Source organism: Streptomyces sp. NBRC 110035 (assembly GCF_000829695.1).
GTDB lineage: Bacteria > Actinomycetota > Actinomycetes > Streptomycetales > Streptomycetaceae > Streptomyces.
In genome coordinates, this window is record NZ_BBNN01000015.1 from 1 (window position 1) to 56,963 (window position 56,963).

49 protein-coding genes and 5 pseudogenes (1 of these 54 running past the window's edge) are annotated in these 56,963 nt (G+C 71.2%); 34 read left to right on the top strand and 20 right to left on the bottom strand.

The genetic code is table 11. The annotated features are described in order from the left end of the window. Window positions 1-431: pseudogene (locus TU30_RS00105) on the top strand (IS701 family transposase); the annotation flags it as partial. Between the two features lie 537 nt (window positions 432-968). On the opposite strand, the gene TU30_RS00110 reads toward TU30_RS00105, so the two are convergent. Both TU30_RS00110 and TU30_RS00115 read right to left on the bottom strand, forming a co-directional pair. Beyond that, window positions 969-1,169 carry a hypothetical protein gene (locus TU30_RS00110; protein WP_042163006.1) on the bottom strand — a complete coding sequence of 67 codons (201 nt, stop codon included), beginning with the start codon at window positions 1,167-1,169 and terminating at the stop codon, window positions 969-971. Next, window positions 1,166-3,586 carry an N-6 DNA methylase gene (locus TU30_RS00115; protein ID WP_042163008.1) on the bottom strand — a complete coding sequence of 807 codons (2,421 nt, stop codon included), beginning with the start codon at window positions 3,584-3,586 and terminating at the stop codon, window positions 1,166-1,168. Before TU30_RS00115 ends, TU30_RS00110 begins: the two co-directional genes overlap by 4 nt. Window positions 3,587-3,941: 355 nt before the next feature. Here TU30_RS00115 and TU30_RS00120 point away from each other — a divergent pair, with 355 nt between their 5' ends. The 4 genes from TU30_RS00120 (at window position 3,942) to TU30_RS00135 (ending at window position 6,057) form a co-directional block, all read left to right on the top strand. Further along, entirely contained in the window at window positions 3,942-4,157 is a 216-nt protein-coding gene (locus TU30_RS00120; RefSeq protein ID WP_042163010.1) for a type II toxin-antitoxin system VapB family antitoxin, read from the top strand. Further along, complete coding sequence (locus tag TU30_RS00125; protein WP_042163011.1) at window positions 4,154-4,576, top strand: PIN domain nuclease; 423 nt, start codon at window positions 4,154-4,156, stop codon at window positions 4,574-4,576. Before TU30_RS00120 ends, TU30_RS00125 begins: the two co-directional genes overlap by 4 nt. 407 nt (window positions 4,577-4,983) lie before the next feature. Further along, window positions 4,984-5,373, top strand: a complete 390-nt coding sequence (locus TU30_RS00130) for a DUF6153 family protein (protein ID WP_176726251.1) — start codon at window positions 4,984-4,986, stop codon at window positions 5,371-5,373. A gap of 102 nt (window positions 5,374-5,475) precedes the next feature. After that, on the top strand, window positions 5,476-6,057 hold the full coding sequence (locus tag TU30_RS00135; RefSeq protein ID WP_042163012.1) for a DUF305 domain-containing protein: 582 nt from the start codon (window positions 5,476-5,478) through the stop codon (window positions 6,055-6,057). 252 nt (window positions 6,058-6,309) lie between these two features. Here the strand turns inward: TU30_RS00135 and TU30_RS00140 are convergent, their stop codons facing one another. Further along, on the bottom strand, window positions 6,310-6,585 hold the full coding sequence (locus tag TU30_RS00140) for an SHOCT domain-containing protein (protein ID WP_199816811.1): 276 nt from the start codon (window positions 6,583-6,585) through the stop codon (window positions 6,310-6,312). Between the two features lie 405 nt (window positions 6,586-6,990). Between TU30_RS00140 and TU30_RS00145 the strand changes: the two are divergent. Then, a pseudogene (locus TU30_RS00145) lies at window positions 6,991-8,234 on the top strand (PP2C family protein-serine/threonine phosphatase). A 485-nt stretch (window positions 8,235-8,719) separates the two neighbouring features. Here TU30_RS00145 and TU30_RS00150 read toward each other — a convergent pair. Further along, window positions 8,720-9,082 carry a helix-turn-helix transcriptional regulator gene (locus TU30_RS00150; protein WP_042163014.1) on the bottom strand — a complete coding sequence of 121 codons (363 nt, stop codon included), beginning with the start codon at window positions 9,080-9,082 and terminating at the stop codon, window positions 8,720-8,722. Between the two features lie 330 nt (window positions 9,083-9,412). Between TU30_RS00150 and TU30_RS00155 the strand changes: the two genes are divergently transcribed. From TU30_RS00155 to TU30_RS00165, 3 genes are all read left to right on the top strand, one after another. Next, complete coding sequence (locus TU30_RS00155) at window positions 9,413-11,752, top strand: heavy metal translocating P-type ATPase (RefSeq protein WP_107068332.1); 2,340 nt, start codon at window positions 9,413-9,415, stop codon at window positions 11,750-11,752. Window positions 11,753-12,034: 282 nt separating this feature from the next. Continuing rightward, a complete protein-coding gene (locus TU30_RS00160) occupies window positions 12,035-12,238 on the top strand; it encodes a cold-shock protein (protein ID WP_042163016.1) in 204 nt (67 codons plus the stop codon). A 327-nt stretch (window positions 12,239-12,565) separates the two neighbouring features. Beyond that, window positions 12,566-14,134 carry a DEAD/DEAH box helicase gene (locus TU30_RS00165; RefSeq protein WP_042163018.1) on the top strand — a complete coding sequence of 523 codons (1,569 nt, stop codon included), beginning with the start codon at window positions 12,566-12,568 and terminating at the stop codon, window positions 14,132-14,134. A 4-nt stretch (window positions 14,135-14,138) separates the two neighbouring features. On the opposite strand, the gene TU30_RS00170 is transcribed toward TU30_RS00165, so the two are convergent. After that, window positions 14,139-15,152, bottom strand: a complete 1,014-nt coding sequence (locus TU30_RS00170; RefSeq protein WP_042163020.1) for an MBL fold metallo-hydrolase — start codon at window positions 15,150-15,152, stop codon at window positions 14,139-14,141. Window positions 15,153-15,250: 98 nt separating this feature from the next. Continuing rightward, window positions 15,251-16,207: a serine hydrolase gene (locus tag TU30_RS00175; RefSeq protein ID WP_234307720.1), complete on the bottom strand. Its 957-nt coding sequence runs from the start codon at window positions 16,205-16,207 to the stop codon at window positions 15,251-15,253. A gap of 114 nt (window positions 16,208-16,321) precedes the next feature. Between TU30_RS00175 and TU30_RS00180 the strand changes: the two genes are divergently transcribed. The 3 genes from TU30_RS00180 (at window position 16,322) to TU30_RS00190 (ending at window position 19,816) form a co-directional block, all read left to right on the top strand. Further along, window positions 16,322-17,296 (top strand): LysR family transcriptional regulator, encoded by a 975-nt coding sequence (locus TU30_RS00180; protein WP_234307721.1) that lies wholly within the window; start codon window positions 16,322-16,324, stop codon window positions 17,294-17,296. A gap of 642 nt (window positions 17,297-17,938) precedes the next feature. Next, window positions 17,939-19,276 carry a lipase family protein gene (locus TU30_RS00185; RefSeq protein WP_042163022.1) on the top strand — a complete coding sequence of 446 codons (1,338 nt, stop codon included), beginning with the start codon at window positions 17,939-17,941 and terminating at the stop codon, window positions 19,274-19,276. A gap of 171 nt (window positions 19,277-19,447) precedes the next feature. Then, window positions 19,448-19,816, top strand: a complete 369-nt coding sequence (locus TU30_RS00190) for a hypothetical protein (protein WP_042163024.1) — start codon at window positions 19,448-19,450, stop codon at window positions 19,814-19,816. 27 nt (window positions 19,817-19,843) lie between these two features. Here the strand turns inward: TU30_RS00190 and TU30_RS00195 are convergent, their stop codons facing one another. After that, on the bottom strand, window positions 19,844-20,941 hold the full coding sequence (locus TU30_RS00195) for a sugar ABC transporter substrate-binding protein (protein ID WP_042163811.1): 1,098 nt from the start codon (window positions 20,939-20,941) through the stop codon (window positions 19,844-19,846). A gap of 1,713 nt (window positions 20,942-22,654) precedes the next feature. Here TU30_RS00195 and TU30_RS00205 point away from each other — a divergent pair. After that, complete coding sequence (locus TU30_RS00205; protein WP_042163026.1) at window positions 22,655-22,984, top strand: antibiotic biosynthesis monooxygenase; 330 nt, start codon at window positions 22,655-22,657, stop codon at window positions 22,982-22,984. 86 nt (window positions 22,985-23,070) lie between these two features. Here TU30_RS00205 and TU30_RS00210 read toward each other — a convergent pair whose 3' ends face one another. Next, entirely contained in the window at window positions 23,071-23,274 is a 204-nt protein-coding gene (locus TU30_RS00210) for a cold-shock protein (RefSeq protein WP_004985680.1), read from the bottom strand. Window positions 23,275-24,005: 731 nt separating this feature from the next. On the opposite strand from TU30_RS00210, the gene TU30_RS00215 reads away from it, so the two are divergent. Then, window positions 24,006-24,377 (top strand): DUF6479 family protein, encoded by a 372-nt coding sequence (locus tag TU30_RS00215; protein ID WP_042163028.1) that lies wholly within the window; start codon window positions 24,006-24,008, stop codon window positions 24,375-24,377. Between the two features lie 107 nt (window positions 24,378-24,484). Here the strand turns inward: TU30_RS00215 and TU30_RS00220 are convergent, their stop codons facing one another. Next, on the bottom strand, window positions 24,485-25,477 hold the full coding sequence (locus TU30_RS00220) for a nucleoside hydrolase (RefSeq protein WP_042163030.1): 993 nt from the start codon (window positions 25,475-25,477) through the stop codon (window positions 24,485-24,487). A 269-nt stretch (window positions 25,478-25,746) separates the two neighbouring features. Here TU30_RS00220 and TU30_RS00225 point away from each other — a divergent pair, with 269 nt between their 5' ends. Further along, window positions 25,747-26,568: a hypothetical protein gene (locus tag TU30_RS00225; RefSeq protein ID WP_042163032.1), complete on the top strand. Its 822-nt coding sequence runs from the start codon at window positions 25,747-25,749 to the stop codon at window positions 26,566-26,568. A gap of 33 nt (window positions 26,569-26,601) precedes the next feature. Here the strand turns inward: TU30_RS00225 and TU30_RS00230 are convergent, their stop codons facing one another. Beyond that, a complete protein-coding gene (locus tag TU30_RS00230) occupies window positions 26,602-26,877 on the bottom strand; it encodes a hypothetical protein (protein WP_042163034.1) in 276 nt (91 codons plus the stop codon). Between the two features lie 158 nt (window positions 26,878-27,035). Here TU30_RS00230 and TU30_RS36345 point away from each other — a divergent pair, with 158 nt between their 5' ends. From TU30_RS36345 to TU30_RS33300, 3 genes are all read left to right on the top strand, one after another. Then, on the top strand, window positions 27,036-27,203 hold the full coding sequence (locus TU30_RS36345) for a hypothetical protein (protein ID WP_176726249.1): 168 nt from the start codon (window positions 27,036-27,038) through the stop codon (window positions 27,201-27,203). Window positions 27,204-27,711: 508 nt separating this feature from the next. Beyond that, window positions 27,712-29,283 (top strand): IS4 family transposase, encoded by a 1,572-nt coding sequence (locus tag TU30_RS00235; protein WP_267889317.1) that lies wholly within the window; start codon window positions 27,712-27,714, stop codon window positions 29,281-29,283. After that, complete coding sequence (locus TU30_RS33300; RefSeq protein WP_370626536.1) at window positions 29,264-29,512, top strand: zinc ribbon domain-containing protein; 249 nt, start codon at window positions 29,264-29,266, stop codon at window positions 29,510-29,512. The genes TU30_RS00235 and TU30_RS33300 overlap by 20 nt, the downstream gene beginning before the upstream one ends. Before the next feature lie 74 nt (window positions 29,513-29,586). On the opposite strand, the gene TU30_RS00240 is transcribed toward TU30_RS33300, so the two are convergent. Further along, window positions 29,587-30,729: a hypothetical protein gene (locus TU30_RS00240; protein WP_042163815.1), complete on the bottom strand. Its 1,143-nt coding sequence runs from the start codon at window positions 30,727-30,729 to the stop codon at window positions 29,587-29,589. Between the two features lie 837 nt (window positions 30,730-31,566). On the opposite strand from TU30_RS00240, the gene TU30_RS00245 reads away from it, so the two are divergent. The 3 genes from TU30_RS00245 (at window position 31,567) to TU30_RS00255 (ending at window position 34,266) form a co-directional block, all read left to right on the top strand. Continuing rightward, window positions 31,567-32,007, top strand: a complete 441-nt coding sequence (locus TU30_RS00245; protein ID WP_042163036.1) for a hypothetical protein — start codon at window positions 31,567-31,569, stop codon at window positions 32,005-32,007. 113 nt (window positions 32,008-32,120) lie between these two features. Next, entirely contained in the window at window positions 32,121-33,206 is a 1,086-nt protein-coding gene (locus TU30_RS00250) for a hypothetical protein (RefSeq protein WP_063837609.1), read from the top strand. A 46-nt stretch (window positions 33,207-33,252) separates the two neighbouring features. Then, window positions 33,253-34,266, top strand: coding sequence for an endonuclease/exonuclease/phosphatase family protein (locus tag TU30_RS00255; protein WP_042163038.1), 1,014 nt, complete (start codon window positions 33,253-33,255; stop codon window positions 34,264-34,266). A 198-nt stretch (window positions 34,267-34,464) separates the two neighbouring features. Here the strand turns inward: TU30_RS00255 and TU30_RS00260 are convergent, their stop codons facing one another. Further along, window positions 34,465-36,555 (bottom strand): PhoX family phosphatase, encoded by a 2,091-nt coding sequence (locus TU30_RS00260; RefSeq protein WP_042163039.1) that lies wholly within the window; start codon window positions 36,553-36,555, stop codon window positions 34,465-34,467. 254 nt (window positions 36,556-36,809) lie between these two features. Here TU30_RS00260 and TU30_RS00265 point away from each other — a divergent pair, with 254 nt between their 5' ends. From TU30_RS00265 to TU30_RS00275, 3 genes are all read left to right on the top strand, one after another. After that, on the top strand, window positions 36,810-38,579 hold the full coding sequence (locus TU30_RS00265) for a VWA domain-containing protein (RefSeq protein WP_042163041.1): 1,770 nt from the start codon (window positions 36,810-36,812) through the stop codon (window positions 38,577-38,579). A gap of 193 nt (window positions 38,580-38,772) precedes the next feature. Beyond that, window positions 38,773-40,500, top strand: a complete 1,728-nt coding sequence (gene metG, locus TU30_RS00270) for a methionine--tRNA ligase (protein WP_042163043.1) — start codon at window positions 38,773-38,775, stop codon at window positions 40,498-40,500. Window positions 40,501-40,602: 102 nt separating this feature from the next. After that, window positions 40,603-40,968, top strand: a complete 366-nt coding sequence (locus TU30_RS00275; protein ID WP_042163045.1) for a PH domain-containing protein — start codon at window positions 40,603-40,605, stop codon at window positions 40,966-40,968. A 255-nt stretch (window positions 40,969-41,223) separates the two neighbouring features. On the opposite strand, the gene TU30_RS00280 is transcribed toward TU30_RS00275, so the two are convergent. Both TU30_RS00280 and TU30_RS00285 read right to left on the bottom strand, forming a co-directional pair. Beyond that, window positions 41,224-41,433 carry a DUF397 domain-containing protein gene (locus TU30_RS00280; protein WP_042163047.1) on the bottom strand — a complete coding sequence of 70 codons (210 nt, stop codon included), beginning with the start codon at window positions 41,431-41,433 and terminating at the stop codon, window positions 41,224-41,226. Further along, window positions 41,430-42,311 (bottom strand): annotated as a pseudogene (locus TU30_RS00285) (helix-turn-helix domain-containing protein). The gene TU30_RS00280 and the pseudogene TU30_RS00285 overlap by 4 nt, the downstream one beginning before the upstream one ends. A 153-nt stretch (window positions 42,312-42,464) precedes the next feature. Between TU30_RS00285 and TU30_RS00290 the strand changes: the two are divergent. The 4 genes from TU30_RS00290 to TU30_RS00305 all read left to right on the top strand — a co-directional run bounded on the left by TU30_RS00290 (window position 42,465) and on the right by TU30_RS00305 (window position 44,832). Further along, window positions 42,465-42,896 (top strand): ATP-binding protein, encoded by a 432-nt coding sequence (locus TU30_RS00290; protein ID WP_042163049.1) that lies wholly within the window; start codon window positions 42,465-42,467, stop codon window positions 42,894-42,896. Between the two features lie 297 nt (window positions 42,897-43,193). Next, window positions 43,194-44,141: a DNA-binding protein gene (locus TU30_RS00295; RefSeq protein ID WP_042163051.1), complete on the top strand. Its 948-nt coding sequence runs from the start codon at window positions 43,194-43,196 to the stop codon at window positions 44,139-44,141. An 89-nt stretch (window positions 44,142-44,230) separates the two neighbouring features. Then, complete coding sequence (locus TU30_RS00300) at window positions 44,231-44,578, top strand: hypothetical protein (protein WP_042163818.1); 348 nt, start codon at window positions 44,231-44,233, stop codon at window positions 44,576-44,578. Continuing rightward, on the top strand, window positions 44,575-44,832 hold the full coding sequence (locus TU30_RS00305) for a hypothetical protein (RefSeq protein ID WP_042163053.1): 258 nt from the start codon (window positions 44,575-44,577) through the stop codon (window positions 44,830-44,832). The genes TU30_RS00300 and TU30_RS00305 overlap by 4 nt, the downstream gene beginning before the upstream one ends. 309 nt (window positions 44,833-45,141) lie before the next feature. Here the strand turns inward: TU30_RS00305 and aspS are convergent, their stop codons facing one another. Further along, window positions 45,142-46,905 (bottom strand): aspartate--tRNA ligase, encoded by a 1,764-nt coding sequence (aspS, locus tag TU30_RS00310; RefSeq protein ID WP_042163055.1) that lies wholly within the window; start codon window positions 46,903-46,905, stop codon window positions 45,142-45,144. 170 nt (window positions 46,906-47,075) lie between these two features. Here aspS and TU30_RS00315 point away from each other — a divergent pair, with 170 nt between their 5' ends. After that, complete coding sequence (locus TU30_RS00315; protein ID WP_078878007.1) at window positions 47,076-49,313, top strand: SpoIIE family protein phosphatase; 2,238 nt, start codon at window positions 47,076-47,078, stop codon at window positions 49,311-49,313. 155 nt (window positions 49,314-49,468) lie between these two features. On the opposite strand, the gene TU30_RS00320 is transcribed toward TU30_RS00315, so the two are convergent. Further along, on the bottom strand, window positions 49,469-50,449 hold the full coding sequence (locus tag TU30_RS00320) for a pirin family protein (RefSeq protein WP_042163057.1): 981 nt from the start codon (window positions 50,447-50,449) through the stop codon (window positions 49,469-49,471). A gap of 93 nt (window positions 50,450-50,542) precedes the next feature. After that, window positions 50,543-50,752: pseudogene (locus tag TU30_RS00325) on the bottom strand (pirin family protein); the annotation flags it as partial. A 205-nt stretch (window positions 50,753-50,957) separates the two neighbouring features. Between TU30_RS00325 and TU30_RS00330 the strand changes: the two are divergent. Next, a complete protein-coding gene (locus TU30_RS00330; protein WP_042163061.1) occupies window positions 50,958-51,167 on the top strand; it encodes a hypothetical protein in 210 nt (69 codons plus the stop codon). Between the two features lie 21 nt (window positions 51,168-51,188). Here TU30_RS00330 and TU30_RS00335 read toward each other — a convergent pair whose 3' ends face one another. After that, complete coding sequence (locus TU30_RS00335; RefSeq protein WP_052479708.1) at window positions 51,189-52,700, bottom strand: alpha/beta hydrolase; 1,512 nt, start codon at window positions 52,698-52,700, stop codon at window positions 51,189-51,191. A 111-nt stretch (window positions 52,701-52,811) separates the two neighbouring features. On the opposite strand from TU30_RS00335, the gene TU30_RS36695 reads away from it, so the two are divergent. Together TU30_RS36695 and TU30_RS36700 are read left to right on the top strand one after the other, a co-directional pair. Beyond that, a complete protein-coding gene (locus TU30_RS36695; RefSeq protein WP_234307722.1) occupies window positions 52,812-53,279 on the top strand; it encodes a MerR family transcriptional regulator in 468 nt (155 codons plus the stop codon). Between the two features lie 46 nt (window positions 53,280-53,325). Continuing rightward, window positions 53,326-53,559 carry a hypothetical protein gene (locus TU30_RS36700; protein WP_234307723.1) on the top strand — a complete coding sequence of 78 codons (234 nt, stop codon included), beginning with the start codon at window positions 53,326-53,328 and terminating at the stop codon, window positions 53,557-53,559. 319 nt (window positions 53,560-53,878) lie between these two features. Here TU30_RS36700 and TU30_RS38150 read toward each other — a convergent pair. Together TU30_RS38150 and TU30_RS00345 are read right to left on the bottom strand one after the other, a co-directional pair. Continuing rightward, window positions 53,879-54,094, bottom strand: a pseudogene (locus TU30_RS38150) (transposase); the annotation flags it as partial. Window positions 54,095-54,131: 37 nt separating this feature from the next. After that, the gene (locus TU30_RS00345) at window positions 54,132-54,611 is read right to left on the bottom strand and encodes an SseB family protein (protein ID WP_042163063.1); all 480 of its coding nucleotides are present in this window, start codon (window positions 54,609-54,611) and stop codon (window positions 54,132-54,134) included. A gap of 224 nt (window positions 54,612-54,835) precedes the next feature. Between TU30_RS00345 and TU30_RS00350 the strand changes: the two genes are divergently transcribed. Beyond that, the gene (locus TU30_RS00350; protein ID WP_042163065.1) at window positions 54,836-56,662 is read left to right on the top strand and encodes an acyl-CoA dehydrogenase; all 1,827 of its coding nucleotides are present in this window, start codon (window positions 54,836-54,838) and stop codon (window positions 56,660-56,662) included. 159 nt (window positions 56,663-56,821) lie between these two features. Beyond that, window positions 56,822-56,963 carry the start of a M18 family aminopeptidase gene (locus TU30_RS00355; protein ID WP_078878008.1) on the top strand. It continues 1,205 nt past the right edge of the window, so 142 of the gene's 1,347 nt are visible here — the first part of the coding sequence; its start codon is at window positions 56,822-56,824; its stop codon lies beyond the right edge, outside the window.

A 56,963-nucleotide genomic window follows, 5' to 3' on the forward strand; every position in this document is an offset into this window, starting at 1 on the left:
GCCGCAACCGCCGCACCGGCGAACTCGCCCACTACCTCTGCTACTCGACCCACCCGACCACCCTGCAGACCCTGGTGAGGACCGCGGGGCGCCGCTGGACGGTGGAGGAGACATTCCAATCGTCGAAGGGACTGGCCGGACTCGACGAACACCAGGTCAGACGCTGGACCTCCTGGCACCGTTGGGTCACCCTCGCCATGCTCGCCCACGCCTTCCTTGCTGTGGTGACCGCACTCGAACGTGACCAGCACCAGACAACCAGCGCACTGAGTCCGCTGACCCGCAACGAGATCCAGCACCTGTTCACCACGCTCGTCACCCATGCCGCCCACGACATGGCGCACCGGCTGGGCTGGTCGCAGTGGCGACGACACCACCAAGCCCGGGCCAAGACCGCCCACTACCGGCGCCAAGACGCCCAGCCAGCATGAAGATCACGATCTACGGCTGGAGTACTAGACGCGGTCCCCGCGAACCTGGGCGAGGAGGCGCGACAACTCGCCGAGCGCAAGTGGCGCAACCAGCAACTCGACGTACTGGTCCTGCACACCCACATCATGGCGAAGGCAGACGTCTTCGTAACAAACGACAAGAACTTCCTGAAGCAGAGCAAGCGGCCACGCTTGGCGGAACTGGGAGCCAGGGTGATACTCACCCCTGCCGACGCCGCAGCCTACGACGTAGCCGAGTCGAGCTGATTTCCCTCCGCGCCCTGGGACGAGGGCGCGGAGGGTTGCAGTTCGGGTTGCATTCGTGGTCGTTCAGGAGGGTCCATCCGAGCGATCCAATGCCACTGCGCCGCAGGTCAGAACGCCTGCGAACTCGCGCGAACCCCCTCACGAACAGTTGGAAAGCGTGTTGGGGGCAACCCCTCACGAGTTCGAATCTCGTATCCTCCGCCATTGCTCTCACCGGGCAATACGGCGAAGGCCCCCGCAGCAAGCTGCGGGGGCCTTCGCCGTTGGTGGTCACACGCCGATGGCCGCAGCGATCAGGCCGAGAATCAGGAACACGCTGCCTGCGAACGCCGAGCCTGCCACGAGGGCAGCGTCGGCTGCTCGTGTTCCGGTGCGCGTCTTCAGGATGAAGGCAGCTAACGCGACGACGACAGAGAACAGCAGAACGACCAGGAGCCACGCGAACCTCGCGGCGGGGGGCAGGCCACTCATCGGGAGGTCCTTTCGGGGAAGGTGTCAGCTGAGGCAGGCGCAGTCGGGCCTTGGAGGGCAACAAGTCCGACCAGCTGCTCGGCAAGCTCCTTGTGCACCTGGGTAGCCGCCCACGCGACCTCCAAGTGCCTGGCGATCTGTTCGTCGAGCGCCCCGAGTGCCCCAGCGATGCGCTTCTGCTCGGACCATGTGGGCAGATACACCGGCAGCGCCTGGAGATCGGCTTTGCTGATCGAAGGGACTGTGGTCTTCTCGGAGCGGCTCTTGATCCACTCGGTGGTCCGTGAGAGCGAGAGGTAGGCCAGCAGGTAAGCGGGGCACACCTCGGGCGCGAACCGGTGAAGACGGATCAGATTACTGCCGAACAACCAGCCCACCTGGCCCGCCCGCACGTGCGCCACAGGCCCCACCGTGCCCGTTCGAGCGCACAGGATGTCTCCCTCCTGCAGGGCGAAGCGCCGCAACCTCTGCGCTTTGTCGTACGGAACGGCCGTACCGCGCGCGTCGGCGACCCGGCGGTCGCGCAGATGCTTTGGCTGGACAACCGGCACCACGCCGCCGAGCACGTAGGCATCCTTCGGCAACAGTGACGGAGAGGGGCCGGCTTGGAGCTCGCACAACTCGCCGAGATTCCGCCATTCCCAGTCATCTGGTGCGGTATCGATCGGCAGACCGAGCCCGCCGCCGAGTTGCCGGAACCCGGCAACTCGGGAGTCGGCCAGGACATCGGCCCGCCCAGCCTCCTCCCGGGACCTCAACAGAGCGCCGTAGGGATCCGTCAGCGCTTCTGCATCTACGTTCGGCCGCCTTGCGGGCCGCGCGTAGTCGGCAGGGCGCAACGAGGAGCCGGCTGCGTTGACGACGTCCCTCCGGACTGCCGCGCAAGGGAGCCGGGAATCCGGAAGGAACGCGCCGTTTCCGCCCGTCCCACGCCACGAGTGGTAAGCAGCCGCGATAAGCGCACAGTCGTCAGCCTCCAGAACGGACAGCTTCCTGGATACCTCGGTCGCCAGGCCGGAGGCGTCAATGAACAGAACCTCTCCCGAACTCCGTTCCTGCGCTTCCGGCTTGAGGATCCAGACGTTGACGGAGATCGTGGTTGCGCTGAACATCTTGGCCGGCAGCGCGATGACGCATTCCACGGCGCCGCGATCCACCAAGGCGTGCCGAATGCGCTGCTCCTTGAGATTGGAGGAGGTGGCAGCGCTGTTGGGCATGAGGACGGCTGCCCGGCCGCCTTCGTTGAGTGACATGACCGCGTACTGAGGCCACGCCAGGTTGGCGTTGGACGCCGGCGGTTCTCCGTAGGTCCACCAGTCGGCATCAACCGGCACCGCAGGGACGTTGAACGGCGGATTAGTGAGAACGAGATCCGCCCGGCGACGCCGGTGCCCCTCCGTCCAGGGGCGGGTCGTGCCTGTAAGGTTCAGCAACTCCGGACGAGCACCATGCACCATGAGGTTCATGGCCGCGAGGTCGCGCGTCCCCGGATGGGCACTCCCGATCGTGACAGCCGGGATCCCTCCACCGGCCTCATTCCCCTGCTCCGGTCTGGCGGCCAATACGGCTGACAGGAGTTCGCCGCCCCGGCCGTTCGGGTCGTACAGGCTTTGAGCCGCGGAGCTCCCGAGCAGCGCTGCCAGGAGACGTGCGACACCTGGCGGGGTGAAGGCATCACGGCTTCCCAGCCCGGCCTCAAGCGCGTGATGGCCCAACAGCTCCGTAAAACTTCCGCGCCCCGAACTTTCGATCTTGTCCAGAAGGCGGACGATGGCTTGGGGGCTACGGGGGGCGAGGTCCTCGAGCCTCACTGCCATGGCACTGGTCACACCTTGCGCCGCGAGAGTCTGTTCGACGTGCTGCGCGACTGCGGGCAGGAACCTGTGGATGTGCGTTCCCGCCTGACCCTGTGCGGCGGCCCGCCGCACCACTGCCCACCTCCTCGGCTGGGCCCACCTCAGGTAGACAAGGGAAAACAGCAGATACAGGAAGCCGACTCGCGACCCCGAGCCCCATTGCCCCTCGTCCTGCTCGCGGAAGAGGATGTCGGCAGGACTGAGGTGCTCGCCGTCGGTCTCATCACCTGCGGTACCTGGGGCAGCCGGAAAGCCCTCCGCTTCGAGGTCTTCCACGGCTTCGGCCTCTGACGCCGCGACAAGAGCCGTCCGAGCCCGGTCGGCGTACGTGGCATCTGCCCCCTCGTCATCCCGCCGCGCCCTCGGCGGAACCGAGCGTCCCTTCAGCCAGGTGAGCACGTCGGACAAGTAGTAGTAGTCGGTGCCACCGGCCCTCGTAGGGCTCGGGAAGTCCGTGTACCTGCGCTCCCAATTGGTGATCGCCGAGCGCTGCACGCCGGCCATTTCTGCGATGGCTGCCCGCGACACCAACTGCTGCTGCTGGTATTTCCTGATTCTCATGCTGCCCCGTTCGACCGCGCGTACCGCCGCTGAAGCGGATTCGATGGCTGTGATGCTAGGGAGGGCAGTCATGTGACAGCAACTGCGCATTGTAGTGCTCACAGAGGTGCGGCGCCTCCTCGAACACAGTTCAGCACAGAAAGCACCGGAGGATTGTCCTGATAAGTCACTTTATGAATCCCTAAAGCAGCCACGAATCGGGCCTCCCCCACCTCACACCCATGACTCATCTTGTGAAGCCCATCAACATGGATCGACCATCACCCAGCCCGGGGCACCCTCGACCTGACACCGCACAGCGATACCTCGCTTGCGATATACTCGATGCCATAGTTGATATCTCAGGAGGTCATCAATGAGTCGCACTGTGATCGATCTCGACGACGAGCTGCTGGCCGACGTGGCTCAGGCGCTGGGGACCGGAACCAAGAAGGAGACGGTCAACACTGCTCTGCGCGAGGTGCTCGACAACCGCCGACGGGCTCTCGCTCTCACTAGGCTGCGAGCCGCAGCGGGCGAGGGCGCGTTCGATCTGAATGTCTTCGAGGAGAAAAGGGACTACCGGCGGTGAGCGCGGCACAGTTCCTGATCGACACCAGTGCGCTCGCCCGATTCTTCCGCGACGACGCCGAACAGTACGGATGGGATCAGGCCGCCACAGCAGGGCTCATCGCGACCTGCCCTGTTACCGAGCTGGAGTTCTTCTACAGCGCCCGCTCCGCCGCGGACCGTGCGCGCGGCATCGAGGACATGCGGCTGCTGTTCGGCTGGGTGCCCGTCGATGACCGCGCGTACGACCGCGCCTGGCGGGTTCAGGAGCTGCTGACCCAACGCGGTCAGCACCGCAGTGCGGGAGCTGTTGACCTCGTCGTCGCCGCCACAGCGGAACTCCAGGGGCTGACCCTCCTGCACCGCGACCACGACTTCGGATGTATCGCCGCAATCACCGGTCAAGCCATGCAGTGGTACGGCCCGGTGTCCGGTAAATGAACGAGCACCTGGTCTCGGTTCCGGTCTCATTCGCAGGTGTTCACCACAGTTCACCGAGCCGGTAGCCGCCGGCTCCCCCACAGGTCCGGACACCCGCGACTGGTGACGAACGGCCGAGCGAAAACTTGGAAAGCGTGTTGGGGCAACCCCTCACGCGTTCGAATCTCGTATCCTCCGCCAGTGCCTCACCGGGCACGATGTCGAAGGGCCCCCTGGAAACAGGGGGCCCTTCGGCGTGGTGTGGTCGCGGTTTCGGTCGCCCTGGACGTTCTCGGACGCCGGCGGACCGGCTCGGGCGCGTCGCCCGTTCCGGGCAGGAGCGCCCGCCTGCCCGCGAAGGCCGGTGAGTTTCCGTAGCATGAGAGCCGTGACAGCCCGTGCACAGTTCCGCCGCGCCGTCGCCACCGATGTGGTGGCCGACGCTGCTGGTGCTCGGGCTGCTGGCCGGGTTGTTCGGCATGCACGGCCTCGCTCCGGGCGGCGCGACCGCCGTCACCGGCCCTCACGTCTCCTCCGGCCCTCACGCCTCCTCCGCCGCTGCGCATGAGGACATGACGGGTTCGGTGAGCGCCGAGTCCGTCTGCCACGGCGGCCGTGACGGCAGCGGGCACGCACAGCATGCCGACGCGACGTGTTCCTCCGGTGCCGTCGGCGCGGGCCCGGCTCTTCCCGCGCCGCTGCCCGACCCCACCGCTCGGGCGGCGTCGTCGGCCGGTGGCCACCGGTCGGCGGCAACCGACCCGGAGGGCGGTCGTGCGCCGCCTTCGCTTGCCGAACTGCAACTCCTGCGGATCTAGGACAAGGCCCAGCCGTCCCCGCCCCCGGGCGTACGCACCCAGCCATGCCCGTGTCACGCCCCCGTGCGCGCGGCGACTCACCTACTTCGCAGGAGTTCACGCATGACCAGCATCCGTTCCCTCGCCCGCCGCACCGGCCTCGTCGCCACGGCCGCGACCGCCGCCCTCGTCCTCGCCGCCTGTGGCGGCAACGACGGCTCCGACACCGGTTCCGGCGCGCAGACGTCGGCCTCGGCGGGCGCCGAGGACACCGCCGGCGCCCACAACGACCAGGACGTCTCCTTCACGCAGGAGATGATCCCCCACCACCAGCAGGCCCTCCAGATGGCGGAGATGGCGGCCGCCCGGGCTTCTTCCGCCGAGGTCGAGGACCTGGCCTCCCGCATCGAGAAGGCCCAGGACCCGGAGATCGAGACGATGTCCGGGTGGCTGGAGTCCTGGGGCGAGGACGTGCCCGGGATGATGGACACCGAGGACATGGACGAACTGATGAAGGCGTCCGGCAAGGGCTTCGACACGATGTTCCTGACCATGATGGTCGAGCACCACGAGGGCGCCGTGGAGATGGCCACCACCGAGAAGGACGAGGGCCGGTACGGGCCGGCCAAGAAGCTGGCCGGCGACATCATCACCGCGCAGAACGCCGAGATCGAGGAGATGAACAAGCTCCTCGGCAGGAGCTGACGACACCCGCGCCGGGGGTTCGGGGCCGCGTCGCGGTACGGCCCCGGACCCCGTAGCCCCGAACCCCCGGCACGGGCCCGGACCCCTCGTGGGCCCGCACCCCGCGTGGGTCCGTCCTGCGCCAAGCAGCCCCGTGCCCCGGCTACGACGACGGTCGCAGCGGCGAGGGCGTGCGTGCCGTAGGGGCGCTTGTCGTTGTCACGGGCCTCCTTCGGCGGCGGGCCGCGGGCCGCGACCGGGGCGGCCGGAGGTTCAGGTTTTCTTGAGAGGGTCGGCGCGCAGCGTGCTCAGACGGCGCCGGTACTCCTCCTCATCGATCTCGCCGCGGGCCAACCGCTCGCGGAGGATGTCCTCGGGCGTGGGCGTGGGCGCGGTGGGGGGAGGGGCGTGGGTGTGCTCGTGGGGGGTGTAGAGGGCGCGGATGAGCAGCACGACGGCTGTGATGATCAGCGCCCAGAACAGGACCATGCCGGCCGACATCGCGAACCAGCCCCATCCACTGACGTCGTGGTCGTACCAGAACATCATCGCCACTCGCCCGCTTCGGTTTGTCGGCGATCGGGGGCCGGACGGGCTCCCAGGGGCTTCCTGCTCCTCGACCTCCATTGTCCCTCCGCCCGGTGCGGCGGTCCGGGGCCGGACGGTCCAGGGCCGGTGGGCCGTTCAGCCCCTGTCCGGCAGGGGTACTCGTGCGCAGGCTGGAGAGTGCCCCCGTCAGGGGAGGCGAGAAGCCCGTGCCCGGCGGCGACACAGCGCGGCGTCCCGCCCGGGGCTTGGTCTCCGAAGACTCCCGGACCACCCCCTGAGGCGGCTCCGATCCAGCCGGCCGTATGCCTGCTCATCGCCTCCGGCGGGCCGACGGGCCGCCGCGCGCGGCTGAACGCATAGTCGGGAATCGGGGACAGGACAGCGGGACCGGACAGGAGGGCGCTTGTGGCCAGACCGCAGATCGACTACCGGGCGTTGTTCGCCGTGACGCCCAGCCCTTATCTGGTGCTGGACCCCGACCTGGTGATCGTCGAGGTCAACGAGGCCTATCTGCGGGCCACGGGCCGGGCCCGGGAAGAGCTGATCGGCCGGCACCTCTTCGATGTCCACCCCGACAACCCGGCAGACCCGGACGCCGACGGGGTGCAGAACCTCCAGGCCTCCCTGCAGCGGGTCGTCCTCTCGAAGAGACCGGACACGATGGCGGTGCAGAAGTACGACATCCCGGTCTCCGGCCGTCCGGAGGTGTTCCAGGAGAAGTGGTGGTCGCCCATCAACACGCCCGTCCTCGGAGCCGACGGAGAGGTGCGGTGGATCATCCACCGGGTGGAGGTCATGACCGAGTTCGTGCTGACCCGCCCCTCCATCTCCTGCCGGACGACCTGAGCGGGGAGCACAGGGCGATGGAGGCCGAACTGTTCACGCGGGCGCAGGAACTCCAGGGCCTCAACGAGGAACTCCGCGAGGCCCACGACCGGGAACGCCGTACCGCCCTCGCCCTCCAGGAGGCCATGCTGCGCTCCCCGGACCTGGCCGGCCACCGCGAGATCGCCGTGCGTTACCTGCCCGCCACCCGGTCCCTCAACGTCTGCGGCGACTGGTACGACGTGGTGGACCTGTCCGACGACCGGTTCACCGTCGCGGTCGGCGACGTGGTCGGCCACGGCCTGGAGGCCGCCGCCATCATGGGCATGCTCCGCAGCGCCCTGTCCGCCGCCATCCGCGCCAGCGACGAACCGGGCAAGGCGATGGACGTCCTGAGCGGGTACGCCCGCACCTTCGAGGGCGCGCTGGCCACGACCGCGGCCAAAGCCGTCATCGACACCCGCCGGCGGCACATCACCTACACCAGCGCCGGCCACCTCCCACCCTTCCTGGCCCGGCCGGACGGCACCGTCGTCCTGCTCGACCAGGCCACCGACCCTCCCCTGGGCATCGTCCTCACCGACCACGCCCCGCGCCCCCAGGCCACGGTGTCCTACACCCCGGGCGACACCCTCGTGCTCTACACCGACGGACTCGTCGAACGCCGCGGCGAGGACATCGACGCCGGCCTGCACCGCCTGGCCGACACCCTCAGCCGTCACACCTCCCTCAGCCCCGACCATCTGGCCGACACCCTGCTCACCCGTCTCGGCGTGGCCGACGGCGGACGGGACGACGTCGCCCTGATCGTCGTCCGCCTGTGAACACCGTCGTCCGCCGGTGAGCCGGCCGCTGTCCCTCGCGCCGGCGCCATGCTCGCAGCGAAGGCACCCGCCAGGACCCGGTCGAGGTACTTCTTGCCGGGGAAGACGCGGCGGGTGTCCCCGTGCCCCGTGGTGGTGGCGGTCCCGGCGGCCTGCACGGCCTCGTCGGTCGGCGGCTCGGGGAACGCGGTCGCAAGGTCCACGCCGGCCCCGGTCGGCACCTGGGGGACGACTGGTTCGACCACGGCCGCCGGGCGGGTGCCCGCCGAGGGCACGGGCGGGTGCGGCAAGGCGCTCGGAGGAGCCGGCCACCAGCCGCCGGGTCCCGTGCGAACAGCACCCAGGATCCGGCTGCACGTGTTCCCGGACGGGGAGCGGTGGTGGTGTCGGCTCCCGTGGCGTTCCCCACGCGCCCCCCACTCGCCCCGCTCGCCGGTCGAGCGGCGGTCGAGGGCGAGCGGAGTCATGACCAGCAGGTCAGCAGGTCAGCAGGTCAGCAGCTTGCCCATCGCCGCCAGGACGGACGGCTCGACGCGGTAGTAGACCCAGGTGCCGCGCCGTTCGGAGGTGAGCAGGCCGGCCTCCTTGAGCTTCTTCAGGTGGTGGGAGACGGTCGGCTGGGAGACGCCGACGTCGGAGATGTCGCACACGCACGCCTCGCCGCCCTCGTGCGAGGCCACTGCCGAGAACAGCCGCAGCCGGACCGGATCACCCAGGGCCTTGAACATCCGGGCGGCCGTCTCGGCCTCCTCCGCGGTGAACGGACGCTCGGTGAGCGGCGGGCAGCACGGTGCCGCCACCTGGCCGTCGGCGGGTTCCAGCAGCGGCAGCGCCTTCGTGTTCGACATGCGTCTATGTTGACATGCGCCGAAGCAGGGGTCGAGGGTGGAACGACCCTGATTCGATGAATATCTATGTTGACGCTTGTCGAACCCGTTGCCCTGCCGGTCGCGCAAGTCCTCGACGCATGCCGAAGAGAAGGAGAACCTCGTGGCTGCGTCCGTCAACAGCGTGCCCACCACCGGCCCGAGCCGCATGCGGCCCGAGCACCGTACGGCCCGAACGGCACGCGGCCCGAGCGGAGGGGACTTTCGTCCCCTGGCGGGAGGCCGGTCGGCGCGGTGTGCTGGACGGGGACGGAAACGAAGGTCGCCGCATCGGACGGACCGGGGTGTGTCATGGACAACGGCACCGGAATCACTCTCGCGGCGCGGCTGCGCCGCCTGGTCGGCGCGGTCTTCCCCGCACGGCTGGAACCCGCGCTCCTGACCGTCACGGCGGCGGCTCTGGTGGCCGGCGGCATCGCCCGGCTCGCCGGCGCCGACGGCCTGGCGGACCTGTTCTGGGGCCTGGGCACGATGTCCGCCGTCGTACCCGCGGTGGGGTGGGTGCTGGACGCGCTGCGGCACGGGCGCGCGGGTGTGGACCTGATCGCCGTGCTGGCCCTGGGCGGCACCCTGGCCGTGGGCGAGTACCTGGCCGGGGCCCTCATCGCGCTGATGCTCGCCACCGGCCGCACCCTCGAGGCCGCCGCCCGGCGGCGCGCCTCCCACGACCTGCGCGCCCTGCTGGAACACGCACCGCGCGCGGCGCGCCGCCGCACGGACACCGGGGTGGACACGGTGCCGCTGGCCGAGGTCGAGGTCGGCGACCTGCTCGTCGTGGGCCCCGGCGAAGTGGTCCCCGTGGACGGCCGGGTGGAGAGCACCGCCGCCGTCCTGGACGAATCGGTGCTCACCGGTGAGCCCCTCCAGGTCGAACGGCCGCGGGGGGAAACGGTCCGCAGCGGTGTGGTCAACGCGGGCGGTGCCTTCGAACTGCGCGCGACCGCGACCGAGCAGGACAGCACCTATGCGGGCATCGTGCGCCTGGCCCGGCAGGCCGGTGCGGAGTCCGCGCCCGTCGTGCGGCTCGCCGACCGCTACGCGGCCTGGTTCCTTCCCCTGTCCCTCGTGGTGGCGGGACTCGCCTGGCTGATCAGCGGCTCCGCGGTACGGGCGGTCGCGGTCCTGGTGGTCGCCACGCCGTGTCCGCTGCTGCTGGCCGCGCCGGTCGCGATCGTCTCCGGTCTCTCCCGGGCCTCCCGCCTCGGCGTGGTCATCCGCGACGGTGGAGCACTGGAGAACCTCGGCCGGGCCCGCACCCTGCTGCTGGACAAGACCGGGACCCTCACCGGCGGCCGTCCCCGCGTCATGGACGTGACCGCCGCGCCCGGTCGCACGCCCGCGGAGGTGCTCCGCCTGGCGGCTTCCCTCGACCAGTACTCGCCGCACGTCCTCGCCCGGGCCATCGTCGACGCGACCCGGGAACGCGCGTTCGAGCTGTCGGTTCCCTCGGACGTCACCGAGGAACCCGGCCGGGGCGCCTCGGGCACCGTGGACGGCCACCGGCTTTCCCTCGGTCGCGTCGACACCTGGGACGTCCGACCGTCCTGGGCCAGGGCCGTCGACAACCGCGCGCTCATCGACGGCGCGGCCGTCGCCTGGCTGACCGTCGGCGGACAGCCGGCCGGCGCCGTCCTTCTCCGTGACCCCGTACGCCCCGACGCGGCCCGCACCCTGCGCCATCTGCGGGCAGCGGGCATCGAACGGCTGATGATGCTCACCGGCGACCGTGCCGAGCCCGCCCAGGAGGTCGCCGCCGTCCTCGGCCTCGACGGCGTGCGCGCCGAGCTCGGTCCGGCCGGCAAGGTCGCCGCCGTGCGTGCCGAACGCGCACGCGCGGTCACCGTGATGGTCGGCGACGGCGTCAACGACGCCCCAGCCCTCGCCGCCGCCGACATCGGCGTCGCCATGGGGGCACGCGGCTCCACCGCCTCCTCCGAGGCCGCCGACATCGTCCTGGCCACCGACCGCGTCGACCGCCTGGCCGACGCCGTCTCCATCGCCGTACGGGCCCGGCGCATCGCCGTGCAGAGCGCGTTCGGCGGCATGCTGCTGTCGCTCGTCGCCATGGCCGCGGCCGCCTTCGGCCTGCTTCCGCCCGCCGCCGGCGCACTGCTCCAGGAGGGCATCGACGTCGCGGTCATCCTGAACGCCCTGCGCGCCCTGCGCGTCGGCCGGGCCGCGCGGCCGGCCCTCACCCCCACCGCCGAAGCACTCATCCACCGCTTCGCGGCGGAGCACGACGACCTCCAGGACGTCCTCGAAGCCGTACGCGACGCCGCGGACCAGCTTTCCGACAGCCCCGACTCCACAGCCCTCGCGGCCGTCGAAGAGACCCACCGGCTGCTCACCGAGAGGCTGCTGCCCCACGAACACGCCGAAGAACACCAGCTCTACCCCGCCCTGGCACCCAGCCTCGGAGGCCCCGAGGCCACCGCCACCATGAGCCGCTCCCATGTCGAGATCGAACGACTCTCCCGGCGCATCGCCACGCACCTGCGACTGGCCCACGCCGACGGCGGCCTCACCCCGGGCCAACTCGACGACCTGCGCTCCTGCCTCTACGGACTGAACACCGTCCTGCGTCTGCACTTCACCCAGGAGGAGGAGAACTACTTCTCGCTGGCCCCGTGACCGCGGGTGCCCGTCTCCAGCGGTCAGAGGTCAGCGGACGGCGGACGGCGGACGGCGGACGAGTGCACCGGCTTTCCACCTGTGTTAGCGTGAAGAGTTGCAGTTTTGGTTACAGAGGCTTGTGAGTGCTCTTCCGACCTTCCGTCGACGAGCACTCTTTTTCGTTCCTGGAAGGCTTCGCGGCTTTCCGCAGGATTCGGGATGACAGCCGGGTGAACCGTTGTTGCGACGACGGGTCCCACAAGGTGTGGGCCTCGGGCACTGCCCTCAAGGAGATTCAGCATGGCATCTGGCACCGTGAAGTGGTTCAACTCGGAAAAGGGCTTCGGCTTCATCGAGCAGGACGGCGGCGGCCCCGACGTTTTCGCCCACTACTCGAACATCGCCAGCTCCGGTTTCCGTGAGCTTCAGGAAGGCCAGAAGGTTACCTTCGACGTCACGCAGGGCCAGAAGGGCCCGCAGGCCGAGAACATCGTTCCCGCCTGACCCGTTCGCTGACACCGGCGCCGGCGTCCGACGCCGACACCGACGCGCAGTGCGTGGCCGGGACCCCGCACCCCTGTGGCGCGGGGTCCCGGCCCACTGCGTTCCCCGGCCCGGCAACGAAGCCGGCGCCGTACGCGTGCTCGCGGCCCGCAACGCGCGGTCGCCTGCCGCTGTTCCACCGCGTCCACCGACCGGCGTCCCCCGGTCCACCGATGCCGTGATGCACTGATCCACCGTTTTCGGCTCATTCTTGCGAATTCTCATGCGGCTGGTACCTCGCCGTCGGGAGGAATTCCTCGATACGTGCCGCATCGAGGAGGGTTCCCCATGAACCGCAACCACACAGCTCGTTCGAACAACAGCACCGGCAACTCCGGTTCGTCCCGCTCCCGTACGGACAAGGCGGCGGGCTCCGCGGGTTCCGGCCGGGGCGGCCGCTTCCGTTCCCAGGAGGCGGGTGGCCGCCAGGGCGCTCCGTCCCGCGGCGGAGCCAAGGGCGGACGCGGAGGTGGCCGCGGAGGTGGCCGCGGAGGTCGTCCCGCCGCGGCCGGCGGGGAGTTCGCGCCGCCGGTCACCCTGACCCCCGCGCTGCCGCCGGTCGAGGCGTTCACCGAACTCGACATGCCCGAGAGGCTGTTGACCGCCCTGAGCGCCGAGGGCGTGACCAGCCCGTTCCCGATCCAGGCCGCGACGCTGCCGAACTCGCTGGCCGGCCGGGACGTACTGGGCCGCGGGCGTACCGGCTCGGGCAAGACGCTGGCCTTCGGTCTGGCGATGCTGGCGCGTACCGCCGGGCAGCGGGCCGAGCCCCGGTACCCGCTGGCGCTCGTCCTCGTTCCCACCCGGGAGCTGGCCCAGCAGGTCACCGACGCTCTCACCCCCTACGCCCGCGCGCTGCGCCTGCGGACCGCCACGGTGGTCGGCGGCGTGTCGATCGGCCGGCAGGTGAGCGCCCTGCGCGGCGGTGCCGAGGTCGTCGTCGCGACGCCCGGCCGGCTCAAGGACCTCATAGACCGGGACGACTGCCGCCTGGACCAGGTCGCCATCACCGTCCTGGACGAGGCCGACCAGATGGCCGACATGGGCTTCATGCCGCAGGTGACCGCCCTGCTCGACCGGGTGCGCCCCGGCGGCCAGCGCATGCTGTTCTCCGCCACGCTGGACCGCAACGTCGACCGCCTGGTGCGCACCTACCTGCACGACCCCGTCGTCCACTCCGTCGACCCGTCCGCGGGCGCGGTCACCACGATGGACCACCACCTGCTGCACGTGGACGACGACGACAAGCACGCCACCACGACGGAGATCGCCGCCCGCGACGGACGCGTGATCATGTTCCTGGACACCAAGCACGCCGCCGACCGGCTGGCCAAGAAGCTCCTGGCCGTCGGGGTGCGGGCCTCGGCCCTGCACGGCGGGAAGTCCCAGTCCCAGCGGACCCGGACCCTGACCCAGTTCAAGGACGGCCACGTCACGGTCCTGGTGGCCACCAACGTCGCGGCCCGCGGCATCCACGTCGACAACCTGGACCTCGTCGTCAACGTCGACCCGCCCAGCGACCACAAGGACTACCTGCACCGCGGCGGACGCACCGCCCGCGCCGGTGAGTCCGGCACGGTCGTCACGCTGGTCCTGCCGCACCAGCGCCGGGAGATGTCCCGCCTGATGTCCGACGCCGGCATCACCCCGCAGACCACCCGGGTACGTCCGGGTGAGGACGAACTGAACCGCATCACCGGAGCCCAGGCACCGTCGGGCGTGCCCGTCGTCCTCACTCCGCCGCCCGCCCAGAACCAGCCCGCACGCACGGTTTCCCCCTCCCGGAGCCGGCGCAGCCGCCGCCCCGGGCAGGCGGCCCGCCGCAGCGCGGCCGGCAAGGGCAAGAGCGGCCGCTGAAGGCTCACCGGAAGGGTGCGGGGCCGGTGCCGCGCAGGTCGGCGTCGTACACCGTGCGGTAGTCCGGGACGACGGTGCGGGTCGTGGGCGACGCCCGGGCGACCTGTGCGAGGAAGCCGTCCAGGTCCATCGCCGGGTCGCGTACGGGGGAACCGCTCATCGGCACCTCGAAGTTGTCCCAGTGGACGGGGACGACGACACCGGGGCCGTCCAGCGCCCGCATCAGCCGGGGTACGTACTGGTGGGTGGCGGTGCTCGCGGGCACGGCGATCATCGCGAGGTCGGGGCGCAGCCCCCGCACCGCCCGCTCGCTGAAGTCGCTGGCGCCCATCAGGAACGCCGACGGGCCGCTTCGGCCCGCGGTCACCCGGAAGGCGAGGGTGTCGCCCTCCGGCAGGTCCGAGATGGTTCTCGGGGCCTTCGTGGGACGGGAGTTCAGCGTGCCGGGAGCGAAGTAGGCGCACTTCTTGTTGCGGCTGTGCAGGCTCGGCACGACCTCGACGACGATGCCGTCGAAGTCCAGCACCTCGCCGCCCTTCACCACGGAGATCTGCCCCGGGTCGACTCCCAGGGCGACCAGCAGGTGGTACGTGGTCTCGGTGCCGACGACGCGGGCGCCGGTGGTCCGGGCGATGTGCGGCACGTCGCCGAGGTGGTCCCAGTGGGAGTGGCTGACCAGGACGAGTTCGGGGCTGCCGATGTGCGCGTCGACGACCTCCGGCAGGGTCCGCAGGCGGGTCCCCGGGTCGAAGGCTCCGTCGAAGAGACCCGTGGAGAAGCGGGTGAGGTACGGATCGAAGAGTACGGTCCGGTCGCCGACGTCGATGCGCCAGCCGGCGGTACCGAGCCAGCGGAACGACGCCGCGCCGGCGGTCGCCTTCCTGTTCCGGGCCTCGGACGCGGCGGCCGTGGCGGCCGTGGCGGTCGCGGCCGGGATCAGCGGGGCGGTCGCGCCGAGTGCGGCACCGCGCAGCACCGTACGACGGCCGAGGCCCGGGAAACGTGTTTCCTTGGTCATGCCGCCAGCAGATCAGTGCGTGAACTCCCTTGTCCAAGACCGGAATCCGGCTCAACCGATACGCGACCGCATATGTGCTCAGGTCAGGCCGGGCCAGGTCACCGGCGCTCGTCCCGGAGGAAACCGACCGCGGTTTCGGCGGCCCTGCCCATCGCGGCGTCCACCGTGGGACGGGACGCCGCCAGGTCGTGCGTCCGCGCGAAGACGGCGATCGCGTAACACCCCCCGTCGGGGTAGCGGACGACGCCCGCCTCCATGTGCAGCCCCGGCAGGGTTCCGGTCTTGGCCGCGACCACCACGTCGTCCGGGAAACCCGACACCAGCCGGTGCCGGAAGACCTGGCGGGCCATCAGGTCCCTTACGAACGCGCAGGCTTCGGGCGGGCCGGCGGCGTCGGTCCAGATGAGCCGGAGCAGCCGGGTGATCTCGCGGGGGGTGCTCGCCGTGGTGTGGCGGGGGTCCAGCACGGCCAGCCGTCTCTTGCGGTCGTCCGGCAGGGCGGGGTAGCGGACGGCGAAGTCCCGCTCGTCGCGCGCCCCGACCTCCGCGAGCATCGACTCCAGCAGGTCCCTCGGTCCGCCCACGATCCTGGTCCGCTCCAGGCCGAGTTCCGCCGCGAGCAGCCGTACGGTGTCCAGGCCCACGCGGCTCAGCAGCAGGTCGGCCGCCGAGTTGTCGCTGACCGACATCGCGAAGTGGGCGAGGTCGCGCAGCGACAGTTCGACGTCGTCCAGGCAGCCGGCGGTTCCCCAGCCGCCGAGCCGGTCGGCCGCGGTCACCCGTACCCGCTCCCGCGGGTCCAGCTGCCCGGCGACGGCCTGCCGGGCGAACTCCAGCACCAGCAGCACCTTGAAGATCGAGGCGAGCACGACGGGGTCGTCGGCGCCGACGCCGACTTCACGCCCGTCCGGCTCCGCCCAGGCCCCTGCGCCGGCTGCCCCCGTACCCCCGTGCACCGGAACCGCGTGCACCTGCCCTTCGGCCCGTGCCTTCGCGAGGACCTGCCGGATCCGGGCATCAGTACGGGTAGGGATACGGGAACGGTCGTCGGTCACTGCTTCCCCCTGGCCATCGGCCTGCTCCGGCACGGCCTTCCCGTACGGCCCGGTGCACGGCCCTTGCGTGCCGTCTTCGCGTGCGGTTCCCCGCTGCCGCCTTCGCGTAGGGTCATGACCGTGGATCTCTTGCGCCACCTGCGTCTTTTCGTCACCGTAGCCGACGAGTTGCACTTCAGCCGGGCCGCCGAGCGGCTGGGCATGGCGCAGCCGCCGCTCAGTCAGGCGATCCGCAGGCTGGAGAAGGAACTCGGTGCGGAGCTGTTCGACCGCTCGCACCGCGGCGTCCGGCTGAGCGCCGCAGGGGCGGCGTTGCTGGACGAGGCCCATGAACTCCTCTCCCGGGAGAAGAGGTTGCGCACGCTGGCCCGCCGTGCCGCCGACGGCGGCCTCGGCACGCTGCGCGCGGGCGTACCGCCGGACACCACGGCCGCCGTGCTGTCCGCCCTGCTCGCCGTCTGCGCGGACCACGCTCCCGGACTGTCCGTGGACCTTCAGGAGGTCACCACCGAGGAGCAGGTACGGCTGCTCTCCTCCGGCGGGCTGGACGTCGGACTCGTGCACCATCCGGTCGACGCGACCGGGCTGCGGCTCGGCCCCGAGGTCTCGCTGGACCAGGGTGTCGTCCTGCCGCGTACGTCACCGCTGGCCCGGCTGCCGGAAGTGGCACTCGGCGACCTCTCCGGGCACGACCTGGTGCTCTTCCCCCGGGCGCAGGCGCCCGGTTGGTACGACCGGATCCTCGAGGTGTGCCGGGCGGAGGGCTTCGTACCCGGCCGGGTACGGCACGCGTCGAACCCCGAGTTCCTGCTCGCGCTGGTGACGGCGGGGCACGGTGTCGCCTTCGACCAGGGCCCGGTGGCCCGCAAGGAGCCCCGCGTCGCCTGGCGGCCCCTCGCCGACCGCCCCCTCACCCAGCGCATCGGCGGCGCCTGGCCCGCCGGCCGCGGAGCGCACCCGGCCGCCGGCCGCTTCGCCGGCCTCGCGGCCGCCGTCCTGGCCCGCGACCACACCGCGACCGTCCGCCGCTCCCCTGCCCCACAGCCACCGGACGACTCTCCGCGGCCGTGGTCGGTGGTGTACGGCTGACCCGTGCGACGCACCGACAGCGTTGCCTGCCGGCCTCCTCGGGCACACCCCCGGCCGTCACCGCCGCCGCCGTGCCGGGGACGCCCGCACACCCACCGTCACCAGCACGCTCAGCGCGTCGTACCGGCGGTGTGCCAGGCCGTCGGACTCCGCGCCGAGCGGAGCCGGCACCGGCGCGCACACCACAGGTCCGAGCAGAACGGCACCTGCGGTGTCCCGTGCCGTCACGTCCGGCGCACGCCGTCGCGCCCCGGCGCATCGTCCTCGCGCCACCAGCGATGACACCGCCGCCCCGACCACGCGCCGAGCCCGGCGCGCTCCGCGGCGCCCCGCGGGAGATGACCGGCATCGGACCGTCCGTCACATTACCGAACCGTAACCTCTCCACTGCTACCCAGAGTAACTTACCGACAGGTAAGTTCAGTCCGAACCACTTCCGGGCGGCACGGGAAGGCCCGTGGGACGCGTGTGCCCCACCTCGCCGCCGGACCGCCGTGCCGTCACAGCTCCGAAGCCCGACGCCCTCCAGCTCCCAGCCCCACAGCTCCCCAGCTTCGCAACCGCGCCTCCCCGTCCGGGCCGCTCACGGGACGTCCCGGCACGGAGGCCGCTTCCTGACCGCCGCTTCACAGGAGGTTCTCCATGCCCGCACGCCCGCGCCCGCGCTCCCGGCTTCTGGCCGCGGCCGTCACCGCCGCCGCCTGCCTCGGCGCCCAAGCCGTCGCGTCCGCCCCCGCCGCGGCGACGGACGAGGTCGTGTCCCGGGGTGTCACGATCTCCGCGTTCTACACCCCGCCCGCCTCCCTGCCCGACGCCGACGGCACCCTCATCCGCAGCGAGCCCCTCCCGCTGGCCCTGGGCCTGCCCAGCCTCAAGGGCCCGCTGCCGGGCACCGCGACCCGGCTGATGTACAAGTCCACCGACTCGGGCGGGCAGCCGGTCGCCGTCACCGGCGCGTACATCGAACCGTCCGCCGCCTGGAGGGGCACCGGACCGCGCCCCCTGGTCGCGGTGGCACCCGGGACCCTGGGGCAGGGCGCCCAGTGCGCCGCGTCCATGGGCCTCGGGCACCCGCTGCGGTTCAACGGGCAGACGGTGTCCGTCGGTTACGAGGACCTGGTGATCTACCGTCTGCTCGCGAAGGGCGTCGCCGTGGTCGTCACCGACTACGCCGGCCTGGGCACGACCGACCGCCTGCACACCTACGTGAACCGGGTCGACGAGGCCCACGCGGTCCTGGACGCCGTCCGGGCCGCCCGTTCGGTCCGCGGGGCGTCGGCCACCGCGGACTCCCCGGTCGGGCTCTACGGGTACAGCCAGGGCGGCGGGGCGACCGCGGCGGCCGCCGAACTCCAGTCCTCCTACGCCCCCGACGTCACCCTGTCCGGGACCTACTCCGGTGCTCCGCCCGCCGACCTGACCGCCGTCACCGGGGCGATCGACGGCAGTGAGCTGGCCGGCGCGCTGGGCTGGTCGCTCAGCGGTTTCCTCCAGTCCGACCCGTCCCTGAAGCCCGTCGCCGAGGCGCACCTGAACACGGCCGGCAAGGCGGCGCTCGCCGACCTCTCGACGATGTGCGTCGGCGACGCCCTCCTCGGCCACGGATTCGCCAGGAGCACCGAGTGGACCAAGGACGGAAAGTCCCTCGGCGAGATCATCGCCGCCACACCCGCGCTCCGGACCTTCCTGGACAAGCAGCTCATCGGCACGATGAAGCCGTCCGGCCCCGTCCGCCCGGCCACCGGCGTCAGCGACAACCTCGTGCCGCACGGTCAGGCCCGTGACCTCGCCGTCGGCTGGTGCGCCAAGGGCGCCGACGTCACGTACAAGGCCGTCGTCCTCCCCGGCGTCGGCAGCGCGCTGCTCAACCACTTCGCCCCGCTGCTGGCCGACCAGGGCGACGCCGTCGACTGGCTGACCGACCGGCTGTCCGGCAGGCGGGCCGCGTCCAACTGCCGGACCATGCCCCTGCAGCCCTGACGGCCGGTCCCGGCAGGGGCGGCCGTCCCAGGTCCGCGGCGGTTCCCGGTGGGGAGACGGGAGCCGCTGCTTTCCGCGCGCGCCCCGGCGCGGGGCCCGGTGGCCGCCACGTCGAAGTGATCCGGACCCGCGTCACCCTGCCGACCCGGGGCTCGGCTACGCTGTTCGACCATGTCGCACCCTGACGATCTGCTTGTCGCCATCGCCTCGATGGTCGAGTCGGACCAGGACAGCCAGATGTCACTGACCGTGGTGACTCCCGGCGCCGTCATCACCGGCCGGCTGGCCCCCGAGGCCCTGTGGCGGGAGCGCGTGGCGGAGGTGCTGCGCGACTCCGCGCGCCTCGGCCACTTCGCTGTCCCGTTCACGGAGGCCGGCCGGGGCGAAGAGCCGTCGCGCCCCTCCCACCTGCACTTCCACATGGCCCGGATCCTCCAGGGGAGCTACGGCATCCCGGACACGGGGGGCATGTACCGCGTGGCGCTCGCCGACGTGAGCGCCTGGACGGTGGGCGGCATCGGGTACTCCGACCAGCAGTGAGCGGGCCGTCGCCGGCCCGCTCCGCCCCTACGGCGTGAGGCCGATCGACGCGCAGGCCTCCCGGTACTTCGCCGTGCAGATGTCCTCGACGTCGTAGACGCCGTCCCGGATCACCGTGTCCTCGATGTTGTCCTGCGTCAGGGCGACCACCGGCACCAGCATCGCCGGGATGTCCTTCTGCGTCGGGCTGTCGACCCGTTCACCGGTCAGCGAGTCGAACTGGATGTCCCGCCCCTGGACCCTGGCCACCGCCATCTCGGCGGCACCGCCGGCCTCCAGCAGGAACGACTTGTACACCGTCATGTACTGGGCGCCCGCGACGATCCGCTGCACGGCCGCCAGATCGGCGTCCTGCCCGGTCACCGGCGGGATGTCGGAGACGCCCGCCTCGTCCAGGGCCTCGATGACCGCTCCGGCCATGCCGTCGTTCGCCGCGTAGACGGCGGCGATGTCGTCCGCGCCCACGGCCTCGATCGCCTTCTCCATGTTCGCCTTGGCGACCGCGGGCACCCACTTCTCGGTGTCGTACGTCTCGGCTATGTCCACGTTGTCGTCCAACTCGCTCATCGCGCCCTCCTTGAACAGCGCGGTGTTCGGGTCGGCGGGCTCGCCGTTCATCATGACGATCTTGCTGTTCTCCGCATCGGTGCCGAGTGCGTCGACGATCGCACGGCCCTGCACCTCGCCGACGAGTTCGTTGTCGTGCGACACGTACGCGTCGATCGGGCCCTGGGCGAGCCTGTCGTACGCGATGACGGGGATGTCCGCCTCCTTGGCCTTCTCCACGTCCGATGCGATGGCCTCGGCGTCCACCGCCGCCACGAGGATCACGTCGATCCCGTCGGCGATCAGCCGGTCGAACTGCTCGCTCTGCCTGGCCGCGCTGCCCTCGGCGTTGGCGTAGACGACCTTGCCCTCCTCGCCGGTGAGGACCCCGACCCGTTCCTGGACGAGGGGACGGTCGAACTTCTCGAAGCGCGCCGTGTCCCTGTCGGGCAGGAGGAGGCCCACGGTGACGTCGTTGCGGTGGGTCGGCGACTCGGAGTCCCCGTCTGCGCCGATGGCGTCGAGCGCACCGCACGCGGAGAGCGAGAGCACCGACAGGGCCGCGAGGGCGGCCGTCAGCGCGGTGGCGCCCCGAGGCGCCCGGGTCGTGCGGCGTGCGGGGGTGGTGGTGCTGTGGGTGCTGCGGGTACGCGTGCGGGTGGTCCAGGGGTTCACATCGGGTGCCTTCCAAGCGAGGGTGCAGCATGGCGACCAGGTGAGGGGCAAGCCAACGCCGCACGGCCCGGCAGCGTCAAACCGCGCCTTCCATGGGAACAGCCCTGCCGTTTCCGGGCCTTGAGCCTCTTCCGCCGGTTCCGATTTCCGGTCGTGACAGCCCAAATCGACTCCGCGAACAGCCCTCAGCCGCCTTTGCTCCAAAGGATTTTGGCTGAATGACGTTCAATCGGGGCTGCCTTGTGCACCGGTTGACGCACATGCTCACGGTATTCACGCGAAGTGGGCAGAGAATGTGCGCAGGAGTGACACACGGGCTGCACACAGCGGCTCGTGGGTGTCGTTAGCGTTGCTGTCCCTGCTCCACCCGCTCTCACCGCGCAACGCGAACGGGCCGTCCCCGGCCCGGCGGGTGCCTGCCTGCCAACCGGGAAGACAGCGGATGGACTACTGCTCCACGTGCCGTCGGCATCTGAACGGCGCCCTCGTGTGCCCCGGATGCGGCGCCTACGCCCCCGACATCGCGCCGAGCGTCGTCGGCGGTCACACCGTCCCGGGCGCGGCGACCTCGACCGCCCTCACGGCAGGCTTCGACGCGACGGCCGGTACGGCAGTCCGCACGGGGGCGGGGCCGGGGGCGGAGTCGGAGCCGGAGCCGGGGGCGGAGAAAGGCGGACCGGGCGCGGACGGCCCGGACCCGGTGTCCGGGTCCGGGTCCGGGTTCGCGCTGTCCGCGCCCACGGGGCGGGCGGCGCGGCGGAGGCAGGTGGCCCGCTGGAAGAAAACCCAGCGCCGTGCCCTGGTCGCCACCGCGGTGGCCTTCGTCGGCGGTGGACTCACCCTCGCCTCGATGGACCGGGGTGCCGGCGACCACGCCCAGGCCGCCACGGCGCCCGAGGTGTCCGGTATGGGGGGCGCGGACGGGCCCGCGGACCAGGACGGTGGCCCGGCGCCCTCCGTGAGCCCGCCGGACACACGGCGTTCCCAGGACCGGCCCGCACAGCCTGCCCCGGACGACGACACGCACCGGCAGTCGACCGGCACCGCGTCTCAGGCCCGGCCCGACGGCGCCACCGCGACGGCCACGTCCCCCGTCGCGGACCACACCCCCGTCCGACGGCTCGGGCCCGCAGGCGGGCTCGGACACCGACGGCTCCGGCTCCGCTACGGCGACCCGTCCGACGACCCCACCTGCGGATTCCTCCGGCAACGCCAACGGCAACAACAGCGGAGGGGGAAGCGGCGGCTCGGGCAGTCGGAGCGGCTCGCAGCCCGCCGCTCCGCCCCCCTCGGCGCCCACGCCGGAGTCACCGGGTTCGTCCGGCTCGGGTTCCGGCACCGACACCGACACCGACACCGGGCTCTGCCTCCTGGTGATCTGCCTCGGCTGACGGCCGCCCCGCGGCGGATCCTCGTACGCAGCCGGCCGGGGCGGAGAATGCGCCACCACCCTGCGCGAACGGTTCGGCCGAAGCGCACGAAGCAAACGGTTCGAGACAGGCCGGACGGGTGAAGAAGGAAAAGACGGGCCCCGCCCACGGCTCACCTATCCGTCCGACACGGCGGCAACGACTGCCCCGCCCGCGTACCACGCCGGTGCTGCGGGACAATCGGGGCATGAGCATCGTCAAGATCAACGTACTTGCGGTCCCGGAAGAGCAGCGGGAAACGCTGGAGAAGCGGTTCGCCGCACGGGCGGGCGCGGTGGAGGGGTCGGACGGATTCGAGTGGTTCGAGCTGCTCCGTCCGGTGGAAGGCACCGACACCTACCTCGTCTACACCCGCTGGCGGACCGAGGAGGACTTCCAGGCCTGGATGGCCGGCCGCGGCCAGGCCGCGCACGCCGGTGGCGGCGGTGCGCAGGGCGACCGTCCGAAGCCCGCGGCCACGGACGCAACGCTGTGGTCGTTCGAGGTGGTCCAGCAGACCGGCCCGAAGCAGGCCTGACCACGACCACAGGCACAGCACGGAGCAGGGCCCCGCACTGATGTGCGGGGCCCTGCTGCAATCCCTGCGTACTGGTGTACTACGGGTCAGGCGGGAACGATGTTCTCGGCCTGCGGGCCCTTCTGGCCCTGCGTGACGTCGAAGGTCACCTTCTGGCCTTCCTGGAGCTCACGGAAGCCCGAGGTGGCGATGTTCGAGTAGTGGGCGAAGACGTCGGCGCCGCCGCCGTCCTGCTCGATGAAGCCGAAGCCCTTTTCCGAGTTGAACCACTTCACGGTACCGGTGGCCATATCAAATCTCCTGAGACAGTGCTGGGAAAACGCACTTTACGAATTCCCTCATCGTCGCGATGATCACCTGCCCGGAGAACCGGTAGCAAACTGGCAACCACAACTGCAACTGACGTCAGCCTAGCACGGACCATATCCACGGCAAGCGAGGAAAATCACCGAGGAAAAGCGTGGTCGACACGTTTGAAGAAAGAGATTTCCGCGGCGGGCACTATATTTTTGTCCCGGCGACGACAGATTTTCACCAGTGTCGACCTGCGGCATACTCGCCCCACCGGCACAGTTCCCCGTGACCCCGCTCGACCTGCTCCACCGGCCGGCGAGGGGGACCGGTCGCCCGCCGGCTGCCGCTCGTCGGCGTGCGGCCGGCTTTCCGAGGACACGCGCGCCTTCCTCCGGACCGCCAGGACCACGGACCACCGCGAGGACGGGTCCCCCGCACAGGAACTCTCATGACCCCGGAGGAAAAACTGCCGCGGCCCGAGCAGATCTCCCCACCGAACGGGGTAACGGGGCCGGGCGGCGCCGGGTGACGGCCGGGCGGGCGGCGCGGGGACCGCGACGGGTGTGGCGCGGCGGCCGCGTGCGGTGGCCCGCCCCGGCCTTCCCTCCGGTCGCGATCCGCCACGGCGCGGAGAGCCGCACCGACCGGGACGGCCGGGCGGGAGGACCACGCGAAGCAACGGGACATTCCGGGCGCTTTATCTCATTTCCTCGGCCATAATCAGAACATGAGTACGGCAACGTATGAACTGCTGGCCGTAAGTCAGCAGGTACTGAATCTGCTTGCGGCCTTCGTCGGCGGGCTGGTCGTGGCCGGCGCGCTGATCTGGGCCGTACGCGTCGGGATGAAGGTCATGGACCAGGAGGAGCGTCGTCCCCGCCCCGAGGAGCAGCCGTGCCTGCCGGAGACAGGCGCGGTCCACGAGATGCGGGAGATGCGGGAGCCGGACGAGATGCCGATGGTACCGAGGGACGGCGAACGGCTCATGCCCTACCAGCTCCATCACTCCTCCACCAGAACGGGGAAGGACCAGCGACGGAAGCGCTGGCTGCCCGGGTCGAGCGGGGCCTTCGGCAGTGGGGGCCCAGGACACGTGTGACCGGCGCGCCGTCGCTCGATGACGTCCGCTCCGGGAGGCGAGGGCGGGAGAACGGCGGACGACGGGGCCCGTCCCGCCCCGATGCTCGCGGCGGCGGTTCAGTGGGTTCAGCGGGTTCCGCCGCTGCCCGTCCCGACGGTCTCCAGGTAGAGCTTCACGTAGCGCGGGACGTCCACGTCCAGCCCCACGTCCACGAGGGCCTGCTCGCGCGTGCCCTCGTGGAGTTCGGACTCGCCGATGCGGGAGCGGCGGTCGACGACGGTCTGGCCGCGGGCCGGACCGGGGGCCAGGGAGACCTCGACGGGGAGCCGGTGGGTGGTCAGGCCCTCCGGGTCGACGACCGCGCACAGCGCACCCGCGTCGCCGAGTCCGCCCGCCGTCTCGTCGGGGCCGCCGGCGGTGGTGTCCGGGGCCGCCGGGCGGTGGGCAAGCAGGTCACCGGCCAGGCGGGCGCCCGGCTCGGCGCTCGCGCGCAGCCTGTGCACCTCGGCCGCCGGGACGACGACCCGGTTGAACACGTCCAGGCCGTACATCGTGATCGGCACCCCGGCGGTGAGCAGGATCGCGGCGGCCTCCGGGTCGTGCCAGACGTTGAACTCGGCGACCGGGGTGGCGTTGCCGGCGCCCGCCGCGCCGCCCATGAACACGATCCGCTCGATGTTGCGGGTGACCTCGGGGTGCGTGCGCAGCAGCAGGGCGATGTTGGTCAGCGGGGCGGTGGGCACCAGGGTGACCGGGCGTGGGGAGGCGAGGATCTCGTGGCGCAGCAGGGTCACCGCGTCCACGTCGGCCGGGGTGCGCCGCGGGGCGGGCAGGCCGAGGTCGCCCATCCCGTCGCGGCCGTGGACGTGGGCCGCGGACCGCGGGGCCTCGACCAGCGGGCGCTCGGCACCCCGCGCGACGGGCACGACGGGCGCCCCCGCCGTCTCCAGCACGGTGAGGGTGTTGCGTACGACGCCGTCCACGTCCGTGTTGCCGGCCACGCAGGTCACCGCGCGCAGGTCGATCCCGGGGTGGCGGACGGCGAACAGCAGGGCGAGGGCGTCGTCGACACCCGTGTCGCAGTCGATGATCACCGGAATGGGCAGACCGTTCGGCACGGCGGAGGACTCCTTCGGGGCGGGGCACGGGGCGCACGGGGCGGGGTGCGGGGTGCGGAGGCGGGCGGGGACGAGGACATTGTCCCCGGCCGTCCTCACCCGGACGGACCGCAGCGCTGGTGGGGCGGGCGGCGCGGTGATGCCGTATGAGCACGTGTCGCCGCCCCGGACCCGGACCGGGACCCGGAACCCGGGCCCCGGTCCCGGGCGGCCGGTGCACAGCCAGCCGCAGCCACGTCCACCGTCCGGTTCCACCAGGAGGCACCCCGATGACGCATGCCCCGGCCGCCCGCGCCCTTCTCGCCTCCGTGCTGTCGGTGTCCGCGCTGCTGGCCACGGCAGCCTGTTCCGTCCTCGGGAACGACACGGCCGGTCCGGCGGCCCCTGCGTCCGCCCCGGTCACCGTTCCCGCGCCGCCCTCCGCCGCCTCCGCCGCCTCACCGGCCGTCGAGCCGTCCCCGTCGGCGGCGCCCGACTCCGGGCTGAGCGAGGAACAGCTGCGGGCCGCGCTGATCACGGAGACGGACCTGGGTCAGCCCTGGGTGCCCACGCGGGGCGTGGCGACCTGGCGGGACGGGCTGCTCAAGTCGAGCACGAAGAACGCCGACTGCCGGCGCCTGCTCGACGTCCTCTACACCGAGGAGTTGTTCGGCACGTCGGCCGGGCCGCGGGCCGTGGTCGCCCTGGACGACGCCTACAGCGGCGCCCAGCTGCGGTACCAGGTGGCCGCGTACCGGCCCGCCGAGGTGGACCGCACGCTGCGGTGGCTGGAGGGACTGCCGGAGAAGTGCGGGAAGTTCACGGCCACGGCCACGAAGGACGGCGTCCAGAAGGTCGAGGTCGACGCGCTGACGCTGCCGGAGACCGGGGACGCCCGGCAGGCGCTGCGGATCACCATGACCGGCGAGACGTCCGACCGGCAACTGACCGTTCTCACACTGGACTTGGCGGTGGTCCGGGCCGGCGAGGAGACCATCGTCCTCACCAACGGCGGCTTCGGTGACGTCGCGTCCGAAGTCACGCGGGTGGTGGCGGAGTTCGGCACCAACCGGCTGACGGAGATCCAGAAGCAGGGCCGGGTACGGGTCTGACCGCCACGGACTTCACCGGCAGGGGCCCGACCGTCACGTCATGCGGTCCACGGCCTGCTTGGCCTCGAGCAGGCCGGCCCCGGTGGCCTCGCGGTAGGCCTTGACCGCCTGGACCGTCCTGCCCTCCCGCGCGAGCGCGGCGATCCCGCCCTCACCCGGGGCCTCCTCGCGCAGGTCCAAGTGCTCGAGCACCAGGTCGAGTTTGCGTTCGAGGCGCGCGATGTTGCGCTCGGCCCGGGAGACGTTGGTGTGGACGGTCAGCATTCCGAGGATCACGACGGAGGTGAGGAAGAGCACGGCTATGTCCATGAGTGGCAGGCGTAGGGAGTCCGGAGGGGATTGCCCATCCGCGTCTTCGAACTCGGCCGGCCCTCTTTGTGCCCCTTGCCGTTCGAGTCCGGCAGCCCTTAGGTTCATCCGCGGATTCACCCTGCCCACCCCCTACCCGTCGCTGTTGCGAGGTCGCCGTGTCGGAACGCATTCGCACCACCAGGCGTTACGCGAGAGGCTTCGTCGCGGCCGTCGCCGCGGTCACCGCACTGGTCCTGGCAGCCCACGCGAGCCCGGCCAGGGCCACCCACCCGGAGGAGCCGGACCACCGCACCACGAGTCCGGTGGAAGCCGTCGTCCGCTAGGACCCGTGGCGCACGTGGCGTCGTCGCCCGGAGGGCGGCCGCGCGACGTCATGGGGGACCCCTGCTCGAGCGAAGCCGAGAGCGCAGGAGAGCGTGCTCCCGGCGTGCCGCCCGGGAGCCCTCGCACCGGGCGTACCCGGTCTTTCGGGCGGTGCGGCGGGAGTGCCTGCCGGGCGTAGCGGGGCGGCGCCCCTTTCGCCCCGGGCCCCACGGGGTGTCCGACACATGAGCGCGGGAGAAGGAGTGGTGCCCGGCACGTGCGATCGCAAGGCGCCGGGACGTCCTCGACGGGGGTCTGAAGTTCCCCCACTGAAGTGGGGAAAGTCCCAAGGCCGGGTAGTTAACGTTTTTGCAGGTCACGCAAGGGGTGTTGACTGGGCCTCGACGTGAGGCAACGGAGCTCGTTGGTACAGGCAGTCGTCCAAGACAGCTTGTCCCGCAAGGAGCTCCGTTGCCTGTTCATTGTGTCTCGCCGTCGGCGCTGACGACCATCACCCGGACGGTGACTGTGGCTGCGGGCCGGTTCGCTCCCGGGCATCTGGGTGGGCTGACGCCGGTCATGCCGTTCGAGTTGGTCGACGCGGTCTTGTCCGAGACCGGGACCGTGCAGCGGCGGCTGCGTGATCTGCCCTCGCGGGTCGGCGTCTACTTCCTTCTGGCGATGTGCCTGTTCCCCGAGATCGGCTACCGGCTGGTCTGGGACAAACTGACCGCTGGTCTGTCGGGGATTCCGGTCGTCCGCCCGAGCACGAAAGCGCTACGTGATCTGCGCCGCAGAGTCGGCAGCGCACCGGTGCGGGCGTTGTTCGAGGTGCTCGCCGGACCGTTGGCCCAGCCGACCACACCAGGGGTACGGTTCGGCCCGTACCGGACGGTGTCGTTCGACGGCTGCAGCTCGATCAAAGTGCCCGACAGTGAGCGCAACCGCGGCTGGCTGGGGCGGTGCGCGCACGGCGGCTATCCCCAGGTCGAGCTGATGACGCTGGTCGAGACCGGCACCCGGGCCGTGATCGGAGCGGTCTTCGGCCCCACCCGGGAGGGCGAAACCTCTTACACCACCAGGCTGTTGCACCATCTGGGCCCCAAGATAATGGTGTTGTGGGACCGGGGCTTCGACGGCAACGACTTCCCCGCCGCCGTGCACTCCACCGGCGCGCAGGTCCTGGGCCGCATCAACCAGCGCCGCCGCTCACCGGTTCTGAAGGCGCTCGCCGACTCCTCCTACCTCTCGGTCATCGGCGGCGTCCAGGTACGCATCATCGAGGCCCGGGTAAGTGTCCTCTGCACGGACGGCAGCACCTTCGAGGGTTCCTACCGCCTGGCAACGACGCTGCTGGACGCCCGTCGCTACCCCGCCGCCCGCCTCGTGCACCTGTATCACGAGCGCTGGGAGCACGAGAGCGCCTATTACGCGCTCCGCCACACCATCCTGCATGCACGGGTCCTGCGCTCGCACGATCCGGTCGGTGTCGAGCAGGAGATGTGGGCCTTGCTCACCCTCTACCAGCTTTTGCGCCGCACCATGGTCGAGGCGGCGGAGTCCCGGCCGGGCACCGATCCCGACCGCTGCAGCTTCACCATCGCCCTCCAAACCGCTCGCGACCTGCTGGTATGCGCGGGAGGAATCTTCGAGCAGGGCATCGGGGAGATCGGCCGGCGAGTCCTGTCGACACTGTCGCCCGCACGACGAAACCGTGTCAGTACCCGCAAGGTGAAGTCACCCATCTCCCGTTATGCGGAGAGGGAACTGGACGGCCGACCCGACAGCAGCAAGGACGTGACCTCGACGACGATCACTCTCCTGCCACCCCCACTGCCCCAGCCCGCACTGCCCGCGACGACCGACCGGGAGAACACCGGCAATCGCATGGCACGTGTCCTGACCATCCTGCAGGCGGAGCCCGAACGACTGTGGCGCTCAAGGGAGATCGCCGTGCTCCTCGGCGACGTCACCCTCGTCGCCACCTATCGCCAACTTGCCCGCTGGACCGAGAGAGGAAAGATCAAGAGAGTCCGCACAGGCCGCTACGCGGCGATCACACAGATCCCGAACCCCTTGCGTGACCAGCGAAAACGCTAACTACCCGGCCTTGGGGGAACTTCACCTCGTTGATCCCGCGTACACGTCGCAGCTATGTGCCGCGTGCGGCCACGTCGACAAGCGCAACCGTGTCGACCAGGGGCTCTTCATCTGCCGGGGGTGCGGGGTCGTTGCCCACGCCGACCGGAACGCTTCCCACAACATCGCCACCCGTGGCGAGAGCGTGTGGAACGCGGGGCGTGAGTCACGCGTCCCTGCCACCCCATAGGGGTGTCTGGACGGAGGAGCCCACCCGGCAGCCAGCTGGGCACTACCTCCAAGCCCGGCCCCTTCAGGGCCGGGTCAAGTTGACTCCTGTGTCTGCAACTGGCTCAGCTGCCGCCGCACATGGTCCAGGGCACCTTCCCGTCGTCCGGGCACGCGGCTGCGCAACTCCGCCAGCAGCAGGCCGAGTTCACGGGCCCGTACCGGGTCGGCGATCCGGCCCCACTGGTGGTGCGCCCGGTCCGCGGCCGTCTCGACGACGGAAGCGTCCACCGCCTGGCCGGTGTTGAGGCGTGCGGCGGCCACGGTCAGCCAGACGTGGCAGCTGAGCGCCGCGTCCCCGGCCAGCATCGCCAGATCCGCGCGGACCTCGGCCCAGTGCAGCGCCTCCTCGGAGGCGGGCCCGTGGGTGAGGGCGGCGTTCTGCTCCTGCCGCGCGGCGAGCGCGTGGGCGTCGGCGTGGCGGCCGGACCGTACGGCCTCCGTGATGGCCGTGTGCGGGTCCCCCGCCACGGGTCCGGGTCCACGCCGCGCCAGGACGAATCCGGGGGGCGTGCCCTCGGCGGCGACCCGGACCAGCGCCTGCTGGTGCAACTCCTCGTCCGACGGGCGCCTTCCGCTGCGCAGCAGCGTCGCGACCGCCCTCATGTACGCCGGTTCCGCGACCGTACGACGGGAGGAGCGGGAGGGCGGCGGCGCGACGCGGCCGTAGACGGCGGTGTCGCGGCCCGCGTCGAGCGCGGCCGGCAGGGTGACCGGAACCGGCGCCGCCCCCGGTGTGCCCGGTGTGCCCGGCGGCTGCGAGGCGCCCAGTGCCTGCCAGGTCTCCTGGTCCGCGTGCAGGTCGAGGAGCAGCGTCGTGACGCCCGGGGGGCGCAGACGCAGTTCGTCCCGGAACCAGTGCCACGGGAACGCCGTGTACCGCACGGTCGACGCGGTGGTGCGGGCCAGCGCCAGATGCGGCAGGCGCTGGCGGCGGTCGAGCAGCAGTTGCCCCGCGACGTACAGGGTGAGCGGTCCGGGGGCGGTCGCGGCGGCGCGCAGCCGGGTCAGGACCGCCTGCGGCTCCAGCGGGTCGGCGAGCTCGACGACGTTCGCGGTGTCCGTGCCGGACAGGACCGCGGGCGGTACGGCGGCGAGGACGGGGAGCACGGACGCCGCGTCCACCAGTCGTCCTCTCCCCAACGGTGAGGCCGCCAGCAGCAGCACGGTGCCGGGCATGGCCCCGGACGTGGTTCCGGGTGTGGTCCCGGGCATGTTCCCTCCCCTGTCGATCACGACCCAGAGCAGCACCGTAACCGCTGCGGGTCCAACCAGGGGCCTCGGGTCAATGAACGTCCCTCTTCGGGGCGTTCGCCCCCCGGCCTCCCTGCCCCCGGGCCCGACGGCCGGCGGACCGCGAAGGCGGTGGTGTCGTCGTCCAGGTGACCGCCGCTGCGGCTGCCCCGGCGCGCCACCCCGGCGAAACGCGCGGGCACACGGCCCGCATCCGTTCGGTACGGAGCGCGAAGCGCGGAGCGGGTCCGGGCAGGCCCGGACGGGACGAGGCAGACCCAGGCGGGTCCGGGCGGGGGTCCAGCCAGGACGAGGCAGACCCAGGCAGGTCCGAGCAGTCCGGGTAGGCCCGGGCAGTCCGAGCAGGACCGGGCAGTCCGAGCAGGACCGGGCGGGACCGGACAGGACCGGGCGGGACCGGACAGGTCCAGGCAAGCCCGAGCAGTCCGGGCAAAACCGGGGAGTCCGGGCAGGATCGAGCAGTCCGGGCGGGCCGGGGGAGTCCCAGCAGGACCCGGGGAGTCCCGACAGACCTGAGCAGACCAGGCAGACCCGGGCAGACCCGGGGAGACCCGGCAGGGCCGAGCAGTCCAGGCAGGCCCGGGCAGACCCGGGGAGACCCGGCAGGACCGAGCAGTCCAGGCAGGCCCGGGCAGGCCCGGCAGGCCCGGGCGGGACGAGGCTGGGTGAGGCGGAATCCGACGCGGGTTCGCGTGGTCGAGTTGCCGGGTGACCCGCGCAGGTGTGCGCTGGAGGCGGGGGCGAGGAGAGAGGAGTGCGCTCATGGCTCATGCGGCACCCAGACCCCGGATCACGTCCAGGCGGCCGGGCGGCATCCGCGTCCTCAGCGAGCGGACCCACGCCGCCGCCAGGCTGGTGGTGCCCGTCGTCCTCGGGCTCGTCTACGGCTACTGGGCGGCGGCCAACCGGCGCGAGGGCGGTCCCCTCACCGGCTGGAACATCCTGTTCGGCCTGCTCACCGCGCTGGCGTTCGCCGTCCTGTGCATGGCCCTGCTGAGCATCGCGCCGAGGCTGCGGCGCGAGGAGCACGCCGTGCTGTGGGGCGCGTTCTCCGGCGCCGCGGTCGGCTTCCTGGTCAGCCAGGCCGATACGAGCGTGCTGCGGTCGACGGCGCTGGGCCTGGCCGTCGCGGCGGGCGTCTTCGCCTTCCTGTTCTACCGGTACTACACGCACGAGGACGCGGAGGGCCACCGCATCGAGTGACGCGGCCGTCCCCCGGTCCGGCGGGCGCGGAGCGCGGGCATCCGGGCGGCCCCGGTACTCCGGATGCCCGCCCCGCGCTCGCGTGTGCGCCACCCCGCGTCTTGCCTGAGGGGATGCCTCCCCACGCCGTACCGCCCGTACCGCACTGCCGTGAGCGGACGCCCGCGCGCCTGCGCGACGCCCTGGCGGCGACGCTCGTCGCCCTGGCGTGCCTGCTCGTGCCCTGCGGCGCGCTCGCGGCCTGGGCGGTGCACGCGGTGGCCGACACCGGACGGTACGTCGGCGCCGTGGCGCCGCTGTCCGCCGACCCCTCCGTGCGCGACGCGGTCGCCGACGCCGTGGGGGACGGGGTCGTACGGGAGCTGGACGCGGGGCCGGCACGCGACCTGGCCGGGCCGTTCGTACGGGAGGCGGTCCACTCGTTCACCCGCACCGAGGCGTTCGGCACGGCCTGGGAGGCGGCGAACCGAGCCGTGCACGACGCGGTCCTGCACGCCCTGCGCGACGGCCGGGCGGCCCCCGGCCCGGTCACCGTCGACCTCGCGCCCGTCACCGCCGAGGTGAAGCGGCGACTGGTCGCCGACCGCATGCCGTTCGCCGACCGCATCCCGGTCGCACACACCCGGGTCGCGGTGGTGCCGGCGGCGGAGGTGTCCCGGCTTCGGACGGGGTACCGGCTGATGGACGCCGCCGCCTTCTGGCTGCCTCTCGCGGCCGTCGTCCTGGCCGTCGCCGGGACCGCCGTCGCCGTCCGCCGTCGCCACGCGCTCGCCGCGACGGGGCTCGGCGTCGCCCTGGGCGGCGGCCTGCTCGCCGTCGCCGTCGCGGTCGGCCGCCGGCTCACCCTGGCCGACGTGCCCGAGCCGGTCCACCGTCCCGCCGCGGGCGTGGTCTACGACGCCCTCACCGCCACGCTGCGCACCGCGTCCTGGACGCTGCTCGCGCTGGGCCTGACGGTGGCACTCGCCTGTCTGCTGACCGGACTCCGCGGACGCGGACCCGCCGCGGTACGGCGTTCGCGGACGCGCCGGGCAAAGGCCCGGACCGGTGCCGAGGCGCCGTCACCGGTGTCCCAGACGACCCAAGCGTCCCAGACGTGCCAGGCGTCACCCACCTCACCGGCGTCACCGATCTCACCGGCCTGTGACGAGGTGCGGAACGGATCGCCGCAACCACCCGTCGTCGGCCCCCGTCCTTGAGGGAGGATCTTCACGGACCGATCCACCGCGAGCGGAAGGCAGGACGTTGGACACTGCGACTGCCGGGACGGCCGAGTGGGCGGACACCGGAGAAGGGCCCGGACGCCGTAGCGCGAAGCGGCGGTTCGGCAGCTGGTCGGCGGCACTGCTCTTCGCCGGGGTGAGCGTGGTCGTCGGCTGCCGGGCCGTCGGCACCGACGCGGTCACCCCCGTGCCCCAGCTGCTCGCGTTCCTGCCCTGGCTCCTGGTACCGACCGCCCTCGGGCTGCTGTTCACCCTGCTCGCCCGGTGGCGGACCGGCGCGGTGTGGGGCGTCGTCCTGCTCGGGATGCTGGCCTGGTTCACCGAGCCGTACGGGAAGACCGTCACGCCCGTCGAGCCGCCCGTCGCCGAGTTCCGGGTGATGACGTCCAACGTCGAGTTCGGCCGGGCCACCGACGGGCTGGTCGACGCGGTGCGCCGGCTGAAGCCGGACGTGGTGTTCGTCCAGGAGTGCGAGTACACCTGCGACGCGCGGCTGCGGCGGGACCTCACGCCGGACTACCCGCACCGCCGGGCCGTGGCGGGCGGCGGCTCCGAGGGCTCCGTCATCCTCAGCCGCTTCCCGCTCGAGGGCACCGACGGCATCCCCGGCAGCAGCATGGGGATGCCCGGTGCCGTCGCCGACGTCGACGGGCACGCCGTACGGCTCCAGCTCGCCCACCCCATGCCGCCGATCCCCGGCCAGGTGGACGTCTGGGAACGGGAGCTCGGCCGGCTGCGTGACGTCGTCACCGCCGACCCGACGGCCCCCGTGGTGCTCGCCGGGGACTTCAACGCCTCCCAGGACCACGCCGCCTTCCGGCGCCTCCTCGACTCCGGGCTCAGCGACGCCGCGCGGCTGGGCGGCGCCCACCGGACCCCGACCTGGCCGGCCGGGACCGCGCCGAGGTTCGGCGTCCAGATCGACCACGTGCTGGTGTCCCGGCAGTTCGCCGCGGACCGGCCCCGCTTCCTCGATCTTCCCGACACCGACCACCGCACCCTGGTCGTCGACCTCGCACTGCACCCCGGCGGCTGACCGCGCCACGTCGTCCTGCCGCACCCGGACACGGCGGACGGGGACACGACGGACGGGGACACGACGGACGGGGCGCGGACCCCCGCAGGGAGCCGCCCCCCGTCCGTAACCCGTTCCGTCACCGATTGCGCCATCGGTTCCGTCATCGACGGCGAACCCGAAACCGGTGGTCCGAACCCGTCTCCCCGTGGGGTGACGTCAGACGCCGATGTCCCGGCCGTCCTTGCGCCACACGGCGACCACGGCGGGCCGGGGGTACGTGCCGGGGCCGTCGGGCCAGGTGCTGCCCGGGTTCTCCGCCGACGCGCCGTCCACCTCGCCCGGGTGCTGCACGGCGACGAGCACCCGCCGGTCCTGGACGATCGGGCCGCAGGTCTCCGCACCCTTCGGCACGGTGAGGAACTGCTTCAGCTCACCGCGGCGGTCACCACGCGTGGCGACGCCGAAGAGTCCGTCGTGCGAGCCGAGGGCGGCGCCGTCGGTGGAGATCCACAGGTTGCCGTGGTCGTCGAAGGCGACGTTGTCCGGGCAGGAGATCGGGCTCACGGAGTCCTTCGGGAAGCCCGCGAAGTACGTCGCCGGGTCCTGCGGGTCGCCCGCGACCAGGAACAGCGACCAGGCGAACCGGGTGCTCTCCGGCCGGTTCCAGCGCTCGGTCAGCTCGAGGACGTGGCCGTGCTTGTTGGCGTTGCGCGGGTTGGCCTCGTCCGCCTTGGGGTTCGAGCCGACACCGCGGTTGGTGTTGTTGGTCAGCGCGACGTAGACCTTGCCGGTGACCGGGTTGGGCTCGACGTCCTCGGGGCGGTCCATCTTGGTGGCGCCCACCTTGTCGCCGGCGATGCGCGTGAAGACGAAGACCTCCTCGGCGGTCATGCCGTCGACGTGCGAGACGGCGCCCTTGGCGGTGGCGGTGGCCAGCGGGATCCACTGGCCGCTGCCGTCGAACTCGCCGTCCTTCGGGAGCTTGCCGGTGCCGTCGATCTCGATGGCGGGCGAGTCACCGGTGATCCTGGCGACGTAGAGCGTGCCCTCGTCGAGCAGCGTGAGGTTGTGCTCGCGCGCGGCGCGGCTGTTGCCGTGCTTCATCCGCTTGCTGCCGACGAACTTGTAGAGGTAGTCGAACCGCTCGTCGTCACCGGAGTACACGACCGGACGGCCGTCGTGCGTCAGGCGCACGGTCGCACCCTCGTGCTTGAAGCGGCCGAGCGCGGTGCGCTTGCGCGGGACGGAGTCCGGGTCGTACGGGTCGAGTTCGACGACGTAGCCGAACCGGTGCGCCTCGTTGGGCTCCTGGGCGAGGTCGAACCGCTTGTCGAACCGCTCCCACTTGCGACCGGTGGCGCCGGTGCCGATGCCGTACCGCTTGTCGGTCGCGCTGCTGCCGTGGGCGAAGTACTGGTTGAAGTTCTCCTCGCCGTGCAGGGTCGTGCCCCACGGGGTGGTGCCGCCGGCGCAGTTGTTGAGGGTGCCGAGCACCGTGCGGCCGGTCGGGTCGGCGGAGGTCTTCACCAGGTCGGACCCGGCGGCGGGGCCGGTCAGCCGGAACTCGGAGGTGGCGGTGAGCCGCCGGTTGAGGTGGTGCCGGGTGACGGGCGTGAGCTTGCCGCTCCTGCGGTCCTCCTCGACGACGACGATGCCCAGGCCGTGCGCGGCCCAGCCGATCTCCACCTGCTCGCGGGTGGGGTTGTCGGAGTCGTAACCGCGGAACATCAGGACCTCGTCGCTGTACTCGTGGTTGGCCACGAGCAGTTGCCGGCCGCGCTCACCCTTGAGTGGGAGCAGCGCGAGGAAGTCGACGTTGTACCCGAACTGCCCGGCCTGCGCCTCGGCCGTCTGGTTCTCCGGGTCGAAGGCGGGCGCGCCGCGCAGGATGGGCTCGCCCCAGCGGATGACGACGTTCTGGCCGTAGCCCTCCGGCACGGTGACGGCGTCGGCGGTGTTGGGCGCGACCGGCGTGAACCGCAGACCGCGGGCACCCTTCGGCTTCTGCTGCCCGTGGCCGTTCCCGTGGCCCCCCTTGCCGGCGACGGGAGCCGCCTGGGCCTCGGGGGCACCGGCGAGGTCGACCGCGCCGGCACCGGCCGCGAGGACCGTGACAGCGGCGGCGGCACGCATCATCGACCGGCGGCTGAGGGCGTCGGAGATGACGTCACCGACGTATGCGTTGGAGCTGGTGTTGGGCACCTCGTGGAAGCAGGCGTCACCACACCGGAAACGACAGGTCAGGGCGGACCGGCCGCCAGGGTGCGAACTGGACGGCGTCCCGATCAACGGAAGCAGCTTGCGCACGTGTTCTCTCCTTGGATACCCGGGGTGTCAGCGTGACCGTAGGAGTACATATATGCGGCAGCCGGGCGCCAGGGTGAACGGAAAGTGAACCTGCGGCAGAACAAACGGGGTTACCGACATCACGGCATGATCACCCATAGGGCCGAATGACGCCCTTGACACCCGACCCAAGATCACCCACAAAGGCCGCTAACCTTACGTGTCCGTCCTGGCCAGGGATCGACGGGCTACAACTCACGCGAAGGGTTGCGCACATGAGCATTCTCACTCTCCTGCGGAACGTGTTCAGCCGGTCACGCAAAGCGAATGCGACGGAGGCGGAGGGTGCGGCGCCGGTCGCCGAAACGGACACCGCGGAACGATCCGCCCGTCCGGACGCCGCGACCGCGGCCACCCCGACGCCGCCCGAACCGGCCGACGAGTCCACGGCGGCCGAGGCTTCGGCCCCCCGGCTCCCGTCCCCCTCCCCCGAACCGACGCCGGAGACGACCACGGTCTCCGTCCCGGAACCCCGCAGCGACGAACACGACCTCGTCTCGGCGGCCTTCAACAAGGTGACGCCCCCCACCTCCACCTCCCCGGAAGCGGAGCCGGCCGCCGAGCCCGCAGCCGAAAAGCCCGAGGCAGAGCCGAAGGCAGCCGCGCCCTCCGAGGCCCCGCAGCCAGAGCCCGAGATCACACCCACCACCGAGGCCGAAGCGCACCCCGAAGCCAGCACCGGGCCCGACACCGTCCCCACCGCCAAGGCTGAAGCCGCCCCCGAGCCCGAGCCCAAGGCCGACACCAAGCCGGACGCCGACCTCGAAACCGTAGCCAAGCCGGAGCCCGAGCCGGACGCCGACCTCGAAACCGAGACCAAGCCCGAGGCTGAAGCCGAGGCCGAGCCCGAGCCCGAGCCGGACGCCGACCTCGAAGCCAAGCCCAAGGCTGAAGCCGACCCCGAGCCCAAGCCCAAGCCCGAGCCGGACGCCGACCTCGAAACCGAGACCAAGCCCAAGGCCGAGGCCGAGGCCGAGCCCGAGCCGGACGCCGACCTCGAAACCGAGACCAAGCCCAAGGCTGAAGCCGACCCCGAGCCCAAGCCCAAGCCCAAGCCGGACGCCGACCTCGAAGCCAAGCCCAAGGCCGAGCCCGAGCCGGACGCCGACCTCGAAACCGAGCCCGAGCCGGAGCCGAAAACGCAGCCGGAACCCACACCCGAGGCCACTCCCGAGCCGACGTCCGAGTCGGTGCCCGAGGCCGCCCCGGAGCCGGAGCCCGCGGTCGCCGACGGCGAGGACACCCCGCAGGGGCCACCCGCACCCGGCAACGAGACCCGCACGGGTGGTGCGGGTGGGAACACCACCGACGCCGAGGGCGAAGCCGAGGCCGAGGTCACCCCCACCACGCCGGAGGCGATCCGCACCGCCTACGAAGCGGCCGCCGCCGCCCTCGCGGAGCACAACCTCACCGGAACCCGCGCCCGCGTCTACCTCGTCCTCGACCGCTCCGCGTCGATGCGCCCGTACTACAAGGACGGCTCCGCGCAGGCCCTCGCCGAGCAGACCCTCGCTCTCGCCGCCCACCTCGACGCGGATCCCGAGTCCGCCACGGTCAAGGTCGTCTTCTTCTCCACCGAGGTCGACGGGACCGGCGAGCTGACCCTCGCCGACCACGAGAACAAGATCGACACCCTGCACGCGTCCCTCGGCCGTATGGGCCGGACCAGTTACCACGCGGCGGTGGCCGAGGTCCTCGCCCTGCACGACAAGGCGGCACCGGGCGCGCCCGCCCTGGTGGTGTTCCAGACGGACGGTGCCCCCGACGCGAAGACCCCCGCGACCCAGTCCCTCACGGAGGCCGCGAAGACCCACCCCTCCGTCTTCTTCTCGTTCGTCGCCTTCGGCGACCCGGAGAACAAGGCGTTCGACTACCTCCGCAAGCTGAAGGCGCCGAACACGGCCCACTTCCTCACCGGCGAGTCCCCGCTGGAGCTCACCGACAAGGAGCTCTACGAGGCCGTGCTGAAGTCCTGGCGCCCGTAACCACGGCCCTGCCCCGCAGCTGGGCCCACAGCCGCAACCCGTGGCTGCAACCGTGGCTGCGGCCCACAGCCGCAACCACCCCCGGGGACCCCACGCCGCCCGCTTCTCATCCCGTAAAACGAGAAGCGGGCGGCGTACCCGTGTCGGCTACGATTTGAAGGTTCCGTACGTTTCAACCCGGGAGCAGCCTCCGATGGCTCGACACCTCATCACCAGCGCCCTTCCGTACATCAACGGGATCAAGCACCTGGGCAACATGGTGGGGTCCATGCTCCCGGCGGACGTCTACTCCCGTTACCTGCGCCAGCGCGGCCACGACGTCCTGTACATCTGCGCGACGGACGAGCACGGCACCCCGGCCGAGCTGGCCGCGAAGGAGCAGGGTCTGCCCGTCGACGTGTTCTGCGCGCAGGCGCACGACGCGCAGAAGGCGGTCTACGACGGCTTCGCCCTCGCCTTCGACCACTTCGGCCGCAGTTCCTCGCAGCAGAACGTGGAGATCACGCAGCACTTCGCCCGCCGTCTCCGGGAGAACGGGTTCATCGAGGAGCGCGCGATCCGCCAGGTCTACAGCCCGGCCGACGGCCGCTTCCTCCCGGACCGCTATGTGGAGGGCACCTGCCCGCACTGCGGTTACGACAAGGCGCGCGGCGACCAGTGCGAGAACTGCACCCGCGTGCTGGACCCGACCGACCTGATCGACCCGCGGTCGGCGATCTCCGGCTCCACGGAGCTGGAGGTCCGCGAGACCAAGCACCTCTTCCTCCTCCAGTCGAAGCTCCAGCACGAGGTCGAGGAGTGGGTGGCCCGGCACGAGGAGGAGTGGCCGCAGCTGGCCGCGTCCATCGCGCGCAAGTGGCTGACCGAGGGCCTGCACGACCGGGCGATCACCCGCGACCTGGACTGGGGTGTCCCGGTGCCGGCCGACACCTGGCCGGAGCTGGCGGCCGAGGGCAAGGTCTTCTACGTCTGGTTCGACGCCCCGATCGAGTACATCGCTGCGACGAAGGAGTGGGCGGACTCCGCGCCCGACGGTGAGACGCGCGACTGGAAGTCGTGGTGGTACGAGGCGGACGACACCGTGCGCTACACGGAGTTCATGGCGAAGGACAACGTCCCGTTCCACACGGTGATGTTCCCGGCCACGCAGCTGGGTGTCCGCGAGCCGTGGAAGAAGGTCGACTACGTCAAGGCCTTCAACTGGCTGACGTACTACGGCGGCAAGTTCTCCACCTCGCAGAAGCGCGGTGTCTTCACCGACCAGGCGCTGGACATCCTGCCGGCGGACTACTGGCGGTACTTCCTGATCGCCAACGCGCCGGAGTCGGACGACGCGTCGTTCACCTGGGAGCACTTCACCGCCACGGTGAACAAGGACCTGGCCGACACCCTGGGCAACTTCGTCAACCGTGTCCTGTCCTTCTCGAAGAAGCGCTTCGGCGAGGAGGTCCCGGCGGGCGGCGAGCCCGGCGAGGCCGAGAGCAGGCTCGGGGAGGAGATCACGTCGCTCCTCGCGGAGTACGAGTCCCAGATGGAGGCGCTGCAGTTCCGCAAGGCGGCGGCCGCGCTGCGCGCCCTGTGGTCCGCGGGCAACTCCTACCTGGAGGAGAAGGCCCCCTGGCTGGAGATCAAGACCGACCAGGACGCCGCCGCCCTCACGCTGCGTACGGCGATGAACCTGATCCGCCTGTACGCGGTGGTGTCGGAACCGTTCATCCCGTCGACGTCGGCGGCGATGCGCCAGGTCTTCACCCTGCCCGGCGACACCGCGACCTGGGCCGGCACCGAGGAGACCCGCGCGCTCACCTCGGTCCCCGCCGGCACCCCCTTCACCGTCCCGCCGGTCCTGTTCGCCAAGCTGACGGACGACGACCTGGAGGCGTACAAGGAGCACTTCGGCGGCGAGCCGCAGCCCGCGTAACGACCCCGCACCACCGACGTCAGGGCCCGGGAACAGAGGTTCCCGGGCCCTCACGCGTTCGATAGCGTTCCAGGGAGATCACTTCACGCAGGGGGAGCATCCATGGCACTGTTCGGCAACGCGCACAGCATCGACCCGTCGCAGGCGCAGCAGGAGTACGCCCGTCTCCTGGGCCAGGGCGAGCAGGTGCACGCCGCCTACCTGCTGATCCGCGACACCATCCTCTTCACCGACCGCCGGCTGATCATGATCGACAAGCAGGGCATCACCGGCAAGAAGACCGAGTACCACTCCGTCCCGTACCGCAGCATCACCCACTTCGCCGTCGAGACGGCCGGCACCTTCGACCTCGACGCCGAGCTGAAGATCTGGATCTCCGGCACGCCCACCCCGGTGCAGAAGACCTTCACCAAGGGCGTCGACATCTACGAGGTCCAGGCCATCCTCACCCAGTTCGTGGCCCGCTGACCCACACTGAGCCCACCACCCCCACCACGACCACGGACCAAGAAGGGGCTGCACATACCGGAGGCAAGGCGGCGGCGGGCTGCGGCTCATAAGGCAAAGGCACGGGCCGCTGCGCGCAGCCCCCAGCGCGCCACCGAAGGCTTCGCCGACGATGGCTTGTTCCCCAACCCCGACGCACTGTTCTGAGCCGCACACCAACGCGCCCCGCATCCAGTGACAACCAGGTGCGGGGCGATGCGCAGTTGAGTTGAAGGGTCAGCTTCCCGACGCGTGTGCCACGAAGTCGGCCCACGCCTGGCGCGTAAGCGCAAGCTGAGAGCCTTCAACGTTCTTGGAGTCACGGACGTGCACCGCGCCAAGCATGGTCGCGACCTCAACGCACTCGTTGCTGTTGCTGCTGTCGCTGTTGCTGCTCTTGAACCACCGCAGCTCCGACCCATCCTCAGCAGACGTCTTGCGGATCATGTCTCTCCCAGCACTTGCTCGATGAAGGCCAGCGACTCCCCTGGTGAGAGAGCCTGAGCTCGGATGATGCCACACCGCAGTTCCATGATCCGAAGATGCTTCAACTCCGTGACGGGGCGGCTGCCGAAGTCTCCTTCGGCTCGGCCCGCTGCCGCGCCATCGGCGAACTTGAGCACTTGGATCTCGCCTCCCATACCGGCATGAACCGCACGGTCGATCGGCATCACCTGGATCTCGACGTTCCGCATCTGCCCGAGCTCCAGAAGATGCTCCAGCTGGTGGCGCAGCACCATTCTGCCGCCGAGTGGCCGCCGGAGCGTCGCCTCTTCCTGGACAAAGCACAGCTCTGGAGAAGGGTCCCGCTCGAAGATCACCTTGCGGGCCATACGCCCACCAACCAGCCGCTCCACCTGGTCCTGTGAGTGCGCCGGCCGTCACATCTCGAACAGTGCACGCATGTAGCCCTCTGTCTGCAACAGGCCGTGAAGGTTGTGGGTGCCGTACGCGGTCAGCTCGACCGCCTGTGCCTCCACGCGGGCCATGTCCCGAATCTTCTTAGGGTACCGGACCTTCCTCACGTCCTCCCAGGCTGCCGCGATGAGCCCGCCTGCGCCCAATACCTTGTCGGCCCTGCACAGATACTCCTGCTGGGGGATCCGCTTCCCACCCTCGACTTTGCAGACCAGGTCGTCCCCGTACTTGACCGCCGCCGCGAAGTCGGCGACCCGCATGCCCATCGCCTCCCGCCGCAGCCTCAACTGACGCCCTACCGTGGTGAGAACGGCCACCCCCCACTCGTCCTCCGGGTCCACCTCCCACCCCGGCTCGTCCTCCTCGGTCTCGGTCCGGAGCCGTACCGCCTCGCCGTCCACCGACATACCGCACTCCTCTGTCGTACCGCCGTGCCGTAACGCCCGTACTCGTAGGCCGGTTTCCGACGGTCCGGACAGCGGCCGACAAGCTTCGACAGTCACCCTGCGTATCGGCGCTGTCACCGTTCACGGTAAGCGCTTCGGGCCACGCCCGGTCACGTGAACAGCGAAAAGTCCACCCGACTTCTCTCACCCGCCGATCACCTCAGCGTGCTCCTGTCACCCACGCCCCGCGGTGTCCGCCTCGCCCGGCTGCCCGTCACGGACTGGATGCGCGACCGGGGCCTGTCCCACCGCCCCAGTGAGGCCGCCGAACACCTCGTCGCCGAACTCGCCACGCATACGACCACCCGCGACCGGCTCCCCGGACGCGACTTCCGCCTCGCGCTCCTGGACCGCGGCGCGGCCCTCCGCATCGAGGTCACGGACACCCGCGGTGACGACCTCCCGCGTCGCCGCGTACCCGCCCCCGACGCCGAGTCCGGACGCGGCCTGCTCCTCGTCGAGGCCCTCGCCGACCGCCGGGGCGTGGACCTCGGACTCGTCCCCCGCAAGACCGTATGGGCGGAACTCGACCTACCGCCAGCCTGACCTGCGGAAACGACACCGGCACCGGAACCCCGCCGCGTGTGTTCCGGTGCCGTCGGCCGTCTTTTCCAAGGACCACGGGAGAGAAAGAAACCCCACCAAGCCCCACCCCTCCCGCCCACGGCGCACACTCACTCGCGCGAGTGAACATCACCAACTGGAGTGGATATGCCACAGGTTGCCTGCCCTACGCTCAGCGCAACACAGCACGGCACACAACCCCAGACACACAAACGGCCCCCGCCGGGAGTGACGTCCCGTTGCGAGGGCCTGCCCACCAAGGAAGAAAGCCCCTTCCCGATGAACACCCAAAACACTAGCGTGTCCCCGCACGCCCAGTCCCGTAACGACGGGAAAAACCACCCCTCCCACCGCACCCGCGCGAAGCGGCACCCCGGCGGCGTCACCCACGACAACACCCGCCACACCGCCCGCTTCACGGTGATCGGCAACCACCTCGCCCAGCACCCGGACCTCTCCCTGCTGGCGATCGGGCTGGCCTGCCACATCCAGTCCCTCCCCACCGGCACCCCCATCGGCATCAAGACCCTCGCCGCCCGCTTCCCCGAGGGCCCGACCCGGATCGCCGCCGCCCTGCGCGAACTGGAGACCCACGGCTACCTGCGCCGCACCCGCGAACGCACCCCGACCGGCCGCCTCGTCACCCGCACGGTCTCCTGCAACCAGCCCGGCCGACGCGACGCCCCGTCCGAACCGGGCGAGAAGCCCAAGCCTCCGGCCCGCCGCGCGGCCGCCGCCCCGCAGCAGGAACCCGCACGCCGCCGCGCCCTCCCCGCCGTACCGAAGCCCGGCTACATCTCCCCCGACCTCCTCCAGGCTGCCACCGACGTCCTCGCCGGCCTCCGCCGCGAGGACCCCCGGCTGCTGCTCTCCGCCACCGACGCCGAACACCTCGCACCCGGTGTCGTCGCCTGGCTGGAGCGCGAGCTGACCCCCGCCGCCGTACGCAGGGCCCTGGCCGGCGACCTGCCCCTGGAACCCCTGGTCCGCCCGGCCGCCTTCCTGGCCCACCGCCTGACGGCCAAACTGCCGCCCCTCCCGCCGTACCGCGCCCCCGAACAGCCCCCGCCCGTCCGGCACCCCCTCCGCAACTGCGACACCTGCGACCACGCCTACCGCGGCCCGGACCCCCACCACTGCCAGGGCTGCGCCTCAGCGGGTGTCGGTTCCGGTGTCCCCGGCACCGGAACCGACGAGCCGTCCCTCGTTGAACAGGGCCGACCGTGACAGGCCGCTCACGGCCTGCCCGGTTCCCGGTCCGGCTCCTCCGCGGCCCCGTCCGGATACCCTGGCCGGGGCACCCTGTGGAGGACATCATGAGTACTCAGGCCGATCACGGACACGAGCTGATCCCACGTCCCGAGCAGACTCCTGACGCCCTGCGCACGGCCCTCGCCGTGGTCGATCCGGGGCGCCTGGACGAGATGCAGACCACAAAGGACGACGCCTTCGCCAGAGCCGTGGAGTGGCAGTCCCTGAGCCCCGTGCGGAGCTGGGTCCTCACCTGGGCCCGAGACGTCGAGATCGCCCGGCGTCCTGCTCTGTCCTCCCGCTTCGCGCAGGCACAGAGCAGGCTCGAGCACGAAAATTCCGCCATCGCCGGGGAGGCTCTGCGGGAGCTGGGCGCCGTCCTGGACGAAGCCATGAAAGCAGTGCGCGGTTGAGCTGGAAGTGGGAGTACGCCTGCGGTGCGGAGGAAACCGCCCGCACCGCACCCGCCGCCTTCCTCGCCGGTGTGAAGAGGAAGGCGGACGAGCTGGTCAGAGCCGCCGAAGCCGTCCACCTTCACGGCCGGGCCCACGAGGGCATCGACCCGAAGAGGGGCGACGTCATCGTCCCCGGCGGCATGTTCAGATACCAGGTCGTCGTACGCGGCGAACGTGTCTACATCGTCCAGATCACCTACCTGGGGTACTGACATCAATGTCGGAGACGAGTGGCCCGGAACCGTGACAGGGGTCGGTCCGGTACACGGGCCGACCCCTGAAGGCAGCGCCCGGCGCAAACGCAGGCGCACGCTCCCTGTCCGGACGCACCCGTCTACTCCGGCCGCACCACGAACCTCGTGACCCGCCGCATCCGGACGCCCGTTCCACGCGGCTCCAGATCGCCGGCCACCGCCACCTCCAGCCCCGCCCGCCAGGCATCGACCGACCCCGCATCGGCACACGCGAGGGGCCCGGAACCGACACCGGTGTCGGTTCCGGGCCCCTCGCGTGTGGCCGGTCTACTTCGCCTGCGGCTTGCGCACCGAGAGGTGCAGTTCCTTCAGGCGGGCCTCGTCCAGCTCGGTCGGGGCGCCCATCATCAGGTCCTGGGCGTTGCCGTTGAGCGGGAAGGCGATGGTCTCGCGGATGCTGGGCTCGTCGGCGAGCAGCATGACGATGCGGTCGATGCCGGGCGCGATGCCGCCGTGCGGCGGGGCGCCGAAGCGGAACGCGCGCAGCATGCCGGCGAACTTCTCCTCGACCGTCTCGCGGTCGTAGCCCGCGATCTCGAAGGCCTTGATCATGACGTCCGGCTCGTGGTTCCGGATCGCACCCGAGGACAGCTCGACGCCGTTGCACACGATGTCGTACTGCCAGCCCAGGATGTCCAGCGGGTCCTGGGTCTCCAGGGCCTCCAGGCCGCCCTGCGGCATCGAGAAGGGGTTGTGGGAGAAGTCGATCGCGCCGGTGTCCGGGTCCTTCTCGTACATCGGGAAGTCGACGATCCAGCAGAAGCGGAAGACGTCCTCCTCGAACTGCCCGGCCCGCTTGGCGGCCTCGACCCGGACCGCGCCCATGATCTTCGAGACCTCGTCGAACTCACCCGCGCCGAAGAACACCGCGTGGCCGGGGGCCAGCGAGAGCCGCTTGGTCAGCTCGGCGACGTTCTCCTCGGTGAGGAACTTCGCGATCGGGCCGGTCAGCGAGCCGTCCTCGGCCACCCGCACCCACGCCAGGCCCTTCGCGCCCTGCGCGACCGCGTAGTCACCGAGCTGGTCGAAGAACTTGCGCGGCTGGCCGGAGACGTCCGGCACCGGCAGCGCGCGCACGTGCTTGCCGGCGAACGCCTTGAACTCCGAGCCCTCGAAGACGTCGGTGATGTCGACGAGCTCCGGCTTGGCGCGCAGGTCCGGCTTGTCGGAGCCGTACTTCAGCATCGACTCGCGGAACGGGATCCGCGGGAACGGGGACGTCACGTGGCGGCCGTTGCCGAACTCCTCGAACAGCTCGGTCATCAGCTTCTCGATCGGCTGGAAGACGTCCTCCTGCTCGACGAAGCTCATCTCCACGTCGAGCTGGTAGAACTCGCCCGGCGAGCGGTCCGCGCGGGCGTCCTCGTCGCGGAAGCAGGGTGCGATCTGGAAGTAGCGGTCGAAGCCGGAGACCATCAGCAGCTGCTTGAACTGCTGCGGAGCCTGCGGCAGCGCGTAGAATCTGCCCGCGTGGAGACGCGAGGGGACGACGAAGTCGCGGGCGCCCTCGGGGGAGGTGGCACTGAGGATCGGCGTCGCCATCTCGTTGAAGCCCAGCGCCGTCATCTTGTGGCGGATGGCCGAGATCACCGACGTCCGCAGCAGGATGTTGCGGTGCATGCGCTCGCGGCGCAGGTCCAGGAAGCGGTACTCCAGGCGCCGCTCCTCGTTGACCCCGTCCTCGGCGTTGATCGTGAAGGGGAGCGGAGCCGCCGCGCCCAGCACCTCGACCTCGCCGACCTCGACCTCGACCTCGCCGGTCGGCAGCTCGGGGTTGACGTTCTCCGCGCCACGGGAGACGACCTTGCCGTCGATCCGGACGACGGTCTCCTTGGAGAGCCGGTCCAGGGCCTCGTAGGCGGGCGTGCCGGGACGGGCCACGAGCTGCGTGATGCCGTAGTGATCACGCAGATCGATGAAGAGGATGCCGCCCAGGTCGCGCCGATTGTGCAGCCAGCCGCTCAACCGGACGTCGGTGCCGACGTCAGAGGCGCGGAGCTCGCCGCAGGTGTGGGACCTGTACCGATGCATCGTCGTTCATCCAGCCTTCGCGGATCGGGGCCTTGGTGTCGGGGCCGTTGTTTCACGTGAAACTCCCCCAAGCCTACCGGCCGGTCCAAGATCGCTGCCCCAGCATTACCGGCCGTTCCCGCGAACACCGCCGGTGGCATTTTCCGCCTGATACTCCATAAAGTGGGGCAATGCGCACTGGTGAGTCCCTGCCCTCCATGAGGGACGTCCTCGCCCTCGTCGAGACCGGAAGATGGCACTGGGACACAGCAGCCGGGCTGGTGACGGTCGACGAGGTCTCGGCACGGCTCCTGGGGCTGCCCGCCGAGCAGGTCACCCTCACGGAGGCCCAGGTACGGGCACGGCTCCACCCGGTCGACTGGAACGAGATCACCGGTGTGGTCCGGCTCGCCGTCGCCGAAGGCACCCTCGCCGAGGTACGCATCCGGATCATGGACGACCAGGGGCAGGTCGTCCGGGTGGTGCGCAGCCGCTCCAAGCCGACCTTCGACCCCCTGCGCAAGGCGTACCTGCTCACCGGGACCCTTCAGGAGGTCACCGATCCGGCACCCGGCACCCCCGCCGACCGCAGCGCGGTCACCGGCGACTGGCGCCGGTCCCGGGAGGCGTTCCTGCTGGACGCGGGCAGGGCGCTGGCCGAGGCGCGGTCGACACAGGAGGTGCTGCGAGTCGCGGCGAACCTCTCGATGCCGGGCTTCTCACCGGACGGCCTCGCGGTGTTCGGCGTGACGGGCGGCCAGCTCACCACCATCGGCCACCACGGACCGGACCGCGACTTCGAAGTGCCGTCCTCCATCCCCCTGGACACGGCCTTCCCGGCCGCCGAGGTGGCACGGACGGGCCGCGCGATCTACGTGTCCAGCCCACAGCAGTACCGGGCCCGCTACCCCCTCACCTGGCCGCTGGCCGAACGCTTCGGCCACCAGTCCTGGGCCTTCCTGCCGCTGACGGCGTCCGGCCGCACGATGGGCACCTGGATGGTGGTCTTCGCCCACCCGGTCACCTTCACCCCCGACGAGCGGTCGGTGCTGACCACCGTGGCACGGATGCTGTCCCAGGCACTGACCCGTGCGGGCACCGCCGAGAGCGAGCGGGCCCTCACCAACGACCTGCAGCGCTCGATGCTGCCCAGGCTCGGCCCGCAGCGCATCCCGGGGATGAGCGTCGCCGCCCGGTACGTCCCCACCGGCGGCGGCCTCCAGGTCGGCGGCGACTGGTACGACGTGATCACGCTGCCGAACGAACGGTTCGCCCTGGTCATCGGGGACGTGCAGGGCCACGACGTACGGGCCGCCGGGCTCATGGGCCAGCTGCGCATAGCCCTGCGGGCGTACGCCTCCGAGGGACACCGGCCCGACGCCGTGCTCTCCCGCGCCTCCCGCTTCCTGTACGGGATCAACGAGGCCGACCCCGCCGATCCGCGCTACGCGACGTGCCTGTACGTCGAGGTCGACCCGGCCGGTGGAGTGCTGGACGTCGCCCGCGCCGGACACCACGACCCCGCGGTCCGCATGCCCGACGCGACCGTGCTGACCCGGCAGACGGCCGGCGGGGTTCCCCTGGGCATCGTCCCGGACGCCGACTACCCCACCACCCGCATGGTCCTGGAGCCCGGCGAGACCATGCTGATCTGCACGGACGGTCTGATCGAGACCGGCGGCCACGACCTGGACACCGGCTGGCGGCGGCTGCGCACCATCCTCAAACGCCCTCAGGGCAGCCTGGAGGAACTGGCCGACGCCCTGGTGCAGGCGGTCCACGGCCCCTCCTCGCACCACACCACCGGCCCCCTGACCGACCGCCGCGAGGACGACATCGCCCTGCTGCTGCTCACCCGGCAGGCCAAGGACCTCGGTGCCGGCACCGGCGCCGGCACCGGTCCGGGCACGGTACGGCAGGCGTTGCGCCGCACCATGCTGACGGTGGAGCAGTCCGAGCCGGAACGGGTCGCGGGGGCCCGGCAGCACCTGCGCGAGCTGCTGCACGACTGGTGCTCGCCGGACCAGGTCGACTCGGCGGTCCTGCTCCTGTCGGAGGTGCTCACCAACGTCCTCGTGCACACCGACGCCGACGCCCTCCTCGAAGCCGAGATCATCGGCGGGCCCGAGGGCCGCCGGATGCACATCGAGGTCACCGACGGGGGTGCCGACCTCCCGCACATCCGCACGCCGGGCGAGCTGGCCTCCTCCGGCCGCGGCCTGCTCCTGATCGAACTCCTGGCCCACACCTGGGGCGTCGTCCCGCGCGGCACGGGCAAGAGCATCTGGTTCGAGCTGGACGAGTCGGACTCCCCTCCGGAGGGGGCCGACGGGACCGGCGGGGCCGAGAGGGCCGCTGCCTCGACGCCCCACGAGGAACGCAAGCCCCATGAGGAACGCAGGCTTCACGAGAACCGCACCACCCCGTGAAGGCCCTCGTCGCCCTCCGGTGCGGCGGCCGCAGAAGCGCCGTACCGGGCAGGGCGCGCGGTACGGGAACCACCACCGCCCGGAACCGCGCACAGTGCCGGGAACGACCGGTGACCCCGCCCGGGATCGGACGGGGCCACCCCACACTCGGCAGGTCAGGACTCCTGCGGTCCCGATGCCGACATGCCGTGCACGGCCGGGACGGTGCCCAGACGGCCCTTCTGGAAGTCGTCGAAGGCCTGCTGGAGCTCCTCCCGGGTGTTCATCACGAACGGGCCGTAGTGGGCCATCGGCTCACGGATCGGGCGGCCGCCGAGCAGGACGACGTCCAGGTCCGGCGTGTTCGAGTCCTGCTGCTCGTCCGCGCGGACCGTCAGCGAACCGCCGGCACCGAAGACCGCAGTCTGGCCCAGATGGATCGGACGACGCTCGGCACCAACCGAGCCCCTCCCCGCCAGCACGTACGCCAGCCCGTTGAAGTCCTCCCGCCACGGCAGCGTGACCTCCGCACCCGGCGCCACCGTCGCGTGGATCATCGTGATCGGCGTGTGCGTGATGCCGGGTCCGGCGTGGCCGTCCAACTCGCCCGCGATCACACGCAGCAGCGCACCGCCGTCGGGCGTGGTCAGCAGCTGGACGTTGCCGCCGCGGATGTCCTGGTAGCGCGGAGGCATCATCTTGTCCTTGGCCGGCAGGTTCACCCACAGCTGGAGGCCGTGGAAGAGACCGCCGGACATCACGAGGTGCTCCGGCGGGGCCTCGATGTGCAGCAGGCCCGCGCCCGCCGTCATCCACTGGGTGTCGCCGTTTGTGATGGTGCCGCCACCACCCTGCGAGTCCTGGTGGTCGAAGATCCCGTCGATGATGTAGGTGACGGTCTCGAAGCCGCGGTGCGGATGCCACGGGGTCCCTTTGGGCTCCCCAGGCTGATACTCCACCTCACCCATCTGATCCATCATGATGAACGGATCCAGGTGGCGGTAGTTGATCCCCGCGAAGGCCCGACGGACAGGGAAGCCCTCACCTTCAAAGCCACTCGGCGCGGTCGTCACGGCCAGCACAGGGCGAGCCACGGCATCCGCCGACGCGACCACGCGCGGCAGGGTCAGGGGGTTCTCGACAGTTACAGCAGGCATGGGTCCGACTCTCCTCCGGGTGGAAGTTTCCGCAGGTCAGCGAGCATCCGTCGGGATACTCCCCCAACTGATGGAGTCCTTGGGCTCCCCCGGCGCGTAGTCCACCTCACCCATCTGGTCCATCATGACGAACGGGTCGAGATGGCGGTAGTTGATCCCGGCGAACGCCCGGCGCACCGGGAAGCCCTCACCCTCGAAACCGCTCGGCGCGGTGGTGACGGTGATCACGGGGCGTGCCACGGCGTCGGCCGAAGCGGTCACACGGGGGAGCGTCAGCGGGTTCTCGACGGTCACTGCAGACATGTCGGTACCTCCTCTCGCACGGCCACTTTAGTTGAGTGTTGAACTTTCTGCCACCCTCAACAGAGGGAGCCCGGAGGGCATTCCCTCCGGGCTCGGCAGGCTCCTCGCCGGGCGGCGACCACCCGCCCGTCGCGCGAAGTCCAGAAGACCGGGCAGGGGGCCGAGACCCGCATCCCCCGTCCGTAGCCGCCCGAGGCAGAACACCTTGGTCCTCCTCGGCCGGGGGTGGCCCAGGTGCTTCCTGGGCCACCCCTGCCCGGCGGACCCCGCCCGGCCGACGGGCCCCGCCCCGCTGCTTCCGGCGGGGGCGGCGACGGTGGTGGTGGTGGTGGTGGTGACGTCGTACCTCACGTTCGAGCCGCCCACCCGGCACGCCCTGCGGACGCCGTCGACGGACGGGCTGCGGGCGGCGTGAGCGCCGCTGGGGATCCGCTGGTCAGTCCGCGCGGCAGAACGTGTCCTTCGCGGGCATCCCGCCCTCGACGAGGTGGCGCGTGGCGGCGTTCAACGCGCAGGAGTTCCTGCCCAGGACGTAGACGCCGTGCCCGCTGTCGTCGACGCTGACCAGCCGGGCCCGGTCGCCGAACTTCTCGCGCAGCATCTTCCCGCCCCGGTGCGGGGTCGGCGCGTCCCGCAGGTTCTGCAGGAGCAGCACGTTGCGCGGGCCCTCGGCCTCGACCTCCACCGGCGGTTCGGCGGGGGCGTACGGCCAGAAGGCGCACGGTGTGATGTTGGCGGTGGCGGCGCCGTACAGCGGGTAGCGTTCGCGGTCCTCGGCGACGCCCCGCCGGTAGGTGTTGACGTTCTCGGGCCACTCGACGTCGTTGCAGGTGACGGAAAGGAACACGGCCAGGGCGTTGTCGGTCGGCAACAGCTCCCCGTCCGCCGTTTCCTCCTGGGCGGCCGACAGGTCGAGGGCCGCCGCCTCGTCGCCTTCGCGCATCGCCTGCCAGGTCTGCGCCAGCTTGGGGTACTGCGACTGCTTGAACAGGTGACCGAACGTCAGGAGCCGGAAGAGGCTGCCGTCGATCCCCGCGACCGGGGCCCTGTCGAGGGTGCCGGCGATGGTGAGGTAGGACGCCCGGACCTGTTCGGGCGTGCGGCCCAGGCCGTAGCTGTCGTGCCGGCGGGCGGCCCACTGCGCGAAGGCCGGCAGGGTCTGTTCCATGCCGAGCGCGTAGCGGCGCATGCCGTCGCGGTCGAGGTGGGTGTCTCCGATGTTGCTGTCGAGCACGATCCGGTCGGCGCGCTCGGGGAACATCGACGCGTAGGCGGCGCCGAGTGCCGTGCCGTAGGAGTAACCCAGGTAGCTGGTCTTCTCCTCGCCGAGCGCGGCCCGGATCCGGTCCAGGTCGCGGGCGGTGTTCGCGGTGGTGAGGTGGCGCAGCCGGCCGTCGCGGTCGTTGTCCGCGCACTGCTCGGCCGCCTGCTCGGCGGCCTTCGCCTGCGCGGTGACCGCGGCGTCGTCGACCGCGTAGGGCGGGATGTTGGTGTAGTAGGGGTTGTCCGTGGTGAAGCCGCAGCTGACCGGTGTGGAATGACCGATCCCGCGGGTGTCCATGCCGATCAGGTCGTAGCGGTCGGTGACGCTGCTGGGCAGGCCCTGGGCCACCAGCAGCGCGGACAGCGCCAGCCCGGACCCGCCGGGGCCGCCCGGGTTGAGCATGAGGACGCCGCGCCGCTTGTCCGGGTCGGTGGCGGCCAGCCGGGAGACGGTGAGGTCGATCTGCTCGCCCTGCGGGTCGGCGTAGTCCAGCGGCACGGTCACGGTGGCGCACCGCAGCTCGGTCGGAGCGGCTTCGGCCACGACGTCGTCGGGGCACCGGCCCCGCTCCGTCTGCGGCGTCTCCGGCTCCTCGGCGGCGGCGGGCACCGGGGCCAGTGAGCCGCCCAGGCCGAGGACCGCCAGGAGGGCCAGGCTCTGGCCGACACTGAGTTGTCGTTTCATATCCAGTCTCCGCATACCGGTTCGTGGTCGTGGTCGCGGCCATCCCACTCCGTGCCCCGGGGGCACGGTTTTCAATGGGCGCCGGGAACGAGGCTGGAGGAAGGGCTCCTGGTGGCGTGGAGTACGCGTCAGCTGGCGGAACTCGCGGGCACGACGACCAAGACCGTCCGGCACTACCACGAGATCGGCCTGCTGGACGAGCCGGAACGGGCGTCCAACGGCTACAAGCGGTACGGCGTCAGCCATCTGGTCCGCCTGCTGCGCATCCGCAGACTGACCGGCCTCGGCGTGGCCCTCGCGGACGTCCCCTCGGTCGAGAGCGGCGACGAGAGGGCGCGGCAGATCCTCCGGGACCTGGACGCCGAACTCGCGGCGGACATCGAACGCCGGCAGCGGATGCGGCGGGAACTGGCGGCCGTCTTGGAGAACCGGGCCGCGCTCGACATGCCCCCGGACTTCAGGACACTGGCCGACGACCTGCCCGAGACCCAGCGGTCCCTGCTGCTGGCCTACTCCAGCATCCTCACGCCCGAGGCGATGGCCGCCCCTCCGGGAACAGCTCTCGGGGCCTCACGGTGACCTCGACGCGGAATTCGCGGCGCTCGACGAGGACGCTCCCGACGAAGTGCGGCAGCGGCTGGCGGAGCGGCTGGCGCCCGATGTCCGCCAGCAGCAGAGGGACTACCCCGGCCTGGCCGACCTGGGGCTCTCCTCGCACCGGGATACGGCGGTCGCGCAGTCGGTCGTCGTGCACGCGCTGGTCGAGTTCTACCACCGCGCCCACCTCGACGTGCTGCAACGCGTCCACGCGATCCTCTTCGAGGACGACGCCGCCCAGGACGACGCCGCCCAGGAGTGAGGACTGCGCCGGGGACCGGGCTCGCCCCGCCCGGGCAGTCTCGTGGCGGGTGCGTCACCCGGCTGGCCTGCGGTGCGAACGAACGCCGGAGGCCGGCAGCGGGCATCGGCAGCGAGGTGGTTCTTCGTGGTCGGTCCGCCGCGGGACCGGCCGGTGGCCTGGTCGTCCGGTTCGCCGGCCGGGGCCCCTTCGTGCGGGCCCCGGCCGCATGCCGGTGGGCCCGCGCGATCGTGGAGTCCACCGAGACGGCCCGGTTGAGGTCCCCATCCCCGTCCGCGTCCGCGTCGGCCCGGGCGACCAGGGAGGTGAAGACCCGCTCCCGGGTGTCGTCGACGGCCCACATCCGCAACCGGTCGCAGACGCCTCGCCGGTTGCCGTACTGCTCCGGCAGGTGAACCCGCCGCGGGCCGGCCCGGAACGCGTGGGCGGTCGCGTCGATCACCTCACGACGGTCTCGCCGTCCGCCGCCCCGCTCCGGCGCGTGGTCCGGGAGCAAGAGCTCGATCCGTGCCCACCGCGCGTCGGTCAACGGCACGCCCGGACCGGCGACCGACGGGTCCGACCGGAACTGCCTAGCCGTACATGCGCCGCATCGCGAACTCGACCATCTGCTCCACGGCCTTCGCGTCGAACACCATCCGGTGCTCGCCCTCCATGTCGAGCACGAAGCCGTAGCCGGTCGGCAGCAGGTCGATCACCTCGGCGCCGGTGATCACGAAGTACTTGGACTCCTTGCCCGCGTACCGCCGCAGCTCCTTCAGCGAGGTGAACATCGGGATCACCGGCTGCTGGGTGTTGTGCAGGGCGAGGAAGCCCGGGTTGTCGCCGCGCGGGCAGTACACCTTGGACGTCGCGAAGACCTGCTGGAAGTCCTCGGCGGTCACCTGGCCCGTGGTGAAGGCGCGCACCGCGTCCGCGAGCGACGGTGCGGACGGCTCCGGGTACAACGGCTGCTGCTGTTGTTGTTGCTGCTGCCCGTAGCCGCCCGGCATCTGCTGCTGCGGCGGGACATACCCCTGCTGTGCCCCTACGTTCTGGTCGTAGCCGTACATGCGCGCAAGCGTACCGAGAGCACCGCGGGGCCGGGCGGGGTACGGGCGGGTAGGGACGGACAGGGGAGAGCAGAGGCAGAACCGCGGATCTCGTCACACATGGCCGGATCGGGCTTGCTTCTTATTACTGGCGGGTAGCATCATCGTAGCTACTTGTTGGTATGCAAACCTGTGCGAGGAACCCAGTGCCTCGCCGTTCTCTCTACGGACCGGGAGCCGTCACCATGGGGCACTACAAGTCCAATCTCCGCGACATCGAGTTCAACCTGTTCGAGGTACTCGGGCGCGACAAGCTGTACGGCACCGGACCGTTCGAGGAGATGGATCTCGACACCGCGAAGAGCGTCCTCGAGGAGCTGACCCGCCTCTCGGAGAACGAGCTGGCCGAGTCCTTCGCCGACGCCGACCGCAACCCGCCGGTCTTCGACCCGGAGACCGGCACCGCGCCGGTTCCCGCGTCCTTCAAGAAGAGCTACCAGGCCTTCATGGACTCCGAGTACTGGCGTCTGGGCCTGCCCGAGGCCATCGGCGGCACGACGACTCCCCCCTCGCTGATCTGGGCGTACGCCGAGCTGGTCCTGGGCGCCAACCCGGCCGTGTGGATGTACTCCTCCGGCCCCGCCTTCGCCGGAGTCCTGTACGACGAGGGCAACGACGCGCAGAAGAAGATCGCGCAGATCGCCGTCGAGCGGCAGTGGGGCTCCACCATGGTCCTCACCGAGCCGGACGCCGGCTCGGACGTGGGCGCCGGCCGCACCAGGGCCGTGGAGCAGGAGGACGGCTCCTGGCACATCGAGGGCGTGAAGCGGTTCATCACCTCGGGTGAGCACGACATGTCGGAGAACATCCTCCACTACGTGCTCGCGCGTCCCGAGGGCGCCGGACCCGGCACCAAGGGCCTGTCCCTCTTCCTCGTCCCGAAGTACCTCTTCGACGCCGAGAGCGGCGAGCCCGGCGAGCGCAACGGCGTCTACGCCACGAACGTCGAGCACAAGATGGGCCTGAAGGCGTCCAACACCTGCGAGATGACCTTCGGCGACCGGCACCCCGCCAAGGGCTGGCTGATCGGCGACAAGCACGACGGCATCCGCCAGATGTTCCGCATCATCGAGTTCGCCCGCATGATGGTCGGCACGAAGGCGATCTCCACCCTCTCCACCGGTTACCTCAACGCGCTGGAGTACGCCAAGGAGCGTGTCCAGGGCCCGGACCTCGCGAACTTCATGGACAAGTCCGCGCCCAAGGTCACCATCACCCACCACCCCGACGTGCGCCGCTCGCTGATGACGCAGAAGGCGTACGCGGAGGGCATGCGCGCGCTCGTCCTGCACACCGCCTCGGTACAGGACACGATCGCGGTCAAGGCGGCGGCCGGCGAGGACACCTCGGCCGAGCACGCGCTCAACGACCTGCTCCTGCCCATCGTCAAGGGCTACGGCTCCGAGAAGGGCTACGAGCAGCTCGCCCAGTCGCTGCAGACCTTCGGCGGCTCCGGCTTCCTGCAGGAGTACCCGATCGAGCAGTACATCCGCGACTCCAAGATCGACACCCTGTACGAGGGCACCACCGCGATCCAGGGCCAGGACTACTTCTTCCGGAAGATCGTCCGCAACCAGGGCGCGGCCCTGAACTCGGTCGCCGAGGACATCAAGCAGTTCCTCGCCCTCGGCACCGGCGGCGAGGAACTGGCGGGCGCCCGCGAGCACCTGTCCAAGGCCACCGTCGAGCTGGAGGCCCTCGTCGGCCTGATGCTCACCGACCTCGCGGCCACCGAGCAGGACGTCAAGAACATCTACAAGGTGGGTCTGAACACCACCCGCCTGCTGATGGCCTCCGGCGACGTCATCGTCGGCTACCTGCTCCTGCGGGGTGCCGCGGTCGCCGCCGACAAGCTCCAGACGGCCTCCAGCAAGGACGTCCCCTTCTACACCGGCAAGATCGCCGCGGCGAAGTTCTTCGCGGCCCACGTGCTCCCCGGCGTCACCCTGGCCCGCAGGATCGCCGAAGGCGTCGAGCTGGACCTGATGGAGCTGGACGAGGCGGCCTTCTAGGACGCCTCCGGACCTCCCGGCACAGACCGGAGGGGATCCGCCCGGTCCTCCCCGGGGCCGTCCGAGAACCGCCCGAGCCCGTACGAGGGCCCGCTTCCGCACAGGGAAGCGGGCCCTCGCCCTCGTGGGGCGGGCCCCCGCCCTCGTTAAGGTGAACCCATGAGCGAACCCGCCCGCCCGTCTCCCGCCGCCGCTCCACGGAGCGCTGCGCGCGCCCCTCTCACCTTCGACCGCGGCCACACCGACGACCTCATGGCCTTCCTCGCCGCCTCACCCACGCCGTACCACGCGGTGTCGAACG

Bases quoted from the DNA above. Each gene is read 5' to 3' on its own strand.
- TU30_RS00225 (WP_042163032.1), top strand. From the start codon at position 25,747: ATGACGCATGCCCCGGCCGCCCGCGCCCTTCTCGCCTCCGTGCTGTCG.
- TU30_RS00350 (WP_042163065.1), top strand. From the start codon at position 54,836: ATGGGGCACTACAAGTCCAATCTCCGCGACATCGAGTTCAACCTGTTC.
- TU30_RS00215 (WP_042163028.1), top strand. From the start codon at position 24,006: ATGAGTACGGCAACGTATGAACTGCTGGCCGTAAGTCAGCAGGTACTG.
- TU30_RS00110 (WP_042163006.1), bottom strand. From the start codon at position 1,169: ATGAGTGGCCTGCCCCCCGCCGCGAGGTTCGCGTGGCTCCTGGTCGTT.
- TU30_RS00180 (WP_234307721.1), top strand. From the start codon at position 16,322: ATGACCGTGGATCTCTTGCGCCACCTGCGTCTTTTCGTCACCGTAGCC.
- TU30_RS00280 (WP_042163047.1), bottom strand. From the start codon at position 41,433: ATGATCCGCAAGACGTCTGCTGAGGATGGGTCGGAGCTGCGGTGGTTC.
- TU30_RS00335 (WP_052479708.1), bottom strand. From the start codon at position 52,700: ATGAAACGACAACTCAGTGTCGGCCAGAGCCTGGCCCTCCTGGCGGTC.
- TU30_RS00250 (WP_063837609.1), top strand. From the start codon at position 32,121: ATGCCTCCCCACGCCGTACCGCCCGTACCGCACTGCCGTGAGCGGACG.
- TU30_RS00165 (WP_042163018.1), top strand. From the start codon at position 12,566: ATGAACCGCAACCACACAGCTCGTTCGAACAACAGCACCGGCAACTCC.
- TU30_RS00320 (WP_042163057.1), bottom strand. From the start codon at position 50,449: ATGCCTGCTGTAACTGTCGAGAACCCCCTGACCCTGCCGCGCGTGGTC.
- TU30_RS00245 (WP_042163036.1), top strand. From the start codon at position 31,567: ATGGCTCATGCGGCACCCAGACCCCGGATCACGTCCAGGCGGCCGGGC.
- aspS (WP_042163055.1), bottom strand. From the start codon at position 46,905: ATGCATCGGTACAGGTCCCACACCTGCGGCGAGCTCCGCGCCTCTGAC.
- TU30_RS00170 (WP_042163020.1), bottom strand. From the start codon at position 15,152: ATGACCAAGGAAACACGTTTCCCGGGCCTCGGCCGTCGTACGGTGCTG.
- TU30_RS00230 (WP_042163034.1), bottom strand. From the start codon at position 26,877: ATGGACATAGCCGTGCTCTTCCTCACCTCCGTCGTGATCCTCGGAATG.
- TU30_RS00130 (WP_176726251.1), top strand. From the start codon at position 4,984: ATGTGGTGGCCGACGCTGCTGGTGCTCGGGCTGCTGGCCGGGTTGTTC.
- metG (WP_042163043.1), top strand. From the start codon at position 38,773: ATGGCTCGACACCTCATCACCAGCGCCCTTCCGTACATCAACGGGATC.
- TU30_RS00185 (WP_042163022.1), top strand. From the start codon at position 17,939: ATGCCCGCACGCCCGCGCCCGCGCTCCCGGCTTCTGGCCGCGGCCGTC.
- TU30_RS00150 (WP_042163014.1), bottom strand. From the start codon at position 9,082: ATGTCGAACACGAAGGCGCTGCCGCTGCTGGAACCCGCCGACGGCCAG.
- TU30_RS00240 (WP_042163815.1), bottom strand. From the start codon at position 30,729: ATGCCCGGCACCGTGCTGCTGCTGGCGGCCTCACCGTTGGGGAGAGGA.
- TU30_RS00205 (WP_042163026.1), top strand. From the start codon at position 22,655: ATGAGCATCGTCAAGATCAACGTACTTGCGGTCCCGGAAGAGCAGCGG.
- TU30_RS00315 (WP_078878007.1), top strand. From the start codon at position 47,076: ATGCGCACTGGTGAGTCCCTGCCCTCCATGAGGGACGTCCTCGCCCTC.
- TU30_RS00300 (WP_042163818.1), top strand. From the start codon at position 44,231: ATGAGTACTCAGGCCGATCACGGACACGAGCTGATCCCACGTCCCGAG.
- TU30_RS00155 (WP_107068332.1), top strand. From the start codon at position 9,413: ATGGACAACGGCACCGGAATCACTCTCGCGGCGCGGCTGCGCCGCCTG.
- TU30_RS00190 (WP_042163024.1), top strand. From the start codon at position 19,448: ATGTCGCACCCTGACGATCTGCTTGTCGCCATCGCCTCGATGGTCGAG.
- TU30_RS00120 (WP_042163010.1), top strand. From the start codon at position 3,942: ATGAGTCGCACTGTGATCGATCTCGACGACGAGCTGCTGGCCGACGTG.
- TU30_RS00265 (WP_042163041.1), top strand. From the start codon at position 36,810: ATGAGCATTCTCACTCTCCTGCGGAACGTGTTCAGCCGGTCACGCAAA.
- TU30_RS00295 (WP_042163051.1), top strand. From the start codon at position 43,194: ATGAACACCCAAAACACTAGCGTGTCCCCGCACGCCCAGTCCCGTAAC.
- TU30_RS00135 (WP_042163012.1), top strand. From the start codon at position 5,476: ATGACCAGCATCCGTTCCCTCGCCCGCCGCACCGGCCTCGTCGCCACG.
- TU30_RS00140 (WP_199816811.1), bottom strand. From the start codon at position 6,585: ATGATGTTCTGGTACGACCACGACGTCAGTGGATGGGGCTGGTTCGCG.
- TU30_RS00275 (WP_042163045.1), top strand. From the start codon at position 40,603: ATGGCACTGTTCGGCAACGCGCACAGCATCGACCCGTCGCAGGCGCAG.
- TU30_RS00345 (WP_042163063.1), bottom strand. From the start codon at position 54,611: ATGTACGGCTACGACCAGAACGTAGGGGCACAGCAGGGGTATGTCCCG.
- TU30_RS00160 (WP_042163016.1), top strand. From the start codon at position 12,035: ATGGCATCTGGCACCGTGAAGTGGTTCAACTCGGAAAAGGGCTTCGGC.
- TU30_RS00210 (WP_004985680.1), bottom strand. From the start codon at position 23,274: ATGGCCACCGGTACCGTGAAGTGGTTCAACTCGGAAAAGGGCTTCGGC.
- TU30_RS00115 (WP_042163008.1), bottom strand. From the start codon at position 3,586: ATGAGAATCAGGAAATACCAGCAGCAGCAGTTGGTGTCGCGGGCAGCC.